Source organism: Chloroflexus sp. MS-G (assembly GCF_000735195.1).
GTDB lineage: Bacteria > Chloroflexota > Chloroflexia > Chloroflexales > Chloroflexaceae > Chloroflexus.
The window spans coordinates 1-57,671 of the sequence record NZ_JPIM01000011.1; the positions used below are offsets into that span (position 1 = coordinate 1).

Sequence of the window (57,671 nt, forward strand, 5' to 3'; positions counted from 1 at the left end):
TAGAGGCGGGCCGGAGGCCCGCGCACCGAGACGAGCGGTCACATACCGCGCACCGAGGCGAGCGGTCGCGTCCCGCAGAGGCGGGCCGGAGGCCCGCGCACCTAGGAGACCGGTTACATACTGCGCACCGAGGCGAGCAGTCGCGTCCCATAGAGGCGGGCCGGAGGCCCGCGCACCCAGGAGACCGGTCACATACCGCGCACCGAGGCGAGCGGTCGCATCCCGTAGAGGCGGGCCAGAGGCCCGCGCACCGAGGCGAGCGGTCACATCCCGCAGAGGCGGGCCGGAGGCCCGCGCACTTTAACCAAATCAACCAAACATTGATCGTAATTGAGCCAGATTGATACAATCGAGACTGGGTAGGGTGAGATCGGCCGGCGGTAGTGGAACCTGGCTGGAAATTGCCCCTGGAATGGCGACGACCGGACAACCGGCAGCACGGGCCGCTCGGATGCCGTTAGGTGAGTCTTCGAGAACCAGGCATACAGATGGCGGCAGGTTCAGACGCCGTGCGGCGGTCAGAAAAAGATCAGGCGCTGGTTTGGTTGCTGCCACATCATCAGCCGTTACCACGACGGCAAACGCTGATCGTACATTGAGCCGTTGTAACCAGCCTTCGACCCATTGTCGGCTACTACTGCTGGCGACAGCGCATGGTAATCCGCTGGCATAGGCTTCGGTGAGCAATTCGGCAACACCGGGTAACAGTGATTGGCGCGTACTTAACACGTCTTTACGCTGTTGTCGCCGGGCCAGAATGGTGTCTCTGGCTGCTGCCACCTCTTCAGCCAGCCGTGGATCACGCTTACGGAGGAGCGCCACAAGATGAGCGTGCGCATCGAAACCCTTGTTGGCGCCGAGAGTGACTGCCCAGTCATCGACGCTGAGGGTTTCACCGTATTCGGCATAGATCTCTTGCCAGCTTTGCAGAGCCGGTGTTTCAGTATCGACCATGAGACCATCGAAATCAAAAATGAGGGCCTGGATTGGCATAGGACTTTCCTTCAAATGTTTGGTCAAAACCTGACAGATGATATATTAGAGTGTTTCTAAAAAATCCCTTTTCGACGTTATCCCCCTTCTTTCCCTTCCCACGTTGGGCGAGGGTGGGCCAGGGAAACATGAGGAATGCCAGCCGTGCTCCCCCAATGTTAGCACGCCGGCCAGAGGCCCGCGTTCCGGGTAAGAGCTATGTGTCAGCATGATCTCAGAGCCTGATCAAAAACCCAGATTTCTCATTGGGCACGTACCGTATCTGTGCGACCATTGCGTGAGGGGTTTCCAGCATTCTTTCTCTCCCGCTCCCACGTTCCCCCTTCCTCTCCCCGTGGGGGAGAGGAAGGGGCCAGGGGGAAGGTGAGGGCTGCCAGACGTGCTCCGCAGCACCGGCGCTGAAACCGTTGCAACCCGTTTCTATCGCGTCGAGGAGACGCATGCGTTGCCCGCCAACGTTCCCCTAACCATTATGGAGATGCGCCACGGTCGAGCCTCACCAAAAGCCCAGGTTTTTATCAAGCACTCAGGCGCGGGATTGATCATCATGTATTTGCGAGAATTGGGTCAATAGGCTGATGGAATAGTGAAACGAGAGAAATACAATCCGAACAGATGATAGCGTTGCGTGAGGAGTAACGGTATGACCATCAACACCAATCAAGATATACGATTACGACTATTTAGTGGTTCCATTGAGGATTACACGGCGCTTGTCGCTATTGCTCGTGCGGTATTTCCCGATGATCATGACACTGTAGAAGAGATACAGCATTGGGATGCGACCCGACCAGCCCATTGTGTGCAGAGGCGTTGGCTGGTAGAGGTAGGTGATACGATTATTGGGGCAGCCGAATATTTTCAACCGCAGTGGATGTACCATCCACGCAAGTTTTTTATCAGTATTGCGGTGCATCCAGCCTGGCAAGGACGGGGGATTGGCAAATATTGTTACGACATCCTCATGGCCGATCTGCAGCAACAGTATCAGGTAGAGCAGGTTCGTGCGAACTGTCGTGAAGACTACCCCCGCAGCCTTACCTTTCTCTGCCGACGTGGATTTCGGGAGGAGATGCGTACCTGGGAGTCACGACTTGATTTACGTTTGTTCGACCCGATGCTGTTTGCCGAAGCGATTCATCGGGTTGTCGATCAAGGCTTCACCATTTGCAACTTAAACGAGTTACTGGCCCGGTTTCCAGATGCACGCCAACGTTTGTATACGGCAATGATGGAGATGCGCGCTGACGTACCACAGCCAGAGCCATTTACGCCAAGTGATTTTACGAGTTGGGAACGGTCGGTGTTTGAGAGTCCAACTCTCTATCCGGAGGGATATTTTCTGGCCCTCGATGGTGAAGAGATCGCAGCGGTGAGTCAGCTCTGGAAAAGCGCCGATCCATCTGTATTGATGACCGGTTTGACTGCAACGCGCCGGATGTACCGAAAACGCGGTTTAGCGATGGCGCTCAAGGTTCATGCGCTGTCCTTTGCCAAAGCGTTGGGGTATCGTGAAGTGCGTACCCACAACGCGACTACGAATCAAGCAATGTTACGGATCAACGACGCACTGGGATTTGTGAAGCAACCAGCCTGGATTGAGTTTGTGAAGGATGTGAGTATCGTATGATCGTTGTGCGACCGTTTCAGTATGATGAGAGTGATTATCAGGTGATGGCAGAGGTCTACAGCGCGTTGGGGCCAGATGCTCCGCTGTCTGCGGTCGAGTGGCGAATACGTGATGAGCTGCATAATCCGCAGCTTCCACTCTACCGCTTCGTTGGCGAACTTGATGGGAAGGCAGTCGGATATGCCGAATATTACCAGCCAACCTGGTGTGCTGATCCGTGCCACCTGACAATCCAGCTTTGTGTTCACCCTGCGTATCATCGGCGTGGTCTGGGAAACGCGCTCTGGAATCAGCTTCAGCACGCATGGCAACCATTGCAGCCGTACCATATCTGGCTCAACGTGCGTGAAGACTGGCACACCGGATTAACGTTTGCCGGTCATCGTCAGTTTTATGAAAGCCGACGTGTCTGGTCATCACGGCTCGATCTGGCTTCATTCAACCCAGAGCCATTTCATGGCGCAATTGAACGAGTGACGGTTCAGGGGATCGACATTATCAGCCTTGCCCGGCTGGCGGAAACCGGTGAGCATTTCTGGCAGCAATTATACGAATTTGAACGGCAAACAACCAGAGATCTGCCGACAAGTTTTCCGATCACAATTCCGACATACGAACAGTGGCGCAAGTTCTATCAGCCTGAACATGGTATATTGTGGGAAGGTAGTTTTGCGGCGTTGCACGATGGAGACATTGTTGACATCAGTACGCTGGAAACGGTTGATAATGATTCGGATGCCGAAGTCGGCTTTACCGCCGTCCGACGTGATTACCGTGGCCGTGGGATCGCCCTGGCGCTGAAGTTGGCGACCATTGCCTACGGAAAGGCAACGGGAATAAGCGGGATTCGGACAGATAACGATAGTACGAATCTACCAATGTGGCATATTAACCAGCGGTTAGGTTTTCAACGTGGGCCGACGTGGATTGTCATGCACCGGCACGAACAGAATGAGGAGGTGACGTGAACGGCTTGCCGATGATTGAGCTGACGGGTGACGCTTTTGCACAGGGTTGGCGGCACGGACGCGCACTACGTGATGCGATTGCCGCCAATTTGCGTTTGTACACCGATCGGTTTGAACGCGAGCTACGCTTACCTGTACAGGAGGTCTGGCAACGAGCGTTGCGTTACGCCAGAGTCATTGCAGATCAGAATCCAGACTATGCTGCCGGTATGCGCGGCATTGCGGAAGGGGCAGGGGTTGATTTCGCGGCAATCGCGGCGCTGAATGTTCGTTATGAGTTATTCTATCAGTTCTTCCGTGAGTATGATGGAGGCATCAGGAAGCCGGATGGCTGTACTGCGTTTGCGCTGTTGCCTTCCGAAACGAGCGACGGTCATCTGCTCCTTGGCGAAAATTGGGACTGGATCTGTGGAGTGCGGGGAGCGATTCTGCGCACGGTCGAGCCAGATGGTCATCGCCGGTTAGTGTTCACCGAAGCCGGTATCTTCGGTGGCAAGATCGGTTTCAACTCTGCCGGCTTAGCATTATTGATCAATGGCCTGAGCAGTACCGACGATGACTGGTCTCGTTTGCGACGGCCATTTCACGTGCGCTGCTACGAGATTTTAAGCGCACGTACATTACAAGCTGCGCAGGCAGTGATCACGAGCGAAGAGCGGGCCGGTTCGGCTAATTTTCTGTTGGCGAAGACTCCTGATCAGGTAATCAATATCGAAGCCGCACCTGCGGCGCTGGCGATTAGCAGTTGCGCTGGTGGGTGTCTCGTTCATGCGAATCACTTTACCGATCCGGCAGCGTTGGGTATTGTTGAACGACAGATTGAGCGTTGTCCCCATTCCAACTGGCGTGAAGCGCGTCTACGTGAACTGTTAGCCGTTCGTCCGCAGTCGTTAGCGCAGGTGCAGTCAGCGTTGCGCGACCACGTCAACTATCCGTACTCGATCTGTTTTCACATAGATCCAACCGATCCGCCTGAAGAACATTATGAAACCGTGGCGTCGATCATTATCGATCTGACAGCAGGGATATTGTATGCGACGAACGGCCCGCCGTGTACGTATCCGTATTTGCAATATACGCTGGAGGCTGTGCAGTGAGTCACACTGTGCTCTTCGTCTGCACCGGGAACTATTATCGTAGTCGTTATGCAGAGTTACTGTTTAACGCACTACGGGTCAGCGACTGGCAGGCCACATCGAGAGGACTGGCCCTTTCACCGTACAATCAGGGGCCAATCTGGCCGCCGGTGCTGGAGCGCCTGCAACAGCGGGGACTGGCAATTCCAGGTGCGATACGTGCACCGCTGATATTGCAGGATGTCGATCTTGAATGGGCAACCTATGTGATTGCTCTCAATGAACCCGAACACCGACCATTGATGCAACAGCTATTTCCTGCGTGGGTCGATCAGATTACATACTGGCAGATACCTGACGTCAACGTTTTGGCAGCGGATCAGGCGTTTGATCTGATAGAGCGTGAGATAACGGCTTTGGTACGAGCGTTGTGGGAGAGGTAAGCGGTGGAGATAGGGGTCGTTTCGGATACGCATGGTCGTTTGGCGACGGCGGCACTGCACGCATTGGCCGGAGTAGCGCTGATCGTACATGCGGGAGACATTGGGAGCGAAGTTATTCTGAGTCAGTTGGAAACGATTGCACCGGTGCTTGCGATTCACGGCAATACTGACCGGGGAACAGCGCTAGCACGGAACTATCCGGCACATCGTTGGCTTGAACGCGAAGGTGTATTGATCTTTGTGACCCATATTGGTGGTCAGCCCCGCTTACTTGTGCAATCGTTACCAAAGACAGATGACGGGCGTCATCCTCAGGTGTACATATTTGGTCATAGCCATCAGCCCTTGTGCGAAGTGCACAATTCGGTACTCTTCCTTAATCCAGGAACTGCCGGTGCGCCGCGTGGTGCAGGTCTTTCAGTGGCCCGGCTGACGGTGCAACACGGTCAGGCCAGCGCTGTGATCATCCGGTTGGACGAGCACAAGTGACGACACTCAGTTGAAGATGGGATCGGTCGCTATGGATTGGATACGAAAGTACCAATGGCTGGCGGGTATTGCCATCAGTACTGTATTGGTGTTGATCTGGTTGCCAACACTGGCGAATCAGTTGGGGTTAGAGCAGAACCTCTTCTTTGCAGTGCATGGCATTTGTGCACAGAGTCATAACCTGATCATGGGTGACGTGCAGTTTCCGCTTTGTGCCCGTGATAGCGGTATCTATCTCGGCTTGATGACTACTCTGGTCGTGATCGCTGGACGTGGTCGATGGCGAGCGGGGCGTTTGCCACCGTTACCGATAGGTCTAACGCTGGTAGGTTTCGTTGTGATCATGGGGATCGATGGTCTCAATTCAACGGTTGCCGAGCTAGGGTTCCAGGCGCTCTACCCACCACGTAATGATTTGCGTCTGCTTACCGGATTAGGATTTGGGGTAGCAATGGCTGTCGGGTTGCTGTTGGTTGCCAATCATACGCTGCTAGCTCCTGATCTGATTGATACGGAACAAGCACCGATCGCAGGTTGGTATGATTTGGGGTTGGTACTGGGTGCGGTGGGGATGGTGGTACTAGCGATTGCTACCGATCAGGAAATCTTGGCGTGGCCACTGGTGTTGATAAGTGTCATTGGAGTGACCAGTGTCATGAGCTTTGCCATTGCGCTACCGATCAGTGCGATAGCCGGTCTGAATGGTCGAATCCGTCGTCCGCAGCAATTGTTACTACCGGGAAGTGCCGGATTTCTGGTGGCTCTGCTGCTGCTGGCGTTACTGGCGCGCTGGAAGATTGAGTTAGAGGTGCAGGGTCTCTTACCGCCGCCACTGGTGCCGTAAACGCATCGTTGATTCGTGGGTGAGGATCGGCGGCTTTGGAACGTTGAAAAGCCCTGGAATGTCTCTTCAGGAGCGAAGAAGGGGGTGCCGCTAGTATTAGCTCCCCGCTGTCTTATTAAGTACAACAAATGCCAACTTCACTGCCGTAACAGGCTGAGAACGTGATCAGAACTCGTGGTTTTGATCAGGCGCTCAGTAAGGGCGTCGGCTGAAGTGGCGAGCAACGAAGCACCTAAGCTGGGCTGTTGATGAGGCTCGGTATGGCATCTTCAGAATGGTGCGGGGAACAGTGGTGGGCAACGCAGGCATCTCCTCGACACGATAGAGACGGTTTGTACCGGTTGCAGCGCCGGTGCTGCGAAGCACGCCTGGCGGCCCTCACCTTCCCCCTGCCCCCCTTCCTCTCCTCCACGGGGAGAGGAAGGGGGAACGTGGGGGCGGGAGAGAAAGAACGATGGAAACCCCTCACGCAATGGCCGCACAGGCACGGTACGTGCCCAATAAGAAATCCGAGTTTTTGATCAGGCTCTGAGCACACTGCACATCCCGGTGATTATCAGGTTGATTGTCAACCGTTGGAAACGGAAGCGCCAGATACCCTCTCACCAGCACAGGCAGGCAACGATGTGATCTTCGCGCTCGTTGACGAAGCAAGGTTCCGACATGTATTCGATGTTACACGTTGCTGGCAGTTGCCAATTCGTTTAACACGGTGCGAATACGTGCAAGGGCGGCCTGTGCTTCAGGTGAAAGGTTGGATTGGTTGGCAAAGGCTGTCAGGACGTGATGAGCGGCAATTGCCAGGCTATCGAGGTGACCGAGTAAACATCCTGCCTGCCGGGCATCGACAGTGCGCTTTCCGGTCATCGCTGACCAGTATTCGTCGGACGCCAGATAGCGAGTTTCCCCCAACAGCTCGAATGCCAGGGTACAACGGTCGAGTGATCGAATGGCCAGCACGGGCTGATCGTTCAGCGTGATCTGACCAGGCCCTTGTCGGGTCAGGGTAATCTCGTCGTCAATACGACTGGCGCCATCTTCACTCAGTTGCAGGGTGCGGATTTGCATTGCTATGCTCCTTACTTCAAAAGCGACCATGACGTTCCCATACGCTGCGGGGTAATTCGAGCGGACATAAGACCAGGAGCGCCTGGGCTACCGAATGACCGGGATTGTGCCAGCGATGGGGTAAAACGGCTTCAAACAGCAAACTATCACCAGGACCGATAGAGAAGGTTTGGTCGGCAACCGCATATACAATCTGTCCGTGCAGACCAAAGACAAACTCCTGACCGGTGTGAATGATCGCTTCCGTACCACTACCGGCGCCAGGCTCAAGCGTAATTAGCAGCGGTTCGAGCGTGCGGTTGATGAGACCAGGCGCCAGATCGGATAGAGTACCGTGCGGAAACAGACTGGTGACGGCCTGACCTGCCGGAGTAAAGACGATTCGCTTTTTGGGGACATCTGGCGTAAAGAAGGTGCTGATCGGCACTTGTAACGCCATGGCCAGCCGTTGTAGCGTACTGACGCTGGGAGAAGTACGACCATTTTCAATCAGACTGAGCGTATTGACCGCCAAGCCACTAGCTTCGGCAAGGGCACGGATTGATAGCCGACGTCGTTCGCGGAGGGTGCGAATGCGATGTCCCACGTCTATCTGGCTGACTTCGCCTATAGCATGCGCATTCGTAGTGGCTTCGTTATCGGTCTGCACGGTCTGCTCCTCTGGCTATGCTTTCGGGTTCTGATCACTATTATGCGATAATCCTGACCCTTTTGACCTAATAAATTGGTTGCGTTCTGATAACCGGTTGCAACTGCATCGGGTTGAAAGGATATATCCTGACACGGTTGCACGCAGTGAGATCGGAAAAGAAAAAGCCCCTGTCCTATAATGGATACAGGGGACGGATGCAATCAACAAACGCAAGCCGGGAATTAATCGGCAGCCGGAGTACGTTGGCGCTGACGCTCGTACTTTTCGCGTGCACGACGGGCTAACGCCAGGGCACGTCGTTCACCGTGCTTAGCGATTGAGTAGGATGTACGGCGGATGCGATTGCCATCACGCCAGGTCGCCTCATACACCTCGCGGCCATCTTTGATCGTGCGCCGCACACCGACGATACCGGTACTGGTGCGAGCAACACCGATTACCTGTCGCTCGGTGCGTGGCTTACCGAGTTCGCGTTCGGTCGCGTTACGCCATTCGATAGCGGCAGCAAGAGCGGCCAGACGGTCACCGTATACCGAGTCCGAGAAGAACTTGCTCCGGCGCTGCTTATTCCAGGTAACGCGCACGAAATAGCCAAAGGTACGCTTGGCAGGATGATCGATGCGGGTAATTCCTTTGTGTTTCGTCGTTTTGGGGCGGAGACGCGCCGGCAACTTCTTGACGGTGCTGTCATCGGGTGTTGGGGCACTGGTTAGCAATTGGCGCGCCTGATCTGGGTTGAGATCGGGCAAGGGTTCGTAACGCAGTACAGCCAACGGATCGTCTTCGGGGGGTGTTGATGGTTGGGCAGTATCGATGGTTGTTTCAAGGGTTGATGAGTTAGCCGGTCGAACAGCATGTCGGCGAGGCATTGCTGATTGCTCCTTTTGAAAACCTCGAACAACTTGTACCATTTAGTAACTATATCGAAGGTTGAACCTTCCGATTTTTATCATACCATATTTTGCCCGCTAACTGCACAGAAATCCTGGGCAAAAAAGTACAAATTTGCCTGGATAGAGCATCTAATTACGTGCTGTGAAATTTGTGATTTTCGGCACAAATTAAAAGAATTTGTGAGCTTTATCACAAGAATGTTTCGTTTTCAATAGTTACCTGCTGAACAAATGGGTCGGGAAGGTTGTTGTATCAGTCTATTTGTGGATATAGATACTGATATGTTGTTGCGCGAATGGTGATCTGTGTGGTGAAAGTTTGGAGTATATGTTGTCGTTGCAATGTTGAGAGTACTGCAAAAATGAACTACAGAGGTCACAGAGAACACCGAGAGGAGATTTTGTGCAGGACTCTCTGTGCCCTCTGTGGTGAAACATGTAATCATGAGCCAGGCGCGAGTTGGCGCGCTTCCGCTCACCTCCGGCCGTGTTTGCCACGGAGCGCACAGCGTGCACGGAGAAATATGAGGGGAGAACGCGCTGTGACCGCAGCGGGGAAATATGTAATCCTAAGTCAGGAAAGGATAAGGTCACAAATGGGAGAAACGCTCTTACGGTTCCTGGGACTTATGGTGATCGGGTATGTTGGGGTGTGTAGTATGATCTATCTGGTACAAGAACGTCTCATCTTTTTTTCCGAACGTGATCCGCCCGGTACGCGCTATGAGTTTGGTCTGCCGGTCGAGGAGGTATGGATTCCAGTTGATGGCGCAGTACTGCATGCGTTATGGTTTCGGCAAGCGAGCGCGCAGGGGGTGATCCTGTACTTTCATGGGAACGGTGGTACGCTTCGAAGCTGGGGAGAGGTGGCACATGATTTAGTACCGTATGGGTACGATCTCGTGATAGTGGATTATCGTGGGTATGGTCAGAGTACCGGCACTATCACCAGCGAAGCGCAATTACACGCTGATGCGGCGGCTGCGTATCACTGGGTACTGTCTCGCTACCCTGAAGAGCAAATCGTGCTCTACGGACGGTCGTTAGGGAGTGGGTTGGCAACCCGTTTGGCCGCAACGTATCAGCCACGCTTACTGATCCTTGAGAGCCCGTTTTACAGTGTTGAGGCGATTGCACGGCGGCAGTTTCCGTGGGTGCCCCCGTTTTTATTGAAGTATCCGTTGCGTTCACACGAGTGGATTGATCAGGTACGTTGTCCAGTTGTGATTATTCACGGAACAAATGATTCAGTTGTACCCTATGCCGATGGCGAACGGTTGGCCGGCGAAGTGAGGGCACCACTGAAGTTTTACCCGATTATTGGTGGCGATCATAACAATTTGATGACATTTCGTTCATATCATGATGCAATTCAGGAAATACTAGAGCGATGACCGTAGTCTTTTTGGTTGGTTCGATGGCATATGGTTGCAAGGTTGCCATATTATTCGATGTTGTAAACACAAAAGTGAGTGATTTACAAGAAAAGGTTAACAAAACATGTATGGACTTTGCGAAATGATGCTCTTGACAGTATCGTTATAATATGGAAGCGATATAGATTACCGGGGAACACACAGCCTTATCTCAACTCCTTTTTAACTTTAACCCTATTCATTCCTCTTAGTTGTACTCCTTTCCCGGTCTCATTTCAACTTGAAAAGGTACGTCTGCACGTTGTCCGGCAGCAATACGCTTCGTTGAGTCTGCCTGCTCACATGATTGGGGCCTGACGCTGCCTGACAAGATGTAGTATGCCGAGATGATTCAGATAGGGTGAGATGGGTGAATAAAGGAGTAACGGTATGCCGGTTACGCTGTCTTATCCGGGTGTGTACATTGAAGAGGTGCCGAGTGGTGTACGTACCATTACCGGTGTAGCTACATCGATAACTGCCTTTGTTGGACGGGCGCGGCGTGGCCCGGTGAATGATCCGGTGCGGATTCAGAATTTTGGTGACTATGAACGGCTCTTCGGTGGTTTATGGGAAGCCAGCACGATGAGCTATGCGGTGCAGCACTTTTTCCTGAATGGAGGAACTGATGCACTGATCGTGCGACTGATCAACGGTGCGCAGCGCGCTCAATTTAGCCTTTCACCGGTAAGCGGAACCGATAATCTGCGGCTTGAGGCGAGTAGCGAGGGGGCGTGGGGTAATGATTTGCGCATCAGTATCGATCACGATACGCGCCCGCTGAGCAGCAGTGAAACTGATAAGGTTTTTAATTTGACGGCGGTAGAGATTGTGCCGGGGACGAGTCCATTACAGGCGGCACGCCGCGAGACGTTTCGCAATGTTTCGATTGATCCGACTGCACCAGCTTATATCGGGACCGTACTGGCCCAGGAATCGCTGCTGCTACGGGTACCTGATCCGTACCCAGGGACGTTTCCAACGGTTCGTCCGGCAGTGGTTGGTACGGCAGGCGATCTGAGTACCTTTGCCACTCCATCGGGCGCCGGTTCTGATGGTAGTGAGCTGACCGATACCCAGTATGAGGGCAGTTTTGATGATAAAACCGGTGTCTATGCGCTGCGTAAAGCTGATCTCTTCAATCTGCTCTGTATCCCACCGTTCTCACGTAATACCGATGTCAGCGAATCAGTGTGGACAAGGGCATTGCAATTTTGTCGTACCGAACGTGCATTTCTACTTGTTGATGCACCTTCGTCCTGGAAGAGTATTGCTGCGGCAGTGGGTGGCATTGGTACTTTCAGTGCGGCTGTGGCGCGTGATGATCATGCAGCGATTTATTTTCCGCGGGTGCGGATGCCTGATCCATTGCGCGAGAACCGGCTGGAAGAATTTGCGCCCTGTGGTGCGGTCGCCGGTGTCTTTGCTCGTACTGATGCGCAGCGTGGCGTGTGGAAAGCACCCGCAGGGCAGGATGCGACCCTCTTTGGTGTGCGGGCGCTGGCAGTCAATTTGACCGATGCCGAGCAGGGACAGCTCAACCCATTGGGAGTGAACTGTCTGCGCTCGTTTCCGGTTAGTGGCAATGTGATCTGGGGAGCGCGCACATATCGGGGTGCTGACCAGCTTGCTTCGGAATGGAAGTATATACCGGTGCGTCGCCTGGCCTTGTTCATCGAAGAGACGTTATACCGTAGCCTGCAATGGGTAGTCTTTGAACCGAATGATGAGCCACTTTGGGCGCAGATTCGGTTGAACGTCGGCGCATTTATGCAGAATCTCTTTCGGCAAGGCGCGTTTCAGGGGCGTTCTCCACGTGAGGCGTACCTAGTGAAATGTGACCGCGAGACAACGACGCAAACGGATATCAACATGGGCGTTGTGAATATTGTGGTCGGTTTTGCGCCGCTTAAACCGGCTGAATTTGTGATTATCAAGATTCAGCAACTGGCCGGTCAGATTGCGACGTAATGCTGGTGGTGGTCGCGCTGCCTGTTGAGGGGTAGGCAAGGACGGTCAACACGGACTGGTTTGTGCGCCGGGTGAAGAAGACTGCTGCTCAATACAGTTTATAAGGGGATGATCTATGGCTCAGTTCAGCGTAAATGCCCAGCGGTTTGATCCCTACAAGAATTTCAAGTTCCGTATCAAGTGGGATGGCCGGTATGTGGCCGGGGTGAGCAAGGTATCGGCGTTGAAGCGCACAACCGAGGTTGTCGAGCATCGAGAAGGAGGCGATGCAAGCAGTGTGCGTAAATCGCCGGGACGTACCAAGTATGAACCGATTACGCTTGAGCGCGGCGTGACGCACGATACTGAGTTTGAGAAGTGGGCGAATAAGGTCTGGAATTATGGATCGGGGTTAGGGGCCGAAGTTTCGCTGAAAGATTTTCGTAAAGACATCATTATCGAGGTCTACAACGAGGCTGGCCAGCTCGCCATCGCCTATAAGGTTTACCGCTGTTGGGTGTCGGAGTATCAGGCGCTTCCTGAACTTGATGCGAATGCCAATGCAGTTGCTATTCAGAGCATCAAATTAGAAAACGAGGGCTGGGAACGCGACTACGACATCGGCGAGCCGGATGAGCCGAGCTTTACTGAGCCACAATAGCAATGACAACCATTTCATCCACAACGTTGCTGACGATCTGGGAAAACAGTGCAGTGCAGCCACCAGTCAGGCGTGCGTTGTCATTATTGGCACCGTTTTTCAGCGATCAGGAGCTGGCCGAGTTACCCATCGGTACCCGTAACGCCATGCTGTTGATGGTCAGGGAGTGGCTCTTCGGTACGCGGATGGATTGTGTTGTGCATTGTCCGCAGTGTGCGACTCGTCTGGAATTTACGCTGTCTACGACCGATGTGCGGGCGCTGGCGCCGACAACAACTGTACATCAGCTTGAATTTGCGGGGCAGCGATTTACGTTTCGCCTGCCGACGAGTGCCGATCTGTTGGCGTTGAATCCGGATGCTGCTACCTCTCGCCACCTGATCGAACGGTGTCTCCTTGCCGCACCAGCAACGGCGTCTACCGAGGCGCTGGCCGCAGTCGCAGCGGCGATGGTACAGGCTGATCCCCTGCTCGATCTGCAAATTGCTTTGCGGTGTCCTGAGTGTGACCATACCTGGATGGCGCCGTTTGATGTCATGACGTTTGTCTGGCGCGAGGTTGATAGCTGGGCGCAACGGTTGTTGCGTGATGTTCATACGCTGGCCAAGGCGTATGGGTGGTGCGAGCGTGACATTTTAGCGTTGAGTCCTCGACGGCGGGCATGGTACCTCCGATTGGTGCATTATGAACGATCCACTGGCTAACCTGCTAGTTTACAGCTTTGGCGATGGTCTGGCGGATGCGGTGCAGCCACGGCTACCAGCTCGTTTCGAGCCGGTCGTATTGCCAGGGGGCGAGCGTGAGTCGTTCGCACAGGTTTCCGGTGAGACTGGCGAGATACCGGTGTCTGAGCAGGTAGTTTTCCCTGAGATACCATCATCGTTGCCGCCGACTGTCTCGCCTCAATCTGTCATTGCGCCCCCATTCGATGATATGACCTCACACCGCCAGGCGGATACTCAGCCAGTGCAAAGACTGACGCCAACCGTGGACGGTATACCTTCTGCGTGGGGGCAACCGCCAACCGCTTATCCTTTGCACCCGGATGCAACGACATCAGCGGGGTTGACTACTTCCGCACGCGAGGTTGCCTCAGACAAACCGGAGACGGCTGGTATACCGACCGGTGTTGTGCCGGAGGAACGCCAGCCGGTGTTTGTTCGACGCCATACTGATCGTGTTGGTCAAATATCAGAGGAAGTCGTGCCAGATAAACTCAAATCGAGATCCGGGTCGCCAGATATACAGCGCGAGGCTGCATCAATACCGGAGCTAACCGATCCTCCGGTGGCGGCACGGGTGCGGTCTTCGCCAACGGTACAAGAACAGGGAGTACCGAACCATGTCCACCACGCACCACGCATCACGATTAGGATTGGTCGGGTGGAAGTACGGGCAATTCCGGTAACCTCACCACCTCCGGCAACACGTTCTCGTTTGCCAACTCCGGCGCTCAGCCTTGATGAATACCTGCGGCGACGTGATGGGGGAACATCATGAGTAATGCGCTGGCAATCGCTGCGGTAACGGCAGTCTTACGTGATCTGTTGCAAGATGGTCTGATCGACCACGACATTACCGGTACGCTCGGTGATGTGACGGTGAGCGTGCTGTCACCAGCGCAGGCATTGGCAGCGTTCACCGCAGGGAGTGGTCAGCTCAACCTTTTTCTCTATCGGATCACGCTTAACTCTGGCTGGCGTAATTATGGTCTACCTTCCCGTTCGGGGCGAGGAGATTTGATAAGTGATCCGCCACTGGCCCTTGAACTACACTACCTCTTGACTGCTTACACCGATCAAGATTATCTGGCTGAGCTGCTACTTGGCTATGCAATGCAACTATTGCACGAGACGCCGGTACTGGCCCGCGATGCGATTCGTACCGCACTGGCGCCACCTTCGCCGATCAGCGGAGTTAGTCTGCCGGGAACAGCGCGAGCCAGTCTGGTTGCGGCCGATCTGGCCGACCAGATTGAACAAGTCAAACTGACCCCTGAACCGCTGACGCTGGAGGAGATATCGCAGATCTGGTCGAGCCTGCAATCGCCGTACCGACCGAGTGTTGCCTACCAGGCATCGGTTGTCTTGATTGAGAGTCGGCGTCCAACGCGCCAGGCATTGCCGGTGCGGCAGCGCAACCTCTACGTACTCCCATTTCGTCAACCACGCATCACGCAGATTGGTTCACAGCGTAGCGCCAACGAGCCGGTGAACGTTCAGCAGCCAATTCTTCCCGGCTACCGGTTGGCGGTGCGTGGACAGCAGTTGCAGGGTGATGATGTTGTCTTGCGGATTGGTGAGACTGAAGTGGCGCCGGAACAGATGACCGACACCCAAATTATCGCCCCATTGCCGACAGGTTTGCGCGCTGGCGTCCAGTCAGTGCAGGTGATACACCGCTTACCGATCGGGACCCCACCAACGCCTCACCGTGGTGTCGAATCGAACGTCGCGGCATTTATCTTGCATCCGGTAGTGACGGCAGCAGCCGGCCCACGCGATGGAAATGGAAATGTCACGATCACGTTGAATGTCACGCCACCGGTTGGCAAGCAGCAGCGAGTGGTGTTGCTGCTTGATGAAACACCGCCGCCGGTAAATCGCCCTCCGCGCTCATTTGTCCTCACGTTACCGGCGCGAGCGCCTGCTGCGCCACCCAATGACACAGACTCAACATTGACCCTGACGACTGCGATAGTCCCACCGGGAACCTATCTGGTACGGATACAGGTAGATGGAGCTGAAAGTCAGCTTGAGATGACTGGCAGCATCTTTAGTGGGCCAACAGTGAGTATTCCATGAATACCTTGAATACCGTAACGACAGCCGATTGGGTGACGGCTAATCATCGTTATCTGATGGCAGCACTGGCGGTGATACGTTGTCGTTTAACCGGTGCACGTGATACGCAGGAACTCGGTGCGGTGGAACAGGAGCTGGCAGCAGTGCGGACGGCGATGCCAGCATTACCGGCACTCGAACGACTCCAGATGATCTTTGGTCTATCCGAATTCGAGGTCGGATTGGTGTTGTTGTGTGCCGGTATTGAACTGGATAGCAATCTGGCAGCGATCTGCGCCAGTGTTCAGGGTGATCCGCAGCGATTCAGGCCAACAATTGGGCTGGCATTAGCGGTATTGCCGGGCGCCCATTGGAGTGCATTCACACCGACTGCGCCGTTGCGTCACTGGCGGTTAATTGAGGTGGCCGAGGGTGAACCGCTTGTGACAGCGCCACTGCGGATTGATGAACGAGTGTTGCACTACCTGCTTGGGGTTGCAACGCTCGACCGGCGCTTGCAACCATTGTTGCGCCTGATTCAGATAACAACCCCGTTGCCGCCAGCTCATCGCGATCTGGCTGCCCGAATCGGGGCGCTGTGGGAACGTGAGCCTGAGCCGTCGCCAGTACAGCTTTGTGGCGCCGATTCATTGAGTCGGCAGGCAGTTGCGGTTGCGGTAGGTGAGCGCCTGGGGCGGCCGGTCTACGGACTGCGGGCCGAAGACATACCGGTTGACGTGGTAGAGCAAGAACTGCTGGCCCGTCTCTGGGAGCGCGAGGCGGCGTTTAGCGGGGCGTTGTTGCTGATCACCATTTCTGATCTGGAACCACCACGCCCACTGTGGCACTGGCTGGAACGGGTGCAGGGGATGGTGATGCTGGCAAGTGCCGATCCTTTACCGGTTGCCGATAGGTTGCTGGTTCGTTTTGAGTTGCCAAAGCCGGATCGTCGTGAGCAGCGGGTGCTCTGGCAACAGGTTCTGGGTGAACACGGGCCGAACGCTAACGGCCATCTGGAAGCGATGGTAAACCAGTTTACCCTCAATGCCAATGCGATGCGAGCGGTTGTTCTAACCACGAGCGGGGATCACAACATCGACTGGTGGGATGCCTGTCGGCTGCAAACCCGTACCCGGCTTGATGGATTGGCGCAACGGATCGAGACAAGGGTTGGTTGGGACGACCTGATACTACCGGCAGAACATATGACGACACTGCGGCAGATGGTAGCTCATGTACGGCAACGAGTGCGAGTGTATGAAGAGTGGGGGTTTGGTCTCCGTGATGAACGGGGACTGGGAATTAGTGCCCTCTTTGCCGGGCCAAGCGGTACCGGCAAAACGCTGGCCGCCGAGGTATTGGCCAATGAACTGCGTCTCGATCTCTATCGCATTGATCTGAGTTCAGTCGTCAGTAAGTACATCGGTGAGACAGAAAAGAACCTGCGGCGTATCTTTGATGCTGCCGAAGGTGGTGGGGTCATTCTCCTCTTCGATGAAGCAGATGCGCTCTTTGGTCGGCGCAGTGAGGTCAAAGACAGCCATGACCGGTATGCCAATCTCGAAGTGAGCTATCTTTTGCAGCGCATGGAAGCATACCGGGGGTTGGCGATTCTCACCACCAATATGAAACAGGCGATTGATACCGCGTTTTTGCGGCGGATTCGTTTTATCATCAATTTCCCATTTCCCGACGCAACCCAACGTCAGCGTATCTGGCAACGAGTCTTTCCGCCGGATACGCCGCTCGATGGGCTTGATTGGGGGAAGCTGGCCCAATTCCATCTTGCCGGTGGCAATATTCGCAGTATCGCCCTCAATGCGGCCTTTCTGGCTGCCGATGCCGGTGAACCGGTGCGGATGACGCACATTTTAAGTGCGGCGCACAGCGAATATGCCAAACTGGAAAAACCGCTTACCGATGCGGAGTTACGTGGATTTTCGAGTGCGGATCGCGCCCGCCCGGTGCAGATGCACCAGTAGTCTGGTCACACGTCGGAGATGAGTACGATGGCTATCGATATTGAGCTACATATTGATGAGATTCTCTTCGTTGGTTGCCCAGGCATTGATCGTGAGCGGGTCAAAGCAGCGCTGATCGATGAATTAACGCGATTATTGCTTGCGCATGAGGCGGCTGCGTCGGCGTGGCGTCATCGCGAGGTAGAGCTAGTTGATGGTGGAACTCTGCGCTTCACGCCTGGCATGACTCCGGAGGCAATTGGTCGGCAGATAGCGATGACCATATTTCGGGGATTGCCATGAACAAAGTGGTTGTGCGTAAACCGACGCAAGCTGCTGAGGTTGCCCGGCGCACACTGATGCCGGCAGCACCCGCCCGACCGCTGTTCCGACGAACAAGTGCTACCGGTAAGAGTGTTGGTGAGGCGGTATGCCCGCTCTCGCAACCGCCCGATCACGAGTCTGCCGATGTGGCGATGCTGCTGGCGCAGGCGATGACCTTCCCTTCTATTCCATTGCCGTATCGGGCTGAACTGGAAGCACGTTTCGCACAACCACTTGCTCAGATTCCGGTCTATGCCAATCCAATGGCTCAGCAAGCGCTGGCACTGGCGCACGCCGAAGCAATCACGTATCAGGGGGCAATCTTTCTGGCTGATCCCCATCCATCACTCTCGCTCATTGCCCACGAAGTGGTACATGCACTTCAGATGCAATCGGCAGGTGCTCCTGACGTCAACCAACAGGTGGTGGCGGCAAACGATCCGGCTGAGCAAGAAGCAATAACGCTGGCTGATCAGGTACAACGCACCACAGCAGCAGCCCTGACACCACCGCCAGTAGCGGTTACTACCTCGCTCCCTGCTACTGCGCTGGCGTTGCGGCGCACAACATTACCATCGCCAACCGATGAACCCGCGACAACGGCATTTCGTCGTGTCGTTGACCGGGCGCCGCCACCATCGCCATCGCACCACACACCTGAACCGGCGGCGCCACCACCGCAAGCCGCAGCGGTACCAGCGCCAGACCTTGAACCGGATCAACCGCCGTTGGCATTACCTCCGGCTCCGGCGCCTGGGATCGGCGACGCTGAGGTAGCCGCGCAACAGGCAGGCATGGCTGAAGCTAGGGCAGCGCTGACTACAGCCACCGATCCTGAGACACTGATAGCGACATTTGCCGAGGCCTCACCCACACTCAAAGCACAGGCTGTGGCAACGCTGGGAGCCGAAACCGATCGGCTGGCGAAAACTGAAGTAGCCCAACTCAATGCTGAGGTTCCAGTTCTCCATGCTACCCTCAACCCGATGGTTGAGGAGCCGCCACCATTGACGGTAACACCGCCGGACGCACGCTCACTTGAGCTAACGGTTGAAGGAACGTTGCCGCGTGAAGAGCTACCACCGACCCCCGATCCTGGCCGTTACACAGCCAACGACCGACTTACTGCCGATATTTCACGTCTGATGAGCGGTACGGTTGAGGAGCGGGCAGCCAGCATTGCTGAACAGTTGCACGAGGTGCAAATTCACGACAGCGCAGTTGATACCTCTCCCGGTGTCCCACCGCAGATACCGTTGACCGACGGCGCCGATCCGGATCAAATTGATACCCAGATCAGGGAAGGAGTGACCCAATCACGCCAGCTTCGTGATGACGCGGCCCGGGCGGTCATCGATGGCCCAGGTCCCGAGCAGGCGCAGCCCATCGTGCTCGATGAGGCCAACCCTATCGGTGAGTTGGCGCAACCAGAGATTGGTACGCCGTCTATGCCTGAAGGGCCGCAAGCGTATCTTGAGCTGGGTTTGCCCGCAGATGTGCAGGCTGCTTTCGAACAGCAACAGCACGATGTGATGGAGGCCAATCTGACCGCAGCTCAACAACAGGTGGCGGAGGCGAGTGCAGAGCGTGAACGCCAACAAACCACTGTCGTGAGTGAAGCGCAGGCCCAGGCTCAGGCGCAATCGGAACAGGCCGATGAACAGCAACGCGCCGGCGTGATCGAAGCCCGCGAGCGGATTCAAGGCGCCCGCCAGGAGACACTGGCTGCGCAGCATGCAGCCGCTGCCGATGTTGAACAACAGGCAACGGCTGAGCGCACTGCCCGACGGCGCGAGATTGATGAGCGGGTACGCGCCGACGAGAGCCAGATTGAGCAACGGTATGCTACGGCTGAACGTGATGCGCAAGCAGAAGTTGCAGACGGTGAGCGACGGGCAGCAGCCGAACGAGATCGTGCCGCTCGTGAAGCCGAAGAGCAGAGCTGGTGGGATCGGGCGGTCAATTTTGTCCGTGATGCCTTTGCCGCCTTGACCAGAGCGATCGGGGCGATTTTTGATGCGGTGCGGCGGGCAGTGAATGCCATTCTCGATGCCGCAAAAGCGTTTGCTATGCGGCTCATCGATGCAGCCGTGGCCTTCATCAATGGGTTAATCGCTGCATTTGGGGCAATGCTGAAGGGTCTCATTGATACTCTGATCGGCTCCATCTTTCCCGAACTGGCGGCCCGTCTCAATGCAGCCATTGATAGCGCCGTCGCCTTTGCCCAGAACGCTGTCAATGCTGCGGCAGCAAGGCTCAGAGCCGGGATTGCAGCACTCGTGGAAGGCTTACGGGCCAGTCTCAACGCGATCATCAACGTCTATCAGACAGCGATAACGGCGGCGCTGAATGTTGTGCAGGCCGTGCTTGCCGGTGATTGGGCTGCACTGGCCCGTATGGTGCTTGAAGCGGTGCTGAAAGTGGCCGGTATTGAACCAGAAACCTTCTATCAATTTATCGGCCGTGCTCAGGAAACATTCCAGCTTATTATTGATAATCCGGGCAGGTTTGTCGGTCATCTGATTGACGCCTTTCTCAATGGGGTGCGCAATTTTGCCGGCAACTTCCTGACCCATCTTCAGGCCGGGATTATTGGCTGGCTGACCGGTGCGCTCGGTGGAGCAGGTATCACGCTACCTGAACGCTTCGATCTGATGGGTGTGCTGAGCCTGATCCAGCAAATCCTCGGCTTAACCTGGGATCGGCTCCGTGAGCGGGCAGTACGCCTGATCGGCCCACAGGCAGTGGCAGTGATTGAGTTTGTTGCCGGCTATTTGCGTACTCTGATTGAAGGCGGCTGGGATGCTCTCTGGCAGCGTATCCGTGATGATCTGGCCAGTCTGCGCGACATGGTGCTTGAAGGTATCAAGAACTTTTTACTCGAACGGGTGGTAATGGCCGCGATCACCCGACTGGCAACCATGTTTAACCCGGTCGGCGCGATTGTTAATCTGATACTTGCCGCTTACAACCTGTTTACCTTCTTGCGTGACCAGTTATCACGCATCATCGAAGTGGTGCAGACGGTGGTCAACGCCATCGGCGATATTGCCCGTGGTGTCATTCAACCGGCATCGCAGCGCGTTGAAGAGGTACTGGCGCGTTTGTTGCCGCTGGCAATTGATCTGCTGGCGCGCCTGCTCGGTTTGGGCAATGTCGGTAGCAGAGTGCGCGAGATCATCGAACGGGTGCGTGCAGTCGTTGATCGAGCCATCGACCGCTTGATCGAGCGGGTGCGCCGACTATTTCGGGGGGGAGGGACACAGGCGGTGGGGACGAACGGTACACGCAGGCCGGGAGAACTGGCAGTACCGTTCACTGCTGCCGGACAACATCATCTCTATGTGCGTGTAATCAATAACCGGGCTGTAATGACAATTGCCAGCAATGAGCAAGATTTTGATCGGTTTGCCGCCGATCTTGAGCAACGGATTCAGGTTCTGCCTGATAGTAGTCAGAAGCAACAGCTTCTTCAGCAACTTGCCGAAGCTCGTCGGTTATCAACCACCGTTGAGACACAGCACGCGCAAGCCGCCGTTCGCGCAGCTCAAGCGCGAGGGGTTACGAGTCCTGCACTGTCACTTGAACAAAACATCCAGCGTCAACTTGATCGGCTCATTACCGCTTTGCAAGCAATTATGGTTTGGGCCAGCAGTGTTCCCAGGGACTTTACTCCTGGTCGCATTCAGTACAACCCGCAAGGAGATCTTGCTCGACGTGCTCATGGTTGGCTCGGTAAGAAGACGCCGCGCGATCCTGCGGATCAAAACCGCGTTGCAGGACCGATTAATGACCTGATCAGACAACTCGCAGAACGAGGCTTCGAGACTCATACTAGATTTGATGCAGGTCACTTAATTGCGAGTCGCTATGGTGGTGATGGAACCTGGGAAAACCTCGTTCCGATGGAACAGCGGATGAATCGCAGTTGGTTTAGCGCTTTTGAGGCAAAAGTTCAGACCTATGTTGACGCAGGTGAAGCTGTCTATGCTGATGTTCGTGCTGAGTACAGTGGAGATCCGTTCGCTCGTTTGCTCGATGATGCGGTTATCGATCAAATTTCTCGTGATCCTGAACTACAGATGATGGCTGCAACTAAATTCATGCGTATTCCACAGTCCACTAGTGCGACCGTGGGTCGTCGTACCAGTGATGGACGAGATCAGGTTATTTTGCAAGAAGTCTTTGATCCGCGACAACGTCTTGCATTCAGGATTCGTCAAGCTATTCGTCTCGGGTTGATTGGTAGTGATCAACATGCCCGTGCACGTGATGTATATCAGCAACGTTGAAAATAGTTAATGTAGAGAGAACTTATGCACCAATCGCTGTTTCGATCCCAACTCCAGACTGAAAATATCATATGTGCATCGAAGGCCCGCACTCCTCACCCCCTCGACCCAACCACCCGTATCCACTTCGCGCCGTGCTTCGGCTACGACCTCAGCACGGTCCGTATTCATCGTGACGATTCCGCCGCCCGCACTGCACAACACCTTGGCGCGGCGGCGTATACGGTTGGGCAACATATCTTCTTTGCTCCCGGCCAATATGCGCCCCACACGGCTGCCGGTCAACGGTTGCTCGCGCATGAGCTGGCACATGTTGTTCAGCAGGCAGAAGGGGTACGTGGTCGGAGTATGTCTGCACTGGAAGCGGATGCCGAACAGCAGGCCAACGCCGCCGTAACTGCATCATCGCTCCATCGTCTGCGACCACTTCCCGTACCGGCTCAGCCGCTGCTCCAGTGCTATCGTGTTCCTGGTTCGCTGCGCTGCAATGAAGTCGTCGACTGGCTTAATGCCAACTCGCCCTACGCTCCTGAGTGGGCCGAAACCCGTTGTACCTACGAGTTCAATGGCGGCGTCCAGACCCGCAGTGAAACACTTCGTGATGGACGGGTGCGGGTCACAGCGCGAGGAATGCCTTCAGCCACCGTGACGGTTGATTGTCCGATTGACCGACCTGAATGGGAACCAACCGACCGCCCCAACCGTGATGCCGAGGTTGCCGCGTGGCAGGCGATGCGGGTCACACTCGATGCGCACGAGGCTGAACATCGCCGTATCGGCCAACGTTGGCGTGCGATACTCGAACGACGGTTTCGGGCAATCAATTTCACCGTTACCGGCGATGATGCTGCTGATGCAATGCAGCAGGCGCAGGCTCGTGTGGCTGAACTGCAACAGCAATGGCAGACTGAAGCCCAGGCCGCCCAGGATAAGATTGATCCGTTTCGTGGGGCAGTGTTGCGCTGCCCGTAGTTGGACAGAGGATACAGTATGACCACGTTTCCACGTTCGCCCCGTGTACTCAAAGGTGCGCTAGTCAGTTTTGATTTACCCAACCCGCAACCGGCAGTGATCATGTTTCAGTATAACCCCGATACGCTGGCGCGCACCCTGGAAGCGCAAACCGGTAGTGAGGGCGCCGATGCCTTGCGCATCAAGGGTGCACCGGTTGAGACGATCAAACTCGATGTTGAACTCGATGCGACCGATCAACTTGAACAGGGGAGTGCAGCCACCGGTTTGCACCCGCAGTTGGCCGCGCTCGAAGTGCTCATTTACCCGAAGAGCAGTCTGGTGATTGCCAATACCGCCTTGTTGAATGCCGGTACGATTGAAATTTTGCCGCCCCAGGCCCCATTCACACTCTTCATTTGGGGACCTAAACGGGTGTTACCGGTACGCCTCACCGAGTTTAGTATCAACGAAGCGGCTTACGATCCGCAACTCAACCCAATCCGGGCAAACGTTACGCTCGGTTTACGGGTGTTGAGTTATAACGATCTGCCGACCTCTCATCCCGGTTACCATCTCTTTCTTGCCCATCAAATTGTTAAAGAGACGATGGCAGCAACGGCACGTACTTCTGCGCTTGCCGCTACCGGTGCTGGATCACTTTCTCTGTCGTAAGAGGCGCCTATGTTCAACCCAAATAGTCGCTACTATCGCATTGCTACAGCCACCCACACTCCTGCTGATGGTCAGGCGGTGGTCTATGTGCGCCGCCGTTTCTTGCCTGTTGGGGCAACGATGCCGCTCCTGGCTGAAATTGAGGTGACCGGAGCCGATCGGCTTGATCTGATGGCTGCCCGCGTGTTTGGTGATCCCGAACAATACTGGCGCATCTGTGATGCCAACGACGCTATGAACCCCTTTGACCTTACGACCGAAGTCGGTCGTCTGGTGCGCATCGCTGTGCCGACCGTTGAAGGGTAGTGCACTATGAGTCTGCTCAGTACACGCCTGACCATCCTGATCGGCCCAACTATCCCGCTTCCGGCTCCGCCGCCGTTGCTGGCCACACTGGCGAGTGTGGAAGTCACGCATCGTGATGAAGGTCGGTCAGGTTTTCAAGTGATCTTCCAGATCGGACGCGAACGGGGGGACGTGCTTGATTATGCCCTGCTCGCTGGCCCGTTGCTCCGCATCGGTCATCGGATCGTCCTGATTGTCTGGTTTGGTGGCTTACCCCAGGTCTTGATGGACGGACTGATCACCAATCAACAGTTGCAACCCGGTGACCAGCCCGGTTCAGCAACACTCACTATTACCGGTGAAGATGTGAGTGTAGCGATGGATCGGGAAGAGAAGTCGGTAGAGCATCCGGCTCAACCCGAGGCGGTGATCGCACTCAAGATTATCGCCAGTTATGCGCAGTATGGTCTGATTCCTATGGTTATTCCACCGCCAACGGTAGACATGCCATTGCCTACCGAACGCATTCCTGTCCAACAGGCGACCGATCTGGCGTACTTACGTCAGATGGCCGAACGATTTGCGTATGTCTTTTACATTACCCCCGGTCCGGCGCCGTTGACCAATACCGCTTACTGGGGATCGCCGATACGGATCGGCGTGCCGCAACGCGCACTGACCGTCAATATGGGTTCGTCAACCAATGTTACATCGATCAACTTCCAGTACGACCCGTTGACGGCGACAACGCTTACTGGTCAGGTGCAGGATCGGGCTACCGGTCAGCGGGTACCGGTACGTTCGTTTGCCAGTCTGCGGCCACCACTGGCCAGCTTACCGGCGCTTGCCTCCTTTGCGCGCAGCACCATCTTTCGCGGCACAGGTCTGGGTGCAGCGCAGGCAATGGCTCAGGCGCAGGCTGAGACCGATGCCTCAAGCGATGTGCTCACCGTTGAAGGTGAACTTGATACGGCACGCTACGGCAGTCTGTTACAGGCGCGCGGCTTAGTGGGGTTGCGTGGCGCCGGTTTTAGCTACGACGGCCTCTACTACGTCAAACAGGTTAAACACCAGATCAGCCGGGAAGGGTTCAAGCAAAGCTTTACCCTGACTCGCGAGGGTCTTGGTTCGACCGTACCGGTGGTGCTGCCATGAGTCAATTTTTTGGAAAGTATCGCGGCAAGGTTGAAAACAACATTGATCCGCTACAACTGGGGCGTGTGCAGGTGAGTGTACCGGCTGTACTCGGCGAGGGCCGGATGAGTTGGGCGATGCCCTGCGTGCCGTTGGCCGGTAATGGAGTGGGGCTGTTTCTGGTGCCACCAACCGGCGCCAATGTGTGGGTTGAGTTCGAGGGAGGAAATCCCGATTACCCGATCTGGAGCGGCTGTTTTTGGGGGCCGGGTGAAGTGCCTGCTTCCCCAGCGGTAGCCGAGATGAAGGTCTGGAAAACAGCAACCGCTACCATCACAGTGAATGATCTGCCGGGGATTGGTGGAGTTACGATTGAGACAACTACCGGGGCCAAAATTGCGATCACCGCGACAGGGATCGAGATCACCAACGGCCAGGGAGCGACGATCAAGCTGACCGGGCCTCAGATTACGCTGAATGATGGCGCATTGGAGGTGACATAATGCCGGGATTTCTTTTGCATGTGGGGGCTACCGTGCTCTGTGCGCACGGCGGTCAGGCACAGGCGACCGCTCCCAATCCACGAGTACGGTTAAGTGGTCAGCCGATTGTCACGCTGAGCGCACCTCATACGGTCGCCGGTTGTCCTTTTTCAACCCCTAGTGGGCCAATGCCATGTGTAACTGCTCAGTGGACGGTTGGGGCAATCCGGGTGCGCGCCGGTGGCACACCGGTCTTGTTGCAGGATAGTCAGGCGACTTGTGTGCCAAATGGTACGCTGGTCAATATTGTGACCACTCAGATGCGGGTCAGGGGGCAGTGATGCAGATCGCGTTTCCATACAGGATTGACGGCAGTGGTCGAACCGCTCAGGCCAACGAAGATGAACATATCCGTCATCTGATCGAGCAACTGCTCTTCACTACTCCCGGTGAACGAGTGAATCGACCGACCTTCGGCACCGGGTTGCGCCAGTTACTCTTTGCCCCAAACAGTACCGAGCTGGCTACTGCCCTTGAGTTTATGGTTCAGGGAGCCTTGCAAGAGTATCTGGGCGAATTGATTCGGGTTGAGGCGCTGGCAATCACGGCTGAAGATGAGAAGTTGCATGTGACGGTGCAGTACGTGGTGCAACGCACCCAGCAGCGACGTGTCGTCGAGATTGCGAGTTAAGGTATGGGAATGCAGTTTCGTTGTGCCAATGTGCGGCGGGCACAGGTGTTGAGCACTGCGGCTATACCGCTAAACGGGATCGATTTTCTCGAAGTGCTCGACCAGGACGCACCGGCTGGTTCGCCACGCCAGCGAACCTTGTTGGTGCGAATGCTAAAGCCGGCGCCATGGGGGTTGCCAGCACTTAATGTTCGGATCGATGGTGGTGTACGCATAACCGGGATTAACGTTCTGTGGGTGTTGCGTGCCGCTGATGCGAGTCCGGCTGACGTGAGTGCCGGACGGATAACCAACGCCGAGCGGACTTTTTATAACAATCTGCCGGCTGCCGACCGCACGCTGGTAGTACGAGTTGATCAGGCCGGCGATTTTGCGCCTTATACCTTCAGGCTGACGCGTTCAGCGACCGATCCAACCCCACCAGATGGTTTCGATCCTATTCTTTGTACGGTTGATTTTTCCTTCAAGGTCGATTGTCCTGATGAGTTCGATTGTGCTCGCGATCAGGCGTGTCCGCCAGCACCTGAAGGATCGCCCCCCATCGATTATCTGGCCCGCGATTACGCCAGCCTGCGCCAGATGTTGTTTGATCGTCTGGCAGTCGTTGCACCAGATTGGCGAGAGCGTAACCCCGCCGATCTGGGTGTGGCAATTGTTGAGGGGTTGGCCTACATTGGCGATTACCTCAGCTATTACCAGGATGCAGTAGCTACCGAAGCTTATCTCGATACGGCACGGCGACGAGTCTCGCTGCGTCGTCATGCCCGTTTGCTCGATTATCGCCCGCACGATGGCGTGAATGCTCGTACCTGGGTACAGATTCAGGTTGATGCACCGCTAACCCTGCCCGCTGCTACACCATTGTTGACACGAGTTGGTGGTGTTCCTGTGCGTCTGCTGCCTGATTCTGCTGAATTACGTATGGCCCGTCAACAACAGCCGCTGGTCTTCGAGACAATGCATGAGGCGCGACTGTTTCCTGCTCACAACCAGATGACCTTCTACACCTGGGGTGATGAAGGGTGCTGTCTGCCCGTCGGGAGCACGCAGGCGACTCTGCGTGGTGATTTCAGTGCAACCCTGCATCCCGGTGATGTGTTAGTGTTCATCGAACAGCGCAGTCCGCAAACCGGCTATCGCGCCGATGCCGATCCGAACCGACGCCACGCTGTGCGTCTGACCCGGCTCACCGCCGGGCTTGATCCATTGGGTGGACAGTTTGCCGATCCGCCAACGAATGATCCGGTTGCTGTGACCGAGATCGAATGGATGGTTGCTGATGCCTTGCCGTTCATCCTCGATCTGAGTGATGTTGCCGTCCCTGTCGATGATCGTGATGAGACCAATCAATCACGCCAACCGGCCAGTGTGGTGTTGGGCAATATTGTGCTGGCCGATCATGGCGAAACGCTGCCCGTTGAACCGTTACCGGCAGTGAGCGATCCCTTACGATACCGTCCGGTGTTAAGCCGTACCGGTATTACTTTCGTCGCGCCCTTCGTGCCTACCGATCACACGCTCCCGGCTACGCATCTGGTTAGCGATGCCAGACCATCCCTCACCCTACCGGCAGTTTCCTTAACCAGTCCTGCCGGTCAGTGGCAGCCGGTTCCCGACTTGCTCGGTAGCAATCGATTTCAGACTGAATTTGTCGGGGAATTAGAGCAAGATGGTCGTTTGTACCTGCGTTTTGGCGATGGTCGGCATGGGCGACTGCCGCTAATGGGTGAATCCTTTGTTGCCCGTTATCGTGTGGGGAGCGGTACTGCCGGCAATATTGGCGCCGATGCGCTGGCCCATATTATCACTGCCGAGAGTGGTATTCGCCGTGTACGTAATCCACTCCCTGCGCGTGGTGGGAGCGAACCAGAGTCAATCGAGGCGATCCGTCAGTACGCACCGCACGCCTTTCGCCGACAGGAGCGGGCTGTCACGCCCGCCGACTACGCATCGATGGCCGAGCGCCATCCTGAAGTACAACGTGCTGTTGCCACTCGACGCTGGACAGGGAGCTGGTATACGATCTTTATTACTGTTGATCGGCGTGGTGGCTTGCCAGTGGATGCCAATTTTGAGGCTGAGCTGCGCGCATTTCTCGAACGGTACCGGATGGCCGGGCAGGATGTCGAGATCGACGGGCCGATCTACGTTGCGCTCGATCTGGCTTTTGTGGTATGCGTTGCCCCCGGTTTCTTTACCGCCGATGTAAAAGCGGCATTGCTTGAACGGTTCAGCCCACGTAACTTTTTTCATCCCGACAATTTTACGTTTGGTCAGCCGGTATATCTCAGCCAGATCGTAGCAGCGGCAATGGCTATTCCCGGTGTGCGCTGGATTGATACAGCAGGCGGTCCCGGTAAACCGACGCGCTTTCAGCGTTGGGGCCAGGCGCCACGTGGCGAATTGGCAAAAGGACAGATCGCTGTCGGTCGGCGTGAGATTGTCCGCTGTGACAACGATCCAAACCGACCCGAACATGGGCGATTGGAGTTCATCATGGAAGGTGGTCAATGAATACTGATGATCGCTTACAATCCCCTTGTGGCTGCGATGAACGTCGCGCTGTCCCATCACCCCACTACAACCCTCCTGGTCAGCCCGCGTTGCGCTATCGCCTGGGGACGCATCACTCGTTTCTTCAGCGTATGATGGCCCGGCTCTCGCAACAGTCTGACGCTACCGGACGACGACCGCTTGCCACCTTGACCACCCGTGATGTTGCCGATCACTCGCTGGCGCTGCTCGATGCTGCGGCGACCCTGGCCGATGTCCTGACCTTCTATCAGGAACGAATTGCTAACGAAGGTTTTTTGCGCACTGCGACTGAACGACAATCGGTATTATTCCTGGCCCGTGCAATCGGCTATGAACTCAAACCAGGTGTTGCCGCTTCTACCTATCTCGCCTTTACCCTCGACGATTCCCCCGCTGCTCCGGCGCAAACGGTTATTCCCGCCGGAACCCAGGTCCAGAGTATTCCGAGCAAACAGGGTGAGCTACCGCAGACCTTCGAGACCACAGATGAGTTTATTGCCCGCAAGGCATGGAATGCCCTACGGCCACGGTTAACCCGACCTCAAAACCTGAACAAGGGATCGCAAACTCTCTATTTGGCCGGTGTTGATACACGCCTTCAGCCGGGCGACTATCTGCTCCTGGTTGGAACTGAACGTGAACGCGATCCCGGTAGTGAGCGTTGGGATCTCCGGCGCATCCTGTCTGTTACCCCCTATCCCGATTCAACCGGCGGCTATACCGTCGTGACCTGGGAACCCGGTCTTGGCTCGGATCGACCATCAATGCTTCCGGCTGCTCAACCGCAGGTGTTTGCCCTCCGGCGTCATGCCCATCTCTTCGGCTTTAACGCTCCTGATTGGCGCCTTATGCCGGAGACGGTAAAAGGGCAATACTCCGGTCCGAGTCGCCCGCTTCCCGATGAATGGCCGGGCTTTTCAATTGACAGTACCAGGCCGCAGATCGAACTCGATGCAGCGTATCCGAAAATCGTCTCGGGGAGCTGGGTAGCCCTGCTCACTCCCGGCTACACCGAACTCTACCGCGTGATCCGTAACGAGTCGGTCGGGGTGGCGAACTTTGCCCTTTCTGGTCAGGTGACGCGCCTCACCGTCGATACCACCGAGAACCTCAGTCGCTTTGCCCGCCGGGCCACGCTGGTGCTGGCCGAAAGTGAGTTGTTACCGCTGGCGCCTGAGCCAGTTGTGGAACCGATTACCGGTAAGCAGATTGAGCTGGCCGGTGTCGTACATGATCTCTATCAAAATCAACCACTCATCGTCAGTGGAAAACTCTCGCCGCACGATGAGCATCCGACCGCAGTGGTAGTTTTCGTAGAAGCAGTGTATCCCGGTCTCGATTTCACCACCGTCGTATTACGTGACAAGGGTTTAGACTCGCTCAAGCTGATCCGCTCGACAACGGTCATCTATGCGAACGTCGTTGCGGCCACGCACGGTGAAACGACCAGTGCCTCCATCGGAAGTGGCGACGGTAGTCGATCTCACCAACGCTTCAAGCTCAAAAAGGCTCCCTTGACCTATGTCTCCGCCAGTACGCCCACCGGTACAGCATCAACGTTAACCGTGTGTGTCAACGGTGTGACCTGGACCGAAATCCCTTCGCTCTATCACGCTGATCCCACCGATCAAACCTATGTGGTGCGGATTGCTGATGACGGCACAGCAACGGTGCTCTTCGGTGATGGAGTGCGCGGGGCGCGTCTGCCCACTGGCCAGGAGAATATTGTTGCTACCTATCGGTTTGGCATCGGGAGGGATGGAGAGGTAGATGCGGGTGCTCTCAGCCTGCTCAAGACCCGCCCTCCAGGCGTGCGCAGCGTCACGAATCCGCTGCCTGCGACCGGTGCTGAAGACCCGGAAACGCTTGCCAGTGCACGCACAAATGCGCCACAGACGGTCTTAACCCTCGACCGAATCGTCTCCCTGCAAGATTTTACCGATTTCGCTAACGCCTTTGCCGGCATCGGCAAAGCTCAGGCCACCGCATTTCGTCGCGGTGAGCAGATACTGATCCATCTGACCATCGCTACCGCGAGCGGCGCTTCACCACTCGCCAGCGATCCGCTCTTGATCAACCTGCGCACTGCTATTGATTCCGTGCGTGATCCGTCTGTTCTGGTCGAGCTGGCCGGTTATACCCGTCTTACCTTCCGCCTCACCGCAACAGTGCAGTACGACCGACGCTATCGGGCTGAGGATGTGCGTCTGGAAATCGAAAGTAGCCTGCATCACACCTTTTCGTTCGCTGCCCGTGCTTTCGCGCAACCGGTGACCGCAGCCGAAGTCGTCGCGGTCCTCCAATCGGTCCCCGGCGTAGTGGCAGTTGATCTCGACTCGCTAGCTTACGCCAGCGGTCGTACCGGCTCCTCTCCGTCTTTGCTGCCGGCTCTACCGGCCCGTCATATCGGTTCGACCATTACCTCGGCTGAACTTCTCGTCCTCGATCCAGCCGGAATCAATCTGACGCTCTTCGCCGTGACAGCGCCGTAAGTTGCGGTTGCGACCTATGCCAGAGAGCTGCTTTACGAAAGGACTGTTATGGTCATCCATCCTCGTGACCGATTGTACGAACTGTTACCGGCCGTCTATCGGAGTCGTGACGCCGGGCAGGGTGAGCCGCTACGGGCACTCTTGACCATTATCGGTGATGAGTTGGCCCGTATCGAGACCGACATCGCCGATCTCTACGACGATTGGTTTATCGAAACCTGCGCCGAATGGTTGATCCCGTACATTGGTGATCTCCTCGGCGTTCGCCCCCTCCACGAACTAACCGCCGTTACCGACCTGAGTCTGCGGGCGTATGTGGCCAATACCCTGCGCTATCGCCGCCGCAAGGGTACGGCGCCGGTTCTCGAACAACTGGCTCGTGATGTCACCGGCTGGCCTTGTCGCGTGGTTGAATACTTTGAACGCCTAGTAACGACTCAACATCTCAATCACATCCGGCTCCATAGCCCGGCGACTGCTTCATTGCGCGATGCCAATCGCCTTGAACTGACGAACAGCCCTCTTACAACGCTCAATCGCACTGCCGAAGTACGCCGGATCGAGATTGGGCGTGGTCGCTACAACATCCCCAACCTTGGCCTGCACTTGTGGCGCTTACAACCCTACGTTGTTCAGGGTGTCATGCCCCGACCGGTCACCGATCCGCCCGATGGTCGCTACTGGTTTAGTCCACTCGGCAACGACATCCCACTCTTCAACCGACCCCGTACCGAACTCGAAATTACCCAACTGGCAAGCGAACCCGACCTACCGGTACCCTTGCGTCGACGCGCCCTTGCCGACGATCTCACGGCTCTGCGTCGAGGCCTGATCAGCGACAGTACCTACCTCTCGCTTGTTCGTCCTGCATTCCAGATTGCGGTACCTGATGGTACAGGTACGCTGAGACCGATTCCTGCCGCCGAAATCCTCATCTGCGATCTCCGTGATTGGCGCCGTCCACCGACCAGTATAGCCTACGGCCCACAATCATTCCCCATTCGAGTTGCCGTTGATCCGCAACGTGGACGGATCGCCTTTCCTGCTGGTATAGTCCCATCCGATCTGCTGGTCAACTACACCTACGGCTTCGTTGCTGACATTGGCGGCGGCCCCTACTCGCGACACTCAACCCTTGTCAACCCTACCCCCGGTGATTTTGCAGCCACTGTCGCTCGCCGTAGCACCGCCGATGTTACCACTACCACGCTTGCGGCTGCACTTGCCGCCTGGAGCACTTCATCGGCGCCTGTCGGTGTCATCACCATTCTCGACAGCGCCACCTATGCTGAAGACATTACCATCACGATGACTCCCGGTCGCACGCTGGTCATTCAGGCTGCTGACGGTCAGCGCCCTCTGATCCGCCTGATCAACCCGCTACGCATTGTCGGTAACGGCGACCGGGCAACGCTCAACCTAAACGGCCTCTGGCTCGAAGGCGGGATCGAACTTGCTGCAGGTAGTCTCGAACGGTTAGTCATCCAGCATTGCACTCTGGTACCCGGCTGGCAGATCGACGCGACCGGTGCCCCTCAATTTCCTGACCGCCCCAGCATTCAGGCTCTTGCCCCTAATCCGGATCTGCGCGTCGAACTCACACGGAGCATCAGCGGCGCGTTGTATCTGGCAGAGGATGCGGACGGTCTGCTTGCCGACGATTCAATCATCGACGCCTTCGCGCCGGCCAGGCCAGCCTGCGCGGCCGGTGCCAGTGGGGAGAAGATCGGACCGCCGGCCAGTTTTGTTCGCTGCACCGTATATGGCGAAGTGCGGGTTCGGCAAACCGATCTCATTTCAGAAAGCCTGATGCTAGGGCGCGTATTGGCTGCCCGCCGCCAGATCGGTTGTAGCCGTTTCAGTTTTCTGGCTCCCAGATCGCGAGTACCCCGTCGCTTCCGTTGCCAGCCCGATCTTGCCCTTACCGCTGAAGCCGCCGCCCGTGGGCAACCACTCTCTGCTCTGACGGCTGCGCAGCGTCAGGCGATTACGCTCTCAGTCACCCCATCGTTTACCAGCACCCGGTTTGGTCATCCGGCCTATATGCAACTCGCTCGTGCGTGTCCGCTTCCCATTATCCAGGGCGCCGAAGATGGAAATGAAATGGGTGCTTTCTATCTCGTTCAACAAACCTACCGCCTCACCAATCTTCAGATCGCCTTGAATGAATATCTGCGGGTTGGTCTTGCGGCAGGGGTTTGGTTGGTAACTTAGTGGGTACGACGTCACACTGATAACACAAAAGAGACCATAAATCATCAACAATGTCCTATGTCCTGGTTTCTTCTTCCTGCAAGGAGTTTGCCATGCGCGGTGATTTTACTCGCTGGACGTTCAATCGAACCAGGCATTACAGTGGCGTTCTCAACCAACAAGGGCGAGTCGCACTTGATGCTGACTGGAATGAACAGATTGCCATTGATCTCGATGATGACCGCACCTCGCGTAGCGATCTGGTCGGTCTGTGCGGCGGTCCCCAGGGTCAGGCCGGTTTCGACATTGTCATAATTGCTGGTGTGCTCAGTGTAACCGCAGGTCGTTATTACGTGGCCGGGATTCGGGTTGAAAACGAGCAAACAGTTGCCATCACTGCACAACCCGATTTCCCGGTTCGTAGTCTGGCTGAAGTGGCCGGTCTGTCCGCTGATGCATCCTTACCTCCCGGTTCCTATCTTGCCTATCTGGACGTTTGGGAAAGGCACATCACCGCGCTCGATGATCCAGCACTACGCGAGGTTGCATTGGGTGGACCCGATACAACGACTCGTTTGCAGGTTATGGCCCAGGTGAAACTCTTGCGCATTGGCGATCCCAATCCTGCCCTCGATTGTGCTACCTCACCTGCCGGCTGGGCGGCCTTATTGGCTGGCAGTAGTGGTCGCCTTGAAGCCCGTGCCGAACCTGATCCCACCGTCAGCGATCCATGCGTTGTTCCTGCGGACGCGGGCTATCGCGGGCTGGAAAATCAACTTTATCGGGTTGAAGTACATCGCATTGTCTCACCGACGCGCATTGCGCTCAAATGGTCACGTGACAATGGCTCTGTCGTCGTAGGCTGGACTGGACAGGATGCTCTTAATCCAAATCGGCTTACGGTCAGCAGCACCGGTCGCGATGATATATTGGGTTTAGCGCCAAATCAATGGGTCGAGTTAACCGATGATGATCGCGAGAAGCGGGGCGAGTCTGGCCCGCTGGTGAAAATTGTCCAGATCGAAGGCAACGTTGTCACTATTGATCCTGCCGGTCAAACAATTCTGTACAGTGCTTTCTCCCGCAACCCCAAAATGCGGCGCTGGGATATGCCTGATGGCGAACTGGTAGTTACAACTGGCGCGAACGCCTGGACTAATCTCGAACAGGGAGTGCAGATTCGGCTCAAGCCAGGAACCTTCCGTCCCGGTGATTACTGGTTCATTCCGGCGCGGGTCGTGACCGGTACGATTGAATGGCCGCTCGATGCAACTGGGCAGCCGATCCCACAACTGCCGCACGGAATCCGGCATGCGTATTGTAAATTGGCGCTGCTCGATTTTGATGGTAATGTCTGGACGAAACGGAGTGACTGTCGCCGTCTCTTCCCACCATTAACCGAGTCCATCCACTTTTACGGGGTCGGTGGCGACGGTCAATCGGTGTTACCAGGTGAGATGTTGCCTCAACCGTTGCAGGTTGCAGTGACTAACGGCCAGCAGCCAGTAAATAATGCGCGGGTGCGCTTTCGACTGGCGCCTCAAACCGCTGCCGGGCAGCTCATTGCCGGTAGTGCGGCCGGTACGAGTATCGATGTCACGACTGGCCAAAATGGTATCTACTCCTGTCAGTGGCGTCCTGATCCTGCCGTTCAGAGTCAGCGCGTAGAAGCCTTCCTGGTTGAGATCGATGGCAAGCCATTTGTCAATAGTGCTGGCGAACCGGTGCTCCCCCGTGTCTTCTTTAACGCCAGCCTCGAACGGCGTGGTCGTAGTGGCTGTTGCGTGACGATCGGGTTTGACGGCGACTTCCCTGATCTCAACGCTGCGTTGAAAGAATTACTGGCGCGTGGCGAACGTCGCCTCTTGTTCTGCCTGCGTCCTGGTGTTCACGAAGTTGGTGGCCTTCGCCTCGATCCTTCGCTCACCGATCGTCCCTTCCATCTCGAAATAAAGGGCTGTGGTCTCGCTACCGATCTGCGTCTGACTGCACCGCTAGATTTGGTTGGTATCGACACCGTTGTCCTCCACAACCTTGCTATCACCGTTGACTTTATTCCCACACCAGGGACGGCTGCGCTTGCGCTCACTCGCTGCCCACACGTGATCATCACCGACAACTTCATCAGTGGTATGACGGCAACAGGGGGCGTACAAGATGATCGGCCTGGTGGTAGCGCATTGTTGGCCATTGTCGATAGTGATACAGTTCGCCTGAATAATAATACCTTCATGGCAGCCATATCTGCACGCACCTTTCCCCCGCTACGTGAACTCTTTGCAAAGGCTGAATTGGCAACGCTGGCCGATCTCTTTGCCGATGATCAACGGATCATCACTCCAGAATGGCGCGAACTGGCCCAAAAAGTAGTTGAAGAGCTGATCGGTCTCAATATCGACCAGCGCCAGCAACGTTCTCGTGCAGTTGCAGCTCAGGTCTCAGAACGCATCGGTTCTTTATCTTTCGGCGAAGTATTACAGCTTTCGAAACTGATCGTCGCTCTGAACAACCCTCAAGTCAATGCAGCAACGCTCTTCGATATCCTTTTTGATCTGCGCATCGCCGCCGTAAAATCACGCCCCGGTACAGCCATTATGCTTCATCAGCGACGTGCGTTCGTCGCTGAGAGTATCGGTCTGATCGCTGACGTTCTTGACGAAGACGACATGATCCTGCTTGAACACAACCGCATTGCCGGAATCATCAGTCTTTACGGTATGCCGGCGCCAGGCGAGCAAATTGCGAATCTGGCTGAGCGTCTACGTAGTTTTGATCGCCAACCAAACGAACCGGGCGGATCGCGCTTACAACTCAGTAGTGCTCTTATGGGCACGATCCATCTGCGCAGCAACCATCTGGTATCGCTCACTATTGGTGCTGCCCTCCTCACTACATTGCAGAAATTGCTCGATCAGGAGACTCCTGTTCTATCCGAAGACATCTGTGCTCGTCTCTTACTCGATAGCAACATCATTGAAGGAGTGTTCAGTATCACGCTTAGCCGAAACTTGATTATGCAAGCCAACACCTTTACCGCAATGGCTGCCCCCCTCGGCCGTGCATCCTCTGTCAACATAAGTACCGGCGCGGGAGTTGGTTCTGCCGTCAGCACTCTTGGCTGGTGTCTCGCTGATGTTGCCACCTACCTGGGAAATCAGGGGCCTGATCAGGGAGTCTTATTTGACATCGCTCGTCAGAGCGAACGGGTTGCGAACCTGCAATTACAGATTCGATAAATGCAGATTCCAAGGCGGCTCTGCATACCCCAATAGCAGGTAGGTATTGCTAATGGATGTTTCCCGATCATTATGTCCGGTACTGCCTGAGTAGGGGTGGGTCCTACCCCACCTGGCATAGTGGGCCAATAGATCTACGATAGGGATCGCATCGGTATTGTCGTTTCGACAAGGAATGAAACACTATACGGGGAAGGCGTTGCCAATAGTAGACGGCATTTCTCGCCACGCAGACCGGTCACTACGCCAGCGAGTATCTAACCCGCCTCCATCTCCTTCTTCCTCTCCCTGTGTAGGAGAGGAATGGGTCTGAGTGCAGGTGAGTGGGTCCAAGCGCGCTCCGCAGCACGGGCATTGAAAACGCTAACACCTCTACTGGGATCGTGGGCGGATGTGACCCGAATCAGTGGTTGTACCGTATTGTGTTTCAATGCGAAAGAACACCTAAAACCATCAGCGTGACCTTGCGGTCTGACGAAACGTAGGTGCAGTACCGTTGCGCATCCGTGCACGGAATTACTCGCGGTAACGCTCGACAATCCGTTCAATTAAGCGTGTCGTTGCGTGCCCCTCATGAAAGGGCAGAATCCGCACCTCACCACCCAGCGCTTGCACGACTCGCGCTTCTGGTAGTCGTGTTGCGTCGAAGGTTGTGCCTTGCCCGTAGTCACCACCTTTCACGTACAGATCAGGTGCTAATGCTCCTACCACCGTCTCTGCCGTGCGCTCGTGGAAGATGGTAACTGCATCAACACAACGCAGCGCCGCCACGATAGTCGCTCGCTCTGTTGCCGGTACAATTGGTCGCAAAGGCCCTTTCAATTGCCGGGTCGATTCATCACTGTTGATAGCCACAATCAATCGGTCGCCAAGCGCACGTGCCGCTGTCAGATACTGTACGTGACCGACGTGGATAAGATCAAAGACACCGTTGGTCAGCACGACTTTCAGCCCGGCGACCCGCCAACTTGTACGTAATGCTACCAGTTCGGTCAGCGCATAGATATTCATCGTCGTTCTCGAAATGGTGATGTCAGTGGTATGCCGATCCAGAAGAGTATGGTTAATCCGCCGATTACCCCAACGAGGAGCATGAGCTGAGATACATTCAACGGTGCACCGGCTAAGAGGGCCGTTACCAGAAAACCACCCATCGGTGTTACAGTCTGTGGAGGGACTAACCGACTGGCGTGCCACCAATCACCGTAGCGAAGTCGTTCACTGATGCTACGCCCGATCACTGTACCGGTTGTCCCGATCAGTGCCCACAGGAATGCAGCAATAAAGATGCTCCACGCCCGTGATGCCCACCAGAACGCACTACCACCGATAAACCCGATCACAACACAGACTGCGGATGATACCCACAGCGGCGCCGGAAAGAATCTTGCCATCGCATCAATCCTTCTTGCATGGCGGGCGTTAAACGGCGAATCCCCTGGTCGGTTCTTGCCAGTCTTGTTACGACAATGCCAGACGTTTCAGCGTTCTTTCCTCACCCAATAGTTGTGGCGAACAACACAGGGGAAAGAAATGGAGTGGGGCACTGGCTCCCAACTCACCGCAAACACCCCTTCCTCTATCTGTGGAAGAGGAAGGGGATTGAAAAGGTTGAGAAGTGCTAGGCACGCTCCGCAGCACGAGCACTACAGACGTTGCCAGCCCCTACACCTCTCATACCACCCAGCGCGCATCGAGAGCTTGCGCACGAGCCGCAATCGCCGCCCGCCGCTCCTCAAACCCGCGCCGACCGAGCAGGGCGTAAGTGTTGATCTTGCCAGCTTCGACCCCAGGCTGGTCAAAAGCATTAATGTTGAACAATTCACCGGCAATTGCCGTCTGCATTTCCATCAGCATAAAGAACTGACCAAGCGTAAAGGCATTAATCTCCGGAAAGATATGCGTGATATTCGGTTGTCCGGCTTCGCTAAGTGCAATGGCCGTAGCCTGTTGTTCTGCCTGGATCAGCTCCGCCATGGTGTGTCCGCCAAGGTAACTCACACCTTCCAGATCAGGATAGGCTGTTGGGATAGGGGCTGTTTCTGCGTAACGTTCAACTGCGATAAAGTTGATCAACTTATCATACGGCCCCTCCATATAGAGTTGCACTTGCGAATGCTGATCGGTCGCACCTAGTGCCTTGACCGGCGTTTGCCCGACTCGTGCCGGTTGGCCGTTACGGTCAATCGCCTTCCCCAAACTCTCGGCCCACAGTTGTGCAAACCAATCGGCTACATCGCGCAGCCGATTAGCGTAAGGCATCATTACCACAATTGGCTTTCCTTTGCGGAAGCAGAGATAGTTGATCAGAGCGCCCAGTGCTGCCGGGTTTGTCAATGGATCAGGATTGGCTGCCAGTTCGCGACCGTATGCGGCGCCGGCTAACAACTCACGGATATTCACCCCCGTCATTGCTGCCGACAACAACCCCACTGAAGTCAACACCGAGAACCGCCCACCTACCTTTGGCGGCAGATCAAACATTGTCCATCCCTCACGTAGCCCGATCTGGCGCAAAAACCCACTGTTCGGATCAGTTGTCAGTACAATATGATCGCCCAGGCGATCTTCCCCAACCGCTTCAACCAGCGCCTGCCGGAAGTAGAGAAATGACGCCATTGTTTCGGCGGTCGTCCCACTTTTACTGATCACATTAAACATCGTTCGGCGCAAATCGAGAATCTGTAGTGCCCCTGCATTCAGCTCAGGGTCAGAATTATCGAGCACCAAGAGGCGTGGCCAACCTCGCCGCTCACGTGGCAACAAGTTGTAAAATGGGCCATTGATCGCCGTCTGTACTGCAATGTTGCCCAGCGCCGAGCCACCGATTCCCAATACCACGAACGTATCGATCCGATCACGATGTTCGGCAGCAAACTGTTCAAACGGTGTCACATCCTGATCGGGTAACAACGGCCAACCAAGATCGGCCTGCCGTTGTTGGATTGCTGCAATTGCTGCGGCTGCCCGTGGTGCTTCTGCTTCCAGCTCCGCCGGCATGAGACCGTGCGTTCCAAACACGTTATTCACGTCCAGCCGAATCCGTTGGCTTTCTCGCCAGCTCGCATCTTTGTGGCGCATCATGAACTCCTTACTTTATGATCGGCCTTCACTCAATCTGTTTAGAGTCTAGCTTTTCTAGTAACGGTCACCTGCCTTGCCCTATTACGCTCAGGATACCATACCTGCCGTCAGTAATGGCGAACAGAGGCATAAGGAGTGAGGGGTATATGATCCTTATGAGCGTATCATGCACAATCGAACATGGTGAAACGTGCTACGCTCCCTGTCTTTAGCAAGGGGAAAGTGAGAACCTGATCAACAACAATGATTTCAACGAGCGCCGATCCAGTTGCCGCGGCTCTCCCGCGCTCATCATAGTTCAGAGCAGGCGCACGAGTATAATGCCCACACCACGGCGATCATTTGCGTTTCACACCAGAAAACGATAAGATGAAGATGATGAGCGAAAACGGGTCGGCTTGAGGTAAAGGAACATGTATGCACGCAGTACAAACCGCTGACATCAAGAGCTTTCTTATCGGCTCGATGAAACTCCGTCCGTTTACCGGCAACGAACTGATGGCGGTACGGGTCGAAGCTCCCAAAGGAGCGACCGCACCGGCTCATAGCCACCCTCACGAACAAATGACGTTAGTCATCAGTGGTCGTGTACGTTTTCGCGTTGGCGATGAATGGCGAGAACTCGGCCCTATGGAGATTGTCCATATTCCTGGTGGCGTCGAACACGAGGCTGTCATGGAGGAAGATTCGATCTTTTTCGATCTCTTCCATCCGGTACGTGCCGACTTTATCCAGCGCCAGGCTGAAGCTGAGGAAGCTTAAGATGATCGCTACGGATTACTTGCACGCTCGTTCTGCGTCTGGCGGGCTGCGGCATATTCCTCAGCCGTAATCATCTGACCGCCAACCACTTCCTGGCTAATCAATCGACGTTGGCGGTCAAAGCGCAATTCGGCTGTCATCAGGCGAAAACAACGATCATCCATCATCTCTTTACGAATCCAGTAACCGGCGATCTCTTCACGATCATCATATTCGACCGACAAATCGTTGTAGAGGTTAATCCGGGTTTGTACAACAGCACCACACCGGTTGCAGCGCACGTGGAAAAGCATCACTGGCGGTTCTGAATGACCGCCGAATAATCGTCGTAACCATTGCATGAGTTCACTCTCCGATATAGATGCGACAAGATGCTATGATTCATCATAGCGCACCTACCAAAGAACAGCAACCATCAGGAGTGTTATACCAATCCTGTTCACGAAAACCGTATATCCTGGTGCGCGGGCCTCTGGCCCGCAATCCCACCTTGCGTGGAAGAACGCGCCGATGATGATCGTTCCCCCGATGCCCCACAAGCAGGGTGAACATACGGGGGACTCGGAGGTAGTAGGGCGCTGATGCACTCCCTCATAGATTTCAGCCGCCCACCGCACCTACAGCCAGAGGCCCGCATCCCCAGATGACTGCGTGAGTCAGAAGTCATTGGCAGCGGATGTGTGATGTTCATCGGTGTTTCTTCGCTGGTGTATCGTCTGGTCATCGAAGGTGACCTAAAGCTGAAAACTCCGAAAAACCCTATCCGGCGCCGTACCCATTTGCATAAAACGCCAGATTGTGTTAGAATGCACACTGCTGAGCGATGGCTCGACGCCGTCGGTGTGTGCCGACGTAGCTCAATTGGCAGAGCAGCGGTTTTGTAAACCGCCGGTTCAGGGTTCAAGTCCCTGCGTCGGCTCCATCGCTACTTACGGGTCGGTACCGAAGTGGCCAAACGGGGCGGTCTGTAAAATCGCTGGCTTACGCCTTCGCAGGTTCGAATCCTGCCCGGCCCACCAACAAATGAGTAGAGTGTTTCTTGTATCGCTCTACTCGTTTATGCCTACGTAGCTCAGTCGGTAGAGCACGTCTTTGGTAAAGACGAGGTCACGGGTTCAAGTCCCGTCGTAGGCTCCAGCCGACAGTGATGGCGAGGTGAGCGCGAACCTTGCCCAGTTGCTCGTGCCAACTGTCTTGGCACGAGCGGCATATTTTCGCGCCTTGTCTTAAGGAGCAAGGAATCCATGGCCAAACAAAAATTCGAGCGGACGAAACCGCACGTCAATGTCGGCACCATCGGTCACGTAGACCACGGCAAGACGACGTTGACCGCTGCAATCACCAAGGTGCTGTCACTCAAGGGCGCGGCCCAGTTTATGGCCTACGACCAGATTGACAATGCACCGGAAGAGCGCGCCCGTGGCATTACGATTGCCATTCGTCACGTGGAGTATCAGACCGAGAAACGCCACTACGCGCACGTGGACTGTCCCGGCCACGCCGACTACATTAAGAATATGATTACCGGCGCAGCACAGATGGACGGCGCGATTTTGGTGGTGAGCGCCCCCGATGGCCCGATGCCGCAGACCCGCGAGCACATCCTGCTCGCCCGCCAGGTACAGGTGCCGGCCATCGTCGTGTTCCTCAACAAGGTCGATATGATGGACGACCCCGAGCTGCTGGAGCTGGTCGAGCTGGAGTTGCGCGAGCTGCTCAGCAAGTACGGGTTTCCGGGCGATGAGATTCCGATTATCCGCGGGAGCGCCCGCAATGCGCTGGAAAGCCCAAGCCAGGACATCAACGCGCCGGAGTATGCCTGTATCCTGGAGCTGATGAAGGCGGTCGATGAGTACATTCCGACGCCGCAGCGGGCGATTGACCAGCCGTTCCTGATGCCGATAGAAGACGTGTTCGGGATTAAGGGGCGTGGAACGGTGGTGACCGGGCGGATCGAGCGCGGGAAGGTGAAGGTCGGCGATACGGTCGAGATTGTGGGCATGACCGACGAAGCGCCCCGCCGCACGGTGGTGACGGGGGTGGAGATGTTCCAGAAGACGCTCGATGAAGGGATTGCTGGCGACAACGTCGGCTGTCTGTTGCGGGGGATTGAGCGCAACGAGGTTGAGCGCGGGCAGGTGTTGTGCGCGCCTGGGAGCATCAAGCCGCACAAGAAGTTTGAGGCGCAGGTGTACGTGTTGAAGAAGGAAGAGGGTGGACGGCACACGCCGTTCTTCTCGGGCTACCGGCCGCAGTTCTACATTCGGACGACCGACGTGACGGGGGCGATTAGCTTACCGGCGGGGATGGAGATGGTGATGCCAGGCGACAACGTGGTGATGACCATCGACCTGATCGTGCCGGTGGCGATTGAAGAGGGGTTGCGCTTCGCCATCCGCGAGGGTGGTCGCACCGTCGGTGCTGGTGTCGTGACCAAGATCCTTGATTAATTCCCAAGGCCGGATTCGCTAAGCTGTCGGCGGCGCTGCTGTCGCCGACAGCTTCAAAGTGAAGGGTATAAAATGGCCGTGGCCAAAGATACAGATCGTGACGTTCAAGAAAACATTCTCGTGCGCACGTTTCGCGAAACGCGCAGCGAGTTACGGCAAGTTGTTTGGCCAAGCCGCGAAGAGACGATTCGCCTTACGGTGCTCGTGGTTGCAGTATCGCTTGTTATCGGGTTGTTGCTCTTTATTGGCGATACAATCTTCACCTTCCTTTACACGAGTCTCGTGAGCCTCGTCCAATAGCTGTTCGCGAACGAGGACTGCCATGTCTGAGGAAAAGGAAAAGGAAAAAGAGAAAGAGGCCGATGATCGGCGCTGGTATGTGATCCATACCTACTCAGGTTACGAAAATAAGGTCAAGAAAAATCTGGAGCATCGGATTGCTTCGATGGAGATGCAAGACCAGATTTTTCGCGTGATCGTGCCAACTGAAGAGGAAATTGAGATCAAAAATGGTCAGCGCCGCACGGTTAATAAGAAGATCTATCCCGGCTATGTCCTGGTGCAGATGCGTCTTACCGATGATTCGTGGTACGTGGTGCGCAATACACCTGGCGTGACCAGCTTCGTCGGGCATGGCAATAAACCTACTCCCCTTGATGAAGAAGAGGTGAAAGCAATTCTTCGTCAGATGGAGGGCGAAACTCCGAAGGTACGCGTAAGCTATCAAAAAGGACAGGCGGTTAAGATTATCGATGGTCCCTTTACCGATTTCGAGGGTATTGTCGATGCCATCGATCACGAGCGAGGTCGGGTGCGTGTCCTCGTCTCTTTCTTTGGCCGTGAAGCGCCAGTTGAACTTGATTTCTTACAGGTAACTCGATTGGTAGAATAATTGTGTCGTCGATCCGCTACCTCGCCGGTTGCGCGAGGGAGGGAGAGGGCGTTGCCTGCTTTCCCGCCATGTAAGGAGTTGTGTCGTGGCTAAGAAACTTGTGGCAGTGGTAAAACTGCAATTGCCGGCCGGTAAGGCTACCCCGGCGCCGCCCGTTGGCCCGGCGCTCGGTCAGTACGGCATCAATATTATGGCCTTCGTGAAGGAGTATAACGAAAAATCGGCCTCGCAGGCCGGGAGTATCGTTCCGGTCGAGATTTCGATTTACAGCGACCGCTCCTTCGTCGCCCGTCTGCTTACCCCACCGGCGGCTGATCTTTTGCGCAAAGCGGCTGGTATTCAGAAGGGTGCCAGTACGCCGAAGCGCACGACGGTTGGTACGATTACACGTGCACAGTTGCGCCAGATCGCTCAGCAGAAATTGCCTGATATGAACGCGAATGATATCGAGGCCGCTGAGCGGATTATCGCCGGTACGGCACGGAGTATGGGCATTAAGATTGTTGAATGATTAGTTGGTGGGAGGATTACTTGATCCGCCATCACCACCAGGAGTAGCTGCCATGCCAAAGCACGGAAAAAAGTATCTCGCCGCTCTGGCGAAGGTTGATCGAACTCGTCTCTATTCACCGCTCGATGCGCTCGCCCTGGTTAAAGAAACGTCGTACACAAAATTTGATGCGACGGTTGAAGCGCATCTGCGGCTTGGTATCGATCCTCGTCACGCTGATCAGAATATTCGTACTACGGTTGCATTGCCACACGGTACCGGTAAAACGGTGCGTGTGCTGGTCTTTGCTCAGGGTGAAGCTGCGCAAATCGCGCTCGATGCCGGTGCAGATTATGCGGGTAGCGATGATTTGATTGCCCGTATCGACCGCGAGAATTTCTTCGACTTCGATGTGGCTATCGCAACCCCTGATATGATGGGTAAGGTCGGTCGCATCGGTCGTAAGCTCGGTCCGCGTGGTTTGATGCCTAACCCAAAGAGTGGGACCATCGTTCCTGCCGCCGATCTGGCCCGTACCATCCGCGAGGTGAAGGGAGGTCGGGTCGAGATTCGTAACGATAAGACCGGTATCCTGCACGTTGCTATCGGGAAGGTTAGTTTTACACCACAGCAGTTGAGCGAAAATTTTGTAGCGCTCATGGACGCGGTGAAAGCGGCAAAGCCAAGTGGTGCGAAAGGTACCTATATTCGGAGTGTGACGCTGACAAGTACTATGGGGCCTGGAATACCGGTTGATCCGGTTGCTGCCCAGAATTTGAAGGTCTAATATCTTTCATTAGCTGCCTGAGACAGTCGGTGAGCTGTGCTCTTAATGGCCTTTGGGCTGCCGACCGAGGTGGCGTCTGAGATACGATAGTCGTGAGTGATATGCTCACTCTGTCAGTTGTGCGCAGATAAGCTGCGCCGTTCTCGGTCGCCTGTCTCAGGAGACAGGCGACCGTTTTTAATCTACTTTGAGAGGAGGTGAAATGCATGCCAACGCAGCGTAAAATTGAGACGGTTAGTACGCTGACCGAAAAGCTGCGCCGCGCCCAGTTGGTTGTGGTTGCCGACTATCGCGGCGATGGTAAGGGTATGAGCGTTGCCGATATGACAGAGTTACGCCGTAAGTTGCGCGAGCACGGTGGCGAGGTTGTAGTGGCAAAAAATACGCTGTTGAGAATTGCCGCTAATCATACTGGACGTGAGGCAATTGACCCACTACTGTCTGGCCCAACGGCAGTGACCTTCGGGTATGACGATGTCTCGAAGGTTGCGAAAGCGCTCCTCGATTATCTAAAGTCGGGGAATAAGAGCTTTACTGTGCGTGGCGCCTTGCTCGGTCAGACATTGCTTCCGGCTGACGCCCTTGAGCAGGTGACCAGGCTGCCTTCGCGTGAGCAGGCGCTTGCACAGGTGGTCGGCGGCATTGCCGCACCGGTCGCTGGCGTGGTTGGTGTTCTCAACGCCGCGATTTCAAACGTTCTCTACGTATTGCAGGCTCGGATCGATCAGTTACAACCGCAAGGTGAAACGGCATAATCGTTATCTGCGCGGTCAAGTATTTAGTTCTCATAAGGAGTGTGACTACCATGTCCAAGATTGATTCAATTATCGAGATGATTGAGGGCCTTAACGTCCTCGAGCTGGTTGAGCTGAAGAAGAAGATGGAGGAGAAGTGGGGGGTTACCGCTGCTGCTCCCGTGATGGCAATGGGCGCCGCAATGCCAGTTGCAGCGGCTGGTGATGGTGCTGCGGCTGCGGCGCCGGTCGAAGAGAAGACTGAATTCGACGTCATCCTCAAAGAGGCCGGTCCTAACAAGATTCAGGTTATTAAGGTGGTGCGTGAGCTGACCAACCTTGGTCTGAAGGAGGCAAAGGACCTGGTTGAGGGTGCGCCCAAGCCGGTTCGCGAGGGTGTGAGCAAGGAAGAGGCCGAGGCAGCCAAGGCGAAACTGACCGAAGTCGGTGCAGTGGTTGAGATTAAGTAGTCCTGCCCTTGCAATTTAGCTTTGCACGGAGTGCGGCAGATGGTTGTAAAGACCTTGCCGCACTCTGTTTTTGTTGAGTTGTTGTTGATTTCATAGTAATCGTTCAACTGTTTTTGGGTGAAATGAGGTCGGTATACGCTGTTTCCCTTGCTACACGGCGCTTTTGATCATTGTATTTCTTGTCACATACTTATAGTGATTGCTGCCACTAGCAGTAAAGCCTGCTCTGGAAAGGAATCTGTTATGGAGCTGTTTCTACAGGTGTCACTAGAAGGCGAATCGGTTCGTTGGGGGCGGATACCAATATCCTACCTTGCGATCTTTCTGGCAGGTTTTCAGCGCGCTTTGTATCGAACGGGAGAAATCCTGCTTGATGAGCAGGATAATGTTGAGCACGATGTTAAGAGAATTGTGAGGCGGAAGCAACTTCGGCAGCTTCTAGAATTGGATCTCGTTGGGATTTCGGAGCGCAGTCTATCAACGATACTTTCCTTCCAGCGAAGCGCAACCGTGCGTTCGGCAGGAAACGGTAGTGAGGCGATTCGTATTTTTGAGAAGGCTCTTTGGGAATTAGAAAAGATGCAACAGGCTACAGAAGAGTCGTTGTTCAGGTTCGATAGAGAGCTGCTTATTGCCTGGAGTAGGGTTGGTGACCTCTTCCGAAGAGGTGTCTCACGCATGACCTTCACATTGTATCGAGACGTATTACCATTGCACGTTTGGTATACCGCTCAGGGGTTTGATGTCATCAGAAGACACACATTGGCCGAGATAGAAGGTTATGTGTTCATGGTCGATTTTAAGCGTCGGCGTATGTCATTACAAACGTCTTCTGGCGAGTCGGTGTCTTGTACGTTCACCGAGGAACAAGCGGACGAGGTCGATACAATGACACGACACTACGTGCGGGTAACAGGTGAAGCCATTATCAATCCGGCTACCGGCAAGATGAGCTATGTACGTGTACATACTATTGAACCGTTGTCGAGAACCCAGGAGTTTTGGCAGTTTAGAACTCTTGATGAGCTTGCCATGCTACAGGGAATTACCTCAAAAACCAATCTAGAAACTCTCTATAATACATGGCCTGGCGAGGTTGATGATAAATTTGAGGAGTTTATCAATAGTCTACGCAAAGGAAATTTAGCTGAATAGTGCAAGAGCATTGCATGAAATCGAAATATCTGCTTCTCGACACAAACATTGTTTCATACATCATGAAAAACACTCCACAAGCACAGCTCTATGAAAAGCATCTCTCAGGAAAGAGACTTGCTATATCCTTCATTACTGTGGGAGAGCTTTGGGCTGGCGCAGAGTGGGCAAATTGGGGGCACAACAAAAAGCACAACTCCGTGCTACTATTCGTAAATTTGTGGTGATTCCCTACAATTATCGTATAGCCGAACATTACGGTGCGATCATTGCACATCGAAAAAAGAACGGTGTCCCGATCTCCTGCGCCGATACCTGGATTGCGGCATGTGCACGAAGCTATGATATACCTCTCGTTACCCACAACGCGAAAGATTTTACCAATATTCCTGGCCTGCAAGTGATTACCAAAAACCCTTGAAACGTACAGAGTGAATATCGCGCCGGGCATAAATCTCTCAATCCTCTATCACAGATATGGTATATTAGATAATTGATGAAGACTGTACTGCCGCGTGCGTTTCGCGCTGTTGAGCAATTTCACGAACTATACGCAGTCGTGGCGCCGGCGTTGCGGGCGCAACAGGAACGGGTACAGGCCTGCTTGCGTACTGCGATTGAACGACCGGCGCTGTATGAGGCTGTGCTTGCCACACTGCGCGAGCAGCGGGGGGTTATCGCCCTCGAAGCGCCGATGGGTGTTGGTGCAACGACGCTGCTCTGCCAGTTGGCGGTACGCGCCGAATGGCCGCTCTGGCTGGCCGATGATGATGAGGGGAATGGAGCACTAGCCTTCTACGCCCAGATTGTGGCCACTCGTCGGCCCACCTTGCCTTTACTTGATCCGGCTGCGTTGACTGACCCCGCTGCTTTTGAGCGTCTCCTGAATGAGATTGCCGACCCGTCTCGCCCGCTGGTGCTGCTGGTAAGTGCGCCGGATCGTGATCGGCAACCGTTGCGTCCGCTCCCGTTACCACTGCCGTTTGATGTACCGCCAGGCGTTATTTTGCTGGTTCATGGTCAATTGCCGGTCGAACCAGATGCTCGACTGGTATTACCCGCCGCTGATCGGGCGCTGCTTCAGACACAGACCAGTCTCCTTGAACGGCGTCACTGCCCACCCAAATGGCGCGAAGCTATTTTGGCGGCTGCTCAGGGGAATCTGCTCTACCTCAGTTGGGCTGAACGTTGGCTGCACCTTGGCTTGCTGGAGATTACTCATCTGCCGACCGATCTCGATCAGCTTCTTCAGAATTGGTGGCAGTCGCTTAACGCAACCGAACGACGTTTGGCAGTATTGTTAGCTGCGGCTGGTGAACCGTTACCGGTTGTTGCGCTCGCCGAGGTCAGCGCTGAGCATCCACAACTCCTGCTCGACCGCTGGGAAGAACAGGGATTGGTGCATATCAATTTGTGGCGGGCGAGCGATGAGGATACCCTCTTGCTCGTGCGCTATACCCATCGTGCGTTACGCCTTTTCCTTGCGCGTCATGTGCCGCACGAGGTGGAGGCTGCGCATTGCGAGTTGGCTCAGTGGGGCACTGAACGGTTGCGGCGTAATCCGCTCGACCCGACCAATCGCTATCTCGGTCGGCAACTAGCGCGCCATGCGGTACTGTGTACGCCCGATCACCGAACACCTGATTTGCCGGTCGCACAACCGTTGAGCTGGCTACGTGAACGAGAATTACGGGAAGGATTGGCTGGCGCGCTGCGTGATGCCGGATGGATGCTGCATGACCCGGCACTCACGTCGCCGCTGAGTCTGGCGCGGATGGCTGCGGTTACCGGAACGCTTGCCGCTCGCGCCCGTCAATTGAGCGGCGAGTTAGTAACGGCTGCGTTCCTCACAGCGGTGAATACATCCGGTCGTGAAGGAAGCCTGCGCCGGGTGACCGCTATTGTCGAACAATTGCCGGATGGGGTGCCGAAAGCGGCCGTTTTGCGTCAACTCGGCGAAGCGTGTTACAGCGTGAATATGCGGAGTGCAGCGATGCGCCTGCTCTCGCGCGCGCTTGATCTCGAGGCGCAACCGGTCTCGCGGGCGTGGCGTGATGTTCGTGATCAGGCAATAGAAGCGTTGGCAACGGCGTGTATCGAGGCGGGCGATCCTGATCGCGCCTTGCTATGCGCCGAGCGGATCGATTTGCTGGAACGACGCGCTCATGTCGAAACGCTGGTTGTGCGTTACTTCCTGGATAACGGTCAGTACGATCGGGCCTGGCGATTGGCACGGGCTATTCTGCACGAACATCGTGCAGCCTGGGCGCAAGCTGAGGTTGCAGTGGCGCTGGCACGGATCGCCGATCCCCGCGCTCAGATGTTACTTGCAGAGCTAACGGTAGAGACGGCGCGGGCATGGGCAGAAATCGAGTTGGCCTGCGATCTGGCTACACATAACGAAGATGCAGCGTTGCAGCGGATTATGGCGCTGCCAAGTCCTCATCAGCGCGATCGTGGTTTGGCCCGGCTGGCGCGGGTCTTTGCCCTGGCCGAGAAGGATGGCGACGCCCTGGCGGCTGCAGAGCGGATTACCAGCCGCGAATTGCGCGTAACGACGCTGCTTGAGTTGCGAGTCTTGCTGCAAGGTCTGGTTGCAAACCTGGCAACCGAGCGAGCAACACGAGAGATTGATGCGCTTCAGGGTGAAGACCGACCGATTCTTCTAGCTGCACTGGCCGCAGCGCATGCTGCGATTGGGCGGCGAGAACGGGCATTGACGATTGCCCGCCAGTTAAGCGGCGAAGAACTGGAAAGAGCTTTGTCGCGGGTAGCCGTTGCGTGCGCCCAGGCTCATGATTATACTGGCGCTCAGGCGGTACTTGCCGAGATCACCGACGATGATGAGCGTGATTGGGCACGCGATGAGATTGCGCGTCTGCTGGCGGCTGCCGGTGATTGGCAGGCAGCTAGCGATCAGGCAGCGGCTATCGTTGCCCCCGATCAACGAGCACGAACCAGGGCCGATCTGGCGATTGCACTGATTCGGGCCGGTAAGGTATCTGAAGCGGTGAGGTTGATCCGTGAGATTGATCTTGCCGGCGAGCGGGCGCGAGCTTTGATTGTCTCGGCGCCGTTACTGGCAACGGCTGATCCGATCCTGGCCGATCAGCTTACCGATGAGTTGCTGATTGGCGAGGCGCGGAGTCGGTATCGGGCGGCTCTGGTTGTGGCATTAGCCGGACAGGGCCAGCTTACAGTAGCAGATGCCATTACCCGCCGGATTCGCCGTCGCAACGAACGAGTACGGGCCGGGCTGGCGATAGTCGCAGCGCGAGATCCTGCCGATCCGAGCACTCTGGCCCAGTTCGCAGCCACGTTACAGCAGGCCGCTATTGGTCGTGAGGAGATATTCCGTTCGCTCGAGATAGCAGTACCGATTCTGCTGAGGATGGGGGGAACACCCTTGCTGGCCGATCTGGCTGCTGCACTGGTGGCCGATGATCGAGCCTGAACAAGTGCGCCGCGAACACCCAGAGGAACTCGCGTACCGTTGCTACCTTTCGGTCCTGGCGGGGTTCCGCAAGTATCTGCCGTTCGCGGCACAATTCCATTATACGCGAAAATTCCCATTGTGCAACTCTTGCATCTACGAACAAGCGTGGTATTATTCCAAACAACCGTAGTTGCAGGAGGTTCCATGAGCAGCGAAACCACTACTCGTCCCCCCAAGCGCTATGCGCGGATCGCCCCCCTCTATAAGGCGATGATCTGGACATCTTTCATCATGAATGCGGTTCTGCTGGTTGTGCTCGGCATTGTGGTTGGTATTCTGGTGATGTATCAACGCCAGGTAGCCCAGCTCTCCGAGAGTTTACCGGTCTTTGCAGCCAACAATCTCGCCGAGTTGCAAGATGTGGTTGATAAACTCGAAGGGGCGACGATTGTGTATACCGTACCGTTAAGCACCCGTCTACCGATTGAGCTGAATGTGCCGATTAACGGTGATACCATCATGACCGAGCGTAACGTGGTAACGCTGACCGAGCCGGTTGCACTGCAAGCCCCTGCCCAAATCACTTTTCCCGGTGGTGGTGGGAATCTCAATGCCAGTGTGTCTATTGTGTTGCCGGCTGGCCTGGAATTACCGGTTGATCTGAATATGAATGTCAAGTTAGTTACCTCTATTCCGGTTGAGCTGGATGTACCGGTGAACATACCGCTGGCCGAAACCGAATTGGGACCCCAGTTCACTCGACTCGGCGCTATCGTTGATCGGTTGGTAGCACCGGTTGCCCCCTTGCTACCAATGCCAGATACGCCTCCGGACAGTAGTAAGCCACGTCGCGAGTAGATTTGGTGTGCAACCTAACCGTTCCTCAGTTGATCTGGCCCGAACCCGAAGGGCAACAATTCCTGCGGCGTCGTCAGTCGCCGCTCACTGCCATTGTGGTTCAGCAACACAATTTGCGCCTGTGGCGCCAGCTCTAAGATAACCTGGCGGCAGGCACCACAGGGGCTGGCTACAGTCGGGGTTGGAGTCACCACCGCCAGCGCAATGACCGGTCCTGCTGTGGACATATGGGCACAGAATAGCGCCACTCGTTCGGCACATATTGTCAGCGGATAGGATGCATTCTCAATATTAGCGCCGGTAAACATCTGGCCGTCGGCGGTTAGTACGGCTGCACCAACGGCAAATTGCGAGTATGGGGCATACGCACGCTGTTGGGCCTGCAAAGCTGCTGTAATTAAACGATCAAGGGCCACTGGATCCATGCGCTTCCTTGGGGAGCGGCAACAGAGGTTTCTCGGCGTCAGCCGGTGTTGCCGCTGCCACTTCAGCCGGCATTTGCCGCACAATGTGTAACCGTTCAGCACGAATACCCTTTATTGATAATACGGTGATGGTAACATCGCCACAGATAACTTGATCGCCAACCCGTGGAATGCGTCCCAATTGCTCGTACACCAGTCCACCAATCCGGTCAGCGGTCGTTTCTGGAAATTCGACTTCCAGCATGTCGGCTACGTCATCAATGGTTACGCGGGCATCAACAATCAATTCGTGCGGCCCAACCTCGACAATAGATGGTTCTTCGGTGTCATACTCGTCACGAATTTCGCCCACAATCTGCTCGATCAAGTCTTCGAGGGTGACGATACCAGCCGTGCCACCATACTCATCAACCACAATTGCCATGTGTACCCGCCGACGCTGCAAATCTTCTAACAGCGTAGATACCTTCATCGTTGCCGGTACAAAATGAGCCGGACGTATGATGTCACGGAGCGGCGCATCGCGCTTTCCATCACGTAGTACGGGAATGAGGTCCTTGGCGTAGAGAATACCGATCACGTTGTCAATAGTCTCTTCATACACCGGAATGCGCGAATGACCGCAGGTGATGGCGACATCAAGTGCGCGATCAAGGGGGCTATTGACCTCTAAGGCAACAACGTCAACGCGCGGGATCATGATCTCGCGCACGAGCGTATCGCCAAAATCCATCACCCCTTCTATCATCTCTCGCTCTTCGTGCTCGATCCATCCTGCCTCTTCACCGGCACTCATCATCAGTCGTAACTCCTCTTCGGTCACCAGGGGAGTGGGTGGAGCTGGTTGTCCGCTGAGGAAAGTAAAGAGCGGACGTGTGATGAGATTAATGATCGCCATCAGCGGCCACAACAGGGTCGCAATGGCTACTAATGGTCGCGCCAGCAGTAAAATGGTTGTGTCAGGACTACGGCGTGCCAGCGCCTTTGCCACAACTTCGCTCAGGATCAAAATCGCAAACAGCAGCCCGACCAGACTGCTACTGATAATCAGAACCCCATGGGCAGCAGTGAGCTGTATGGTCAGTGCAGTGACAGTTATCGTCAGGGCAGCGTTGAGGAAGATAATAGCCGACTTGATCCGGTGCGGTTCATCGAGGAAATGGGCCGAAAACCGACGACCACCGAGACCTGCTGAAGCGAGAAGCGTGCTTAGGCGAGGTCGACTCACGGTGATCAAGGCTGTATCAGCGGCCGAGATGATACCGAGTGCAATGAGACACAGCGCAATCCCAATCACCAGCGAACTAGGGTTAGGGTCTTCCAAGCGAATCATCCTCCTTCCCGCAAAGCAGAGAGGCGCGCATCATTGTGGGTATGCGCCCGACGTTCAGATGGCTTCGGGCGCAACAATGCGGTATGTTCAGGAGAAGAGCGCGCTCAGTGACAAATCTTTGTGAATCCGCATGATTGCTTCGGCGAATAGCGGTGCGACACTGATGGTGCGCACACGTGCTGCGCTTGCTTCGGGAGGTTGCGGTATTGTGTTGGTAACCACTGTCTCGATCAGGTCGGATTGGGCAATCAGTTGCAGGGCATTGTCGGCAAAGATGCCGTGGGTTGCACAGGCATACACTGCACGGGCGCCACGGGCCAGCAAGGTCTGGGCAGCCTCGATTAAAGTTCCGCCGGTTGAGATCATATCATCGATGATAATGGCTGTCTTACCTTCTACTTCACCGACCATTTCAATCACTTCGGCGGTATCGGGTTCGGGGCGTTGCTTGGCGATAATAGCCAGACCGGCGCCGATCCGCTCACGGAAGCGGTTGGCGCGATTCACACCGCCGGTATCGGGGGACACCACAACCGGGTTTGGCAAATTAAGCTCGCGAATATAATCGGCCAAGAGGGGTGATGCCTGTAGATGATCGACCGGAATGTCGAAGAACCCTTCGATTGCCGGAGCGTGCAGATCCATCGTCAGCACCCGGTCGGCGCCCGCGGTGCGGATCAAGTTGGCAACCAGTTTGGCGGAAATGGGTTCGCGCCCCGATGTCTTTTTCTCTTGCTTGGCATACCCATAGTAGGGAATGACGGCCGTGACGCGAGCTGCCGATGCCCGACGGAAGGCGTCGATCATAAGGAGCAATTCCATCAAGTTGTGATCGACCGGTGTGCAGGTAGGCTGGATCACAAACACATCACAGCCGCGCACGTTATCGTGAATTTTGACTCTCGTCTCGCCGTTCTTGAAGGTACCGACTAATGCCCGCCCCAGATTGATACGCAGATTGCGGGCAATCTCTTGCGCTAGCGCCGGATTAGCGTTACCGGTAAAAATGAGCAGGCGACCATCCATAAGTTCGGTCTTTCTTTCTTGAATAGAAACGCGCAGCGAGCATGCTCACTGCGCACCTGTTCATTTGTCAGCTTAGCATCGCTGACTGCTCCTGGTTGAAGAAAGATTGTGTGAGTTCAACCGTTTCATTGCCTGATGGCAGAGCAAGAAATTGGCTGCCGGGCCAGGATTCGAACCTGGACAAACGGATCCAAAGTCCGTGGTGCTACCATTACACAACCCGGCACCTCGCTGAGTATTATACCACAAATAGCGAATGTTGTTGTCGAATTTTTATGACCGTTGGGTATATGCTACACTAGAAGCTGAATGAAGAACGCACAAGGAGTCGCTCTATGACCGATACACAAAAAATTATCTTCTCGATGTACCGGGTGGGCAAGGTCGTGCCACCCAATCGCGAGATTCTTAAAGACATCAGTCTGTCGTTTTTTTACGGTGCTAAGATTGGCGTGATCGGCGTCAACGGTTCGGGCAAAAGCACACTGTTGCGCATCATGGCCGGTGTTGATCAGGACTACACTGGTGAGATTACCCGTTCACCCGGCTATACCGTCGGTTTGCTCGAACAGGAGCCATATCTCGATAACAGCAAGACGGTGCGTGAAGTTGTCGAGGAGGGGGTGGCCGAAACGGTAGCGTTACTCCGTCGCTACGATGAGATTACCGAGCTGTTTAACGATCCAAACGCAGATTACGATGCGTTGATTGCCGAGCAGGCTGAGCTTCAAGATAAAATCGATCACGTTGATGGCTGGAATCTCGATAGCCGGTTGGAATTAGCGATGGATGCGTTGCGCTGCCCACCTGCTGACACCCCGATAGCGGTATTGTCGGGTGGTGAGCGGCGCCGGGTGGCGCTTTGCCGTTTGCTCTTGCAGCAGCCCGACATCCTCTTGCTCGATGAGCCGACCAACCATCTCGATGCTGAGTCGGTTGCCTGGCTTGAACGTCATTTGCAGGAGTATAAGGGAACAGTTATCGCCGTGACCCATGACCGCCACTTTCTCAATAATGTTGCCGGTTGGATTCTGGAACTGGAACGTGGCCATGGGATTCCCTGGCGGGGGAACTATTCGAGCTGGCTCGAACAGAAACGACAAAAATTGGCCGAGAGCGAGAAGGCCGAGTCGCAGCGGCAGAAGGCACTCCAGCGCGAGTTGGAGTGGATCAATATGGCGCCGAAGGGGCGTCACGCGAAGTCAAAAGCCCGGATCGCAGCTTACGAACGGTTGCTGAGCGAGGCTCAGGATCAACGCGAACGTGAACTCGAAATCTATATTCCACCCGGTCCTCGGCTCGGTGACCTGGTTATTCGGGCAACCAATGTGACGAAGGCCTACGGCGACAAGTTGCTCTATGAAAATCTGAGTTTTGATGTGCCACCGGGCGCAATCGTTGGCATTGTTGGTCCCAACGGCGCCGGTAAAACGACGCTCTTCCGCATGATTGTTGGGCAAGAAAAGCCTGATGGAGGGACACTAGAGATTGGTGCTTCAGTCAAGCTCGGTTATGTCGATCAGAGCCGGGAAGTGCTTGATCCGAAGCAAACCGTCTGGGAAGCCATTTCCGAAGGTAACGAGCAGATTATGCTTGGTGGTCGGCAGGTGAATTCACGCGCCTACTGTGCACGCTTTAATTTCAGTGGTAGCGATCAGCAAAAGCTTGTCGGAAACCTTTCCGGCGGTGAGCGAAACCGGGTTCATCTGGCGCGGATTCTCAAGTCTGGGGCGAATGTGCTTTTGCTCGATGAGCCAACCAACGATCTCGATGTTCATACGTTGCGCGCACTCGAAGAGGGTCTAGAGAACTTTGCCGGTTGTGCGCTAATTATTTCTCACGACCGCTGGTTTCTCGATCGGGTTGCTACGCATATTCTGGCTTTTGAAGGCAATAGCCAGGTCGTTTGGTTCCCCGGTACCTATTCTGAATACGCCGCCGATTATCGGCGACGGAAAGGCGCTGAAGCCGATCATCCCCACCGGATTGTGTATCGTAAATTGACCCGGTAGTTCTCAGGTGGTGTGGAGCGAGCCACAACGCTCTCCTGCGCACAGTAGCAGCAGGGTTGTTAATGGCAGGGGCTGGCTAATCAGTCCCTGCCGTTTCTGTGAACGAGTGCGTGATAGAAACATACTCGGGGAATGGATTGCCTGAAAGTGAATATCGGCGTCTGTTGTGGAGTGGCCTGTAACTGTGTCGGTTGTGAGAGGCTATTGGTCAGCGTGGACGCGATTTTGTCGATGAGGTAATCGATAACGGTTATGCCCGCGATTGCCCACCGCGTCGAACTGGCAGGTGATCAATCTCATTTGTGCTGGCGTGGTAATCTTTTCTCGGTCTTTCGTCGGCAAGAGAAGTAGTCCCCGGAACAGGCGGTTATGTTCTTGTGCATGCTACAATGACCTACGCATAAACCTCATTCAGACAAAGGGAGGCGGTATGCGTTTCATAATTTCTTTACTCCTCTGTTTCCTACTGACCGGTTGTGCTACGCCGGTTAGCAGGCCCACACCTACGCCAACCGTACCACCTCCCCCCACACCGCCACCTCCGACACTACCGCCTCCGACTGTCACCCCACGACCGCTAGGTGATACCGATCAGGTACAACTGCCCAGTATGTTTGAATTTAACGCAGAAGTGATTGCAA

The 57,671-nt window shown here is 55.4% G+C and carries 51 protein-coding genes, 4 tRNA genes, 1 other RNA gene, 1 pseudogene and 1 other annotated feature (1 of these 58 running past the window's edge); of the genes and pseudogenes, 43 read left to right on the top strand and 14 right to left on the bottom strand.

Features of this window, described 5'->3' with window-relative positions; translation table 11 throughout:
* Both JE47_RS22075 and JE47_RS0103265 read right to left on the bottom strand, forming a co-directional pair.
* On the bottom strand, window positions 1-192 hold a 192-nt coding region (locus JE47_RS22075), incomplete at its 3' end, for a hypothetical protein (protein ID WP_236631119.1).
* Between the two features lie 117 nt (window positions 193-309).
* The gene (locus tag JE47_RS0103265) at window positions 310-993 is read right to left on the bottom strand and encodes an HAD family hydrolase (protein ID WP_031458377.1); all 684 of its coding nucleotides are present in this window, start codon (window positions 991-993) and stop codon (window positions 310-312) included.
* A gap of 643 nt (window positions 994-1,636) precedes the next feature.
* On the opposite strand from JE47_RS0103265, the gene JE47_RS0103275 reads away from it, so the two are divergent.
* From JE47_RS0103275 to JE47_RS0103300, 6 genes are read left to right on the top strand one after another with little or no spacing between them, the layout of a single operon-like run.
* On the top strand, window positions 1,637-2,623 hold the full coding sequence (locus JE47_RS0103275) for a GNAT family N-acetyltransferase (RefSeq protein ID WP_031458379.1): 987 nt from the start codon (window positions 1,637-1,639) through the stop codon (window positions 2,621-2,623).
* Complete coding sequence (locus tag JE47_RS0103280; protein ID WP_031458380.1) at window positions 2,620-3,591, top strand: GNAT family N-acetyltransferase; 972 nt, start codon at window positions 2,620-2,622, stop codon at window positions 3,589-3,591. Before JE47_RS0103275 ends, JE47_RS0103280 begins: the two co-directional genes overlap by 4 nt.
* Complete coding sequence (locus JE47_RS0103285; RefSeq protein ID WP_031458381.1) at window positions 3,588-4,688, top strand: C45 family autoproteolytic acyltransferase/hydolase; 1,101 nt, start codon at window positions 3,588-3,590, stop codon at window positions 4,686-4,688. Before JE47_RS0103280 ends, JE47_RS0103285 begins: the two co-directional genes overlap by 4 nt.
* Window positions 4,685-5,110 (top strand): arsenate-mycothiol transferase ArsC, encoded by a 426-nt coding sequence (locus JE47_RS0103290; RefSeq protein WP_035418924.1) that lies wholly within the window; start codon window positions 4,685-4,687, stop codon window positions 5,108-5,110. Before JE47_RS0103285 ends, JE47_RS0103290 begins: the two co-directional genes overlap by 4 nt.
* 3 nt (window positions 5,111-5,113) lie before the next feature.
* A complete protein-coding gene (locus JE47_RS0103295; protein WP_031458383.1) occupies window positions 5,114-5,599 on the top strand; it encodes a metallophosphoesterase family protein in 486 nt (161 codons plus the stop codon).
* A gap of 31 nt (window positions 5,600-5,630) precedes the next feature.
* On the top strand, window positions 5,631-6,443 hold the full coding sequence (locus JE47_RS0103300) for a DUF2085 domain-containing protein (RefSeq protein WP_236631120.1): 813 nt from the start codon (window positions 5,631-5,633) through the stop codon (window positions 6,441-6,443).
* Between the two features lie 675 nt (window positions 6,444-7,118).
* Here JE47_RS0103300 and JE47_RS0103305 read toward each other — a convergent pair.
* From JE47_RS0103305 to JE47_RS0103315, 3 genes are all read right to left on the bottom strand, one after another.
* Window positions 7,119-7,511 carry a hypothetical protein gene (locus JE47_RS0103305; RefSeq protein WP_035418926.1) on the bottom strand — a complete coding sequence of 131 codons (393 nt, stop codon included), beginning with the start codon at window positions 7,509-7,511 and terminating at the stop codon, window positions 7,119-7,121.
* A gap of 16 nt (window positions 7,512-7,527) precedes the next feature.
* Window positions 7,528-8,160, bottom strand: a complete 633-nt coding sequence (locus tag JE47_RS0103310; RefSeq protein ID WP_031458386.1) for a helix-turn-helix domain-containing protein — start codon at window positions 8,158-8,160, stop codon at window positions 7,528-7,530.
* 224 nt (window positions 8,161-8,384) lie between these two features.
* The gene (locus tag JE47_RS0103315; RefSeq protein WP_031458387.1) at window positions 8,385-9,032 is read right to left on the bottom strand and encodes an AP2/ERF family transcription factor; all 648 of its coding nucleotides are present in this window, start codon (window positions 9,030-9,032) and stop codon (window positions 8,385-8,387) included.
* A 620-nt stretch (window positions 9,033-9,652) separates the two neighbouring features.
* Here JE47_RS0103315 and JE47_RS0103320 point away from each other — a divergent pair.
* The 20 genes from JE47_RS0103320 (at window position 9,653) to JE47_RS0103420 (ending at window position 37,116) form a co-directional block, all read left to right on the top strand.
* Complete coding sequence (locus JE47_RS0103320) at window positions 9,653-10,450, top strand: alpha/beta hydrolase (protein WP_031458388.1); 798 nt, start codon at window positions 9,653-9,655, stop codon at window positions 10,448-10,450.
* Window positions 10,451-10,861: 411 nt separating this feature from the next.
* Window positions 10,862-12,442 carry a phage tail sheath family protein gene (locus tag JE47_RS0103330; protein ID WP_031458389.1) on the top strand — a complete coding sequence of 527 codons (1,581 nt, stop codon included), beginning with the start codon at window positions 10,862-10,864 and terminating at the stop codon, window positions 12,440-12,442.
* A gap of 115 nt (window positions 12,443-12,557) precedes the next feature.
* Complete coding sequence (locus JE47_RS0103335; protein ID WP_031458390.1) at window positions 12,558-13,082, top strand: phage tail protein; 525 nt, start codon at window positions 12,558-12,560, stop codon at window positions 13,080-13,082.
* Window positions 13,083-13,084: 2 nt separating this feature from the next.
* Entirely contained in the window at window positions 13,085-13,786 is a 702-nt protein-coding gene (locus tag JE47_RS0103340) for a T4 family baseplate hub assembly chaperone (RefSeq protein WP_031458391.1), read from the top strand.
* Complete coding sequence (locus JE47_RS0103345) at window positions 13,767-14,582, top strand: hypothetical protein (RefSeq protein ID WP_031458392.1); 816 nt, start codon at window positions 13,767-13,769, stop codon at window positions 14,580-14,582. The genes JE47_RS0103340 and JE47_RS0103345 overlap by 20 nt, the downstream gene beginning before the upstream one ends.
* Window positions 14,579-15,886 (top strand): DUF4255 domain-containing protein, encoded by a 1,308-nt coding sequence (locus JE47_RS0103350; RefSeq protein ID WP_031458393.1) that lies wholly within the window; start codon window positions 14,579-14,581, stop codon window positions 15,884-15,886. Before JE47_RS0103345 ends, JE47_RS0103350 begins: the two co-directional genes overlap by 4 nt.
* Window positions 15,883-17,847: an ATP-binding protein gene (locus JE47_RS0103355; RefSeq protein ID WP_236631121.1), complete on the top strand. Its 1,965-nt coding sequence runs from the start codon at window positions 15,883-15,885 to the stop codon at window positions 17,845-17,847. The genes JE47_RS0103350 and JE47_RS0103355 overlap by 4 nt, the downstream gene beginning before the upstream one ends.
* 27 nt (window positions 17,848-17,874) lie before the next feature.
* Window positions 17,875-18,129, top strand: coding sequence for a hypothetical protein (locus JE47_RS0103360; RefSeq protein WP_031458395.1), 255 nt, complete (start codon window positions 17,875-17,877; stop codon window positions 18,127-18,129).
* Window positions 18,126-22,442 (top strand): DNA/RNA non-specific endonuclease, encoded by a 4,317-nt coding sequence (locus JE47_RS0103365; RefSeq protein ID WP_031458396.1) that lies wholly within the window; start codon window positions 18,126-18,128, stop codon window positions 22,440-22,442. The genes JE47_RS0103360 and JE47_RS0103365 overlap by 4 nt, the downstream gene beginning before the upstream one ends.
* A 24-nt stretch (window positions 22,443-22,466) precedes the next feature.
* Window positions 22,467-23,414 (top strand): eCIS core domain-containing protein, encoded by a 948-nt coding sequence (locus JE47_RS0103370; RefSeq protein ID WP_031458397.1) that lies wholly within the window; start codon window positions 22,467-22,469, stop codon window positions 23,412-23,414.
* An 18-nt stretch (window positions 23,415-23,432) separates the two neighbouring features.
* Complete coding sequence (locus tag JE47_RS0103375) at window positions 23,433-24,068, top strand: hypothetical protein (RefSeq protein WP_031458398.1); 636 nt, start codon at window positions 23,433-23,435, stop codon at window positions 24,066-24,068.
* A gap of 9 nt (window positions 24,069-24,077) precedes the next feature.
* Window positions 24,078-24,374, top strand: coding sequence for a hypothetical protein (locus JE47_RS0103380; RefSeq protein WP_031458399.1), 297 nt, complete (start codon window positions 24,078-24,080; stop codon window positions 24,372-24,374).
* 6 nt (window positions 24,375-24,380) lie between these two features.
* Entirely contained in the window at window positions 24,381-25,508 is a 1,128-nt protein-coding gene (locus tag JE47_RS0103385; protein WP_031458400.1) for a hypothetical protein, read from the top strand.
* Entirely contained in the window at window positions 25,505-25,990 is a 486-nt protein-coding gene (locus tag JE47_RS0103390) for a phage baseplate assembly protein V (RefSeq protein WP_031458401.1), read from the top strand. The genes JE47_RS0103385 and JE47_RS0103390 overlap by 4 nt, the downstream gene beginning before the upstream one ends.
* Window positions 25,990-26,310 carry a hypothetical protein gene (locus JE47_RS0103395; protein WP_031458402.1) on the top strand — a complete coding sequence of 107 codons (321 nt, stop codon included), beginning with the start codon at window positions 25,990-25,992 and terminating at the stop codon, window positions 26,308-26,310. The genes JE47_RS0103390 and JE47_RS0103395 overlap by 1 nt, the downstream gene beginning before the upstream one ends.
* Window positions 26,310-26,660 (top strand): GPW/gp25 family protein, encoded by a 351-nt coding sequence (locus tag JE47_RS0103400; protein ID WP_031458403.1) that lies wholly within the window; start codon window positions 26,310-26,312, stop codon window positions 26,658-26,660. Before JE47_RS0103395 ends, JE47_RS0103400 begins: the two co-directional genes overlap by 1 nt.
* A gap of 3 nt (window positions 26,661-26,663) precedes the next feature.
* Window positions 26,664-29,174: a putative baseplate assembly protein gene (locus JE47_RS0103405; protein WP_031458404.1), complete on the top strand. Its 2,511-nt coding sequence runs from the start codon at window positions 26,664-26,666 to the stop codon at window positions 29,172-29,174.
* The gene (locus JE47_RS0103410; protein WP_031458405.1) at window positions 29,171-31,687 is read left to right on the top strand and encodes a putative baseplate assembly protein; all 2,517 of its coding nucleotides are present in this window, start codon (window positions 29,171-29,173) and stop codon (window positions 31,685-31,687) included. The genes JE47_RS0103405 and JE47_RS0103410 overlap by 4 nt, the downstream gene beginning before the upstream one ends.
* A gap of 48 nt (window positions 31,688-31,735) precedes the next feature.
* Window positions 31,736-33,901, top strand: a complete 2,166-nt coding sequence (locus JE47_RS0103415; protein WP_031458406.1) for a hypothetical protein — start codon at window positions 31,736-31,738, stop codon at window positions 33,899-33,901.
* A gap of 92 nt (window positions 33,902-33,993) precedes the next feature.
* The gene (locus JE47_RS0103420) at window positions 33,994-37,116 is read left to right on the top strand and encodes a DUF6519 domain-containing protein (RefSeq protein ID WP_031458407.1); all 3,123 of its coding nucleotides are present in this window, start codon (window positions 33,994-33,996) and stop codon (window positions 37,114-37,116) included.
* 516 nt (window positions 37,117-37,632) lie between these two features.
* On the opposite strand, the gene JE47_RS0103425 is transcribed toward JE47_RS0103420, so the two are convergent.
* The 3 genes from JE47_RS0103425 to JE47_RS0103435 all read right to left on the bottom strand — a co-directional run bounded on the left by JE47_RS0103425 (window position 37,633) and on the right by JE47_RS0103435 (window position 40,197).
* A complete protein-coding gene (locus tag JE47_RS0103425) occupies window positions 37,633-38,127 on the bottom strand; it encodes an adenylyltransferase/cytidyltransferase family protein (protein WP_031458408.1) in 495 nt (164 codons plus the stop codon).
* Window positions 38,124-38,510, bottom strand: a complete 387-nt coding sequence (locus tag JE47_RS0103430; protein ID WP_031458409.1) for a hypothetical protein — start codon at window positions 38,508-38,510, stop codon at window positions 38,124-38,126. The genes JE47_RS0103425 and JE47_RS0103430 overlap by 4 nt, the downstream gene beginning before the upstream one ends.
* A 280-nt stretch (window positions 38,511-38,790) precedes the next feature.
* Entirely contained in the window at window positions 38,791-40,197 is a 1,407-nt protein-coding gene (locus tag JE47_RS0103435) for a glucose-6-phosphate isomerase (protein WP_031458410.1), read from the bottom strand.
* Between the two features lie 420 nt (window positions 40,198-40,617).
* On the opposite strand from JE47_RS0103435, the gene JE47_RS0103440 reads away from it, so the two are divergent.
* A complete protein-coding gene (locus JE47_RS0103440; protein ID WP_031458411.1) occupies window positions 40,618-40,962 on the top strand; it encodes a cupin domain-containing protein in 345 nt (114 codons plus the stop codon).
* Between the two features lie 8 nt (window positions 40,963-40,970).
* Here JE47_RS0103440 and JE47_RS0103445 read toward each other — a convergent pair whose 3' ends face one another.
* Entirely contained in the window at window positions 40,971-41,303 is a 333-nt protein-coding gene (locus JE47_RS0103445; RefSeq protein ID WP_031458412.1) for a hypothetical protein, read from the bottom strand.
* A gap of 505 nt (window positions 41,304-41,808) precedes the next feature.
* Between JE47_RS0103445 and JE47_RS0103450 the strand changes: the two genes are divergently transcribed.
* The 13 genes and pseudogenes from JE47_RS0103450 to JE47_RS0103515 all read left to right on the top strand — a co-directional run bounded on the left by JE47_RS0103450 (window position 41,809) and on the right by JE47_RS0103515 (window position 51,394).
* A tRNA-Thr gene (locus JE47_RS0103450) sits at window positions 41,809-41,884 on the top strand.
* Between the two features lie 11 nt (window positions 41,885-41,895).
* Window positions 41,896-41,981: transfer RNA gene (locus JE47_RS0103455), tRNA-Tyr, on the top strand.
* 42 nt (window positions 41,982-42,023) lie between these two features.
* Window positions 42,024-42,099: transfer RNA gene (locus JE47_RS0103460), tRNA-Thr, on the top strand.
* A 107-nt stretch (window positions 42,100-42,206) separates the two neighbouring features.
* Window positions 42,207-43,412, top strand: a complete 1,206-nt coding sequence (gene tuf / locus JE47_RS0103465) for an elongation factor Tu (protein WP_031458224.1) — start codon at window positions 42,207-42,209, stop codon at window positions 43,410-43,412.
* A gap of 72 nt (window positions 43,413-43,484) precedes the next feature.
* Window positions 43,485-43,712, top strand: coding sequence for a preprotein translocase subunit SecE (secE, locus tag JE47_RS0103470; protein WP_031458413.1), 228 nt, complete (start codon window positions 43,485-43,487; stop codon window positions 43,710-43,712).
* Window positions 43,713-43,734: 22 nt separating this feature from the next.
* The gene (gene nusG / locus JE47_RS0103475) at window positions 43,735-44,304 is read left to right on the top strand and encodes a transcription termination/antitermination protein NusG (protein ID WP_028458698.1); all 570 of its coding nucleotides are present in this window, start codon (window positions 43,735-43,737) and stop codon (window positions 44,302-44,304) included.
* 85 nt (window positions 44,305-44,389) lie between these two features.
* A complete protein-coding gene (gene rplK / locus JE47_RS0103480; RefSeq protein ID WP_031458414.1) occupies window positions 44,390-44,815 on the top strand; it encodes a 50S ribosomal protein L11 in 426 nt (141 codons plus the stop codon).
* Between the two features lie 52 nt (window positions 44,816-44,867).
* Entirely contained in the window at window positions 44,868-45,581 is a 714-nt protein-coding gene (rplA, locus tag JE47_RS0103485; protein ID WP_028458696.1) for a 50S ribosomal protein L1, read from the top strand.
* Window positions 45,580-45,770: a sequence feature (ribosomal protein L10 leader region), on the top strand. (Overlaps the previous gene by 2 nt.)
* Window positions 45,771-45,787: 17 nt before the next feature.
* On the top strand, window positions 45,788-46,336 hold the full coding sequence (gene rplJ, locus JE47_RS0103490) for a 50S ribosomal protein L10 (protein WP_031458415.1): 549 nt from the start codon (window positions 45,788-45,790) through the stop codon (window positions 46,334-46,336).
* Window positions 46,337-46,386: 50 nt separating this feature from the next.
* Window positions 46,387-46,785, top strand: a complete 399-nt coding sequence (rplL, locus tag JE47_RS0103495) for a 50S ribosomal protein L7/L12 (protein WP_028458694.1) — start codon at window positions 46,387-46,389, stop codon at window positions 46,783-46,785.
* A gap of 243 nt (window positions 46,786-47,028) precedes the next feature.
* Complete coding sequence (locus JE47_RS20310) at window positions 47,029-47,940, top strand: hypothetical protein (protein ID WP_236631124.1); 912 nt, start codon at window positions 47,029-47,031, stop codon at window positions 47,938-47,940.
* A 62-nt stretch (window positions 47,941-48,002) separates the two neighbouring features.
* A pseudogene (locus tag JE47_RS21255) lies at window positions 48,003-48,361 on the top strand (PIN domain-containing protein).
* A 75-nt stretch (window positions 48,362-48,436) separates the two neighbouring features.
* Window positions 48,437-51,394, top strand: coding sequence for a hypothetical protein (locus JE47_RS0103515; RefSeq protein WP_031458418.1), 2,958 nt, complete (start codon window positions 48,437-48,439; stop codon window positions 51,392-51,394).
* Here JE47_RS0103515 and ffs read toward each other — a convergent pair.
* Window positions 51,392-51,490: signal recognition particle sRNA small type (gene ffs / locus JE47_RS21260), an RNA gene on the bottom strand. The two genes, JE47_RS0103515 and ffs, sit on opposite strands and share 3 nt — an antisense overlap.
* 90 nt (window positions 51,491-51,580) lie before the next feature.
* On the opposite strand from ffs, the gene JE47_RS0103520 reads away from it, so the two are divergent.
* Window positions 51,581-52,234 carry a hypothetical protein gene (locus tag JE47_RS0103520; protein ID WP_031458419.1) on the top strand — a complete coding sequence of 218 codons (654 nt, stop codon included), beginning with the start codon at window positions 51,581-51,583 and terminating at the stop codon, window positions 52,232-52,234.
* A 14-nt stretch (window positions 52,235-52,248) separates the two neighbouring features.
* Here the strand turns inward: JE47_RS0103520 and cdd are convergent, their stop codons facing one another.
* From cdd to JE47_RS0103540, 4 genes are all read right to left on the bottom strand, one after another.
* Window positions 52,249-52,659, bottom strand: coding sequence for a cytidine deaminase (gene cdd, locus JE47_RS0103525; protein ID WP_031458420.1), 411 nt, complete (start codon window positions 52,657-52,659; stop codon window positions 52,249-52,251).
* Window positions 52,640-53,992 (bottom strand): hemolysin family protein, encoded by a 1,353-nt coding sequence (locus JE47_RS0103530; RefSeq protein WP_031458421.1) that lies wholly within the window; start codon window positions 53,990-53,992, stop codon window positions 52,640-52,642. The genes cdd and JE47_RS0103530 overlap by 20 nt, the downstream gene beginning before the upstream one ends.
* 87 nt (window positions 53,993-54,079) lie before the next feature.
* Window positions 54,080-55,018, bottom strand: a complete 939-nt coding sequence (locus tag JE47_RS0103535; protein WP_031458422.1) for a ribose-phosphate diphosphokinase — start codon at window positions 55,016-55,018, stop codon at window positions 54,080-54,082.
* 152 nt (window positions 55,019-55,170) lie between these two features.
* A tRNA-Gln gene (locus JE47_RS0103540) sits at window positions 55,171-55,244 on the bottom strand.
* Between the two features lie 109 nt (window positions 55,245-55,353).
* Here JE47_RS0103540 and ettA point away from each other — a divergent pair.
* The gene (ettA, locus tag JE47_RS0103545) at window positions 55,354-57,030 is read left to right on the top strand and encodes an energy-dependent translational throttle protein EttA (RefSeq protein ID WP_031458423.1); all 1,677 of its coding nucleotides are present in this window, start codon (window positions 55,354-55,356) and stop codon (window positions 57,028-57,030) included.
* 430 nt (window positions 57,031-57,460) lie between these two features.
* Window positions 57,461-57,671, top strand: the 5' end (the start) of a protein-coding gene (locus JE47_RS0103550) for a hypothetical protein (protein WP_081909985.1). 1,754 nt of this gene lie beyond the right edge of the window; the window shows 211 of its 1,965 coding nt (coding positions 1-211); it begins with the start codon at window positions 57,461-57,463; its stop codon lies off the right edge, out of view.

What these genes read in the sequence shown, in the direction of transcription:
- rplJ (WP_031458415.1), top strand. Translation starts at nt 45,788, where the DNA reads ATGCCAACGCAGCGTAAAATTGAGACGGTTAGTACGCTGACCGAAAAG.
- rplA (WP_028458696.1), top strand. Translation starts at nt 44,868, where the DNA reads ATGCCAAAGCACGGAAAAAAGTATCTCGCCGCTCTGGCGAAGGTTGAT.
- JE47_RS0103445 (WP_031458412.1), bottom strand. Translation starts at nt 41,303, where the DNA reads ATGCAATGGTTACGACGATTATTCGGCGGTCATTCAGAACCGCCAGTG.
- JE47_RS0103375 (WP_031458398.1), top strand. Translation starts at nt 23,433, where the DNA reads ATGACCACGTTTCCACGTTCGCCCCGTGTACTCAAAGGTGCGCTAGTC.
- JE47_RS0103265 (WP_031458377.1), bottom strand. Translation starts at nt 993, where the DNA reads ATGCCAATCCAGGCCCTCATTTTTGATTTCGATGGTCTCATGGTCGAT.
- JE47_RS0103315 (WP_031458387.1), bottom strand. Translation starts at nt 9,032, where the DNA reads ATGCCTCGCCGACATGCTGTTCGACCGGCTAACTCATCAACCCTTGAA.
- JE47_RS0103405 (WP_031458404.1), top strand. Translation starts at nt 26,664, where the DNA reads ATGGGAATGCAGTTTCGTTGTGCCAATGTGCGGCGGGCACAGGTGTTG.
- JE47_RS0103535 (WP_031458422.1), bottom strand. Translation starts at nt 55,018, where the DNA reads ATGGATGGTCGCCTGCTCATTTTTACCGGTAACGCTAATCCGGCGCTA.
- JE47_RS0103390 (WP_031458401.1), top strand. Translation starts at nt 25,505, where the DNA reads ATGAGTCAATTTTTTGGAAAGTATCGCGGCAAGGTTGAAAACAACATT.
- JE47_RS0103385 (WP_031458400.1), top strand. Translation starts at nt 24,381, where the DNA reads ATGAGTCTGCTCAGTACACGCCTGACCATCCTGATCGGCCCAACTATC.
- JE47_RS0103425 (WP_031458408.1), bottom strand. Translation starts at nt 38,127, where the DNA reads ATGAATATCTATGCGCTGACCGAACTGGTAGCATTACGTACAAGTTGG.
- JE47_RS0103360 (WP_031458395.1), top strand. Translation starts at nt 17,875, where the DNA reads ATGGCTATCGATATTGAGCTACATATTGATGAGATTCTCTTCGTTGGT.
- JE47_RS0103335 (WP_031458390.1), top strand. Translation starts at nt 12,558, where the DNA reads ATGGCTCAGTTCAGCGTAAATGCCCAGCGGTTTGATCCCTACAAGAAT.
- JE47_RS0103370 (WP_031458397.1), top strand. Translation starts at nt 22,467, where the DNA reads ATGCACCAATCGCTGTTTCGATCCCAACTCCAGACTGAAAATATCATA.
- JE47_RS0103300 (WP_236631120.1), top strand. Translation starts at nt 5,631, where the DNA reads ATGGATTGGATACGAAAGTACCAATGGCTGGCGGGTATTGCCATCAGT.
- JE47_RS0103520 (WP_031458419.1), top strand. Translation starts at nt 51,581, where the DNA reads ATGAGCAGCGAAACCACTACTCGTCCCCCCAAGCGCTATGCGCGGATC.
- ettA (WP_031458423.1), top strand. Translation starts at nt 55,354, where the DNA reads ATGACCGATACACAAAAAATTATCTTCTCGATGTACCGGGTGGGCAAG.
- JE47_RS0103345 (WP_031458392.1), top strand. Translation starts at nt 13,767, where the DNA reads ATGAACGATCCACTGGCTAACCTGCTAGTTTACAGCTTTGGCGATGGT.
- nusG (WP_028458698.1), top strand. Translation starts at nt 43,735, where the DNA reads ATGTCTGAGGAAAAGGAAAAGGAAAAAGAGAAAGAGGCCGATGATCGG.
- JE47_RS0103435 (WP_031458410.1), bottom strand. Translation starts at nt 40,197, where the DNA reads ATGCGCCACAAAGATGCGAGCTGGCGAGAAAGCCAACGGATTCGGCTG.
- JE47_RS0103280 (WP_031458380.1), top strand. Translation starts at nt 2,620, where the DNA reads ATGATCGTTGTGCGACCGTTTCAGTATGATGAGAGTGATTATCAGGTG.
- JE47_RS0103415 (WP_031458406.1), top strand. Translation starts at nt 31,736, where the DNA reads ATGGTCATCCATCCTCGTGACCGATTGTACGAACTGTTACCGGCCGTC.
- JE47_RS0103440 (WP_031458411.1), top strand. Translation starts at nt 40,618, where the DNA reads ATGCACGCAGTACAAACCGCTGACATCAAGAGCTTTCTTATCGGCTCG.
- JE47_RS0103350 (WP_031458393.1), top strand. Translation starts at nt 14,579, where the DNA reads ATGAGTAATGCGCTGGCAATCGCTGCGGTAACGGCAGTCTTACGTGAT.
- cdd (WP_031458420.1), bottom strand. Translation starts at nt 52,659, where the DNA reads ATGGATCCAGTGGCCCTTGATCGTTTAATTACAGCAGCTTTGCAGGCC.
- JE47_RS0103400 (WP_031458403.1), top strand. Translation starts at nt 26,310, where the DNA reads ATGCAGATCGCGTTTCCATACAGGATTGACGGCAGTGGTCGAACCGCT.
- JE47_RS0103355 (WP_236631121.1), top strand. Translation starts at nt 15,883, where the DNA reads ATGAATACCTTGAATACCGTAACGACAGCCGATTGGGTGACGGCTAAT.
- JE47_RS0103430 (WP_031458409.1), bottom strand. Translation starts at nt 38,510, where the DNA reads ATGGCAAGATTCTTTCCGGCGCCGCTGTGGGTATCATCCGCAGTCTGT.
- JE47_RS0103515 (WP_031458418.1), top strand. Translation starts at nt 48,437, where the DNA reads ATGAAGACTGTACTGCCGCGTGCGTTTCGCGCTGTTGAGCAATTTCAC.
- JE47_RS0103330 (WP_031458389.1), top strand. Translation starts at nt 10,862, where the DNA reads ATGCCGGTTACGCTGTCTTATCCGGGTGTGTACATTGAAGAGGTGCCG.
- JE47_RS0103305 (WP_035418926.1), bottom strand. Translation starts at nt 7,511, where the DNA reads ATGCAAATCCGCACCCTGCAACTGAGTGAAGATGGCGCCAGTCGTATT.
- JE47_RS0103340 (WP_031458391.1), top strand. Translation starts at nt 13,085, where the DNA reads ATGACAACCATTTCATCCACAACGTTGCTGACGATCTGGGAAAACAGT.
- secE (WP_031458413.1), top strand. Translation starts at nt 43,485, where the DNA reads ATGGCCGTGGCCAAAGATACAGATCGTGACGTTCAAGAAAACATTCTC.
- JE47_RS0103365 (WP_031458396.1), top strand. Translation starts at nt 18,126, where the DNA reads ATGAACAAAGTGGTTGTGCGTAAACCGACGCAAGCTGCTGAGGTTGCC.
- JE47_RS20310 (WP_236631124.1), top strand. Translation starts at nt 47,029, where the DNA reads ATGGAGCTGTTTCTACAGGTGTCACTAGAAGGCGAATCGGTTCGTTGG.
- tuf (WP_031458224.1), top strand. Translation starts at nt 42,207, where the DNA reads ATGGCCAAACAAAAATTCGAGCGGACGAAACCGCACGTCAATGTCGGC.
- JE47_RS0103380 (WP_031458399.1), top strand. Translation starts at nt 24,078, where the DNA reads ATGTTCAACCCAAATAGTCGCTACTATCGCATTGCTACAGCCACCCAC.
- JE47_RS0103395 (WP_031458402.1), top strand. Translation starts at nt 25,990, where the DNA reads ATGCCGGGATTTCTTTTGCATGTGGGGGCTACCGTGCTCTGTGCGCAC.
- JE47_RS0103410 (WP_031458405.1), top strand. Translation starts at nt 29,171, where the DNA reads ATGAATACTGATGATCGCTTACAATCCCCTTGTGGCTGCGATGAACGT.
- JE47_RS0103275 (WP_031458379.1), top strand. Translation starts at nt 1,637, where the DNA reads ATGACCATCAACACCAATCAAGATATACGATTACGACTATTTAGTGGT.
- rplL (WP_028458694.1), top strand. Translation starts at nt 46,387, where the DNA reads ATGTCCAAGATTGATTCAATTATCGAGATGATTGAGGGCCTTAACGTC.
- JE47_RS0103320 (WP_031458388.1), top strand. Translation starts at nt 9,653, where the DNA reads ATGGGAGAAACGCTCTTACGGTTCCTGGGACTTATGGTGATCGGGTAT.
- JE47_RS0103420 (WP_031458407.1), top strand. Translation starts at nt 33,994, where the DNA reads ATGCGCGGTGATTTTACTCGCTGGACGTTCAATCGAACCAGGCATTAC.
- JE47_RS0103530 (WP_031458421.1), bottom strand. Translation starts at nt 53,992, where the DNA reads ATGATTCGCTTGGAAGACCCTAACCCTAGTTCGCTGGTGATTGGGATT.